The following is a 57671-nucleotide window of genomic DNA, read 5'->3' on the forward strand; positions in this document are numbered from 1 at the left end:
TTAACAAGGCGGTCGCTTTTTTACCACTCAGCCCGCAATCGACCAGCAGCTTCTTTTTATCGGATTCAATGTATGTAACATTCCCTGAGCTTCCGCTCGCTAGAATGCTAATCTTTAATCCTTCTGTTTGTATCGCCATTTTGAACCCTCGTCCCTTTTATCTTTTATTTCGTATTTACCTCAATAACTACTGGCATTTACATTTATCCTCACTCTAGCAAGAATAAGAATAAATGTAAACACAACTCCAGCACTATTTTTTACTCTTTTGAACTGCTTTCTTCATTTGGTTGAATAGGCGTTTCATTCGTTGCCTCTTGAATCACATTCCCGTTTACAGCATCTACTTTCTTAATGATGGTATCTGTACTAGTCACCACTTCTACCAACCAAACAGGAACATACATACTCAGGTCTTCCAAACTCAACGTTCTGTTATAAATCAATAACGGCTTGCGTACTTTAGCTCCTGAAGGCACTTCACTGTTTTGGTAAAGAATCTCCACTGCATCTTGGTCGGTAATCAATTTTCTGCTTTGTCCTTGGACAGTAACTGGACCAGCATAGGTTTGTTCATAAGAAATGATCTCTTTTTTGCCATTTAAGTGGAAGATGATATTTGATGTTCCGTCAACGATTGGAATGTTGTTCGCTACTTGCCCATAAATGATTTGGCGAGTGGAAGGAACATACCGTATAAATTGGTACTCATCTCCAAACAAGATCGCATCACTCAAAACGAATTCTGACAGAGTCGCAATATCTTTCGTTGTCAGCTCTTCACCTTCTGACAATTGAATCGGATCCGACAAAATACTAGCATACAAAGACCCATTATCTTCAATGACACCAGTTTGTTTCGTTAATTGTTCCGCGTTTTCTTCCAATAAATTATTGGCTGCAGCTTGAACGTAAGGAACATCATGTTCTTCATCTTCAAATTCAGGCAATTCAATGTTTTCATCTTTCATTTCTTGGACCAAATTGATTTGAGTCGCTGCATTGCCAGTAAAACCATTTTCGTAATTATCCAACACACGATACAACAAGTATCCGTTCAAGACAAGAAAGGTCACGATAAAGATGATTTCGATTTTTTTAAAATCCATCATCCGCACCTCCTTTGTCTTCGTTTACTACTGACTGCAAGCTCATCCAATTTCCATTGATCTCAACATACCAACTTGGTACCAGGGTCACAACACGATTGGATTCACTGCTGTAATTCCATATATAACCTACTTTGATATCATCAACAGTTTCCAAGTCGTGTCCAGCATTAGCTAAAACTTCTTCTATGTTTTGCGAGGAATACATTTTTTCATCTGAATGATCATCTGATATGGGCGTTTGAGCAACAATTGTCGGCATTTCTAAACTGGTCACATTATTGTCTGCGACTGTTATAAATGTACCACCATAATCCGGTTCTCCGAATATAGGATATCCTTTAATATATCGTCGAAACTCCACTTCAGTAGTTACGGAAGAATACCCGTAGTAATACACTTCATTTGGCCAATGCTCGTATCGAATCAACTTGTTGAAACTATTCAGTACTGTAGTCGTCAAACTAACCCCTTCATTCGTTACAGAAGGACGCGTATACGTCAGCATATCTTTATCGTTATTAATACTTAATTCACTGAAATAGTCGTAATAACGAGATAGCTCATCATTGATCACCGTTTGGATTTCTGATGTATCTTCAAATAATCGCTCAATAAACAAGCTATTTGGTTGTTCTTCCACTAAATAATTCAATACCGGCATTTCAAATGGTTCTACTGGAAGATACACAATGTGTTCTTTCAAAGAGACAGACTCAGCCTGTAAATATTCGACTTTGTCATCATTCAATACTTGTGTTAACAAATCAAGATCTATATTGGACGCTTCAGCCTCATAAAACAACATGGAATGAGTATTGTAGAAATAAACACTTTGCGGATTATCTATCGGAATATACATTCTGTTAAACGTCCGATTCTCATATTCTCGAGGTAAAAAAGAAAACGTTTCTTGATACACTCCAAAAGGGATACTGTTAGAAAAAATAAGTTCAACAGCTCTGGACTCAGTAACGGATTCTATATAATTGTCTCCGTTCAACGTAATCGGGTCAGCTATATCCGTTACTTCCCACTCTTGAAAAACAGAGAACATATTCCCTAGAACCTTTGAATCTTTGGTTAACAGACTAGATTGATTCGTATGATAAACCACTTCTGTTGGACCAAATACTGAAGATAACTGTCGATCAAACGTAACGGAAGAAATAACAGAAGTCTCAGGAGTATCTGTTTGCACAACATATCCTCCTGGATTTCTCCATATAAGAACTGTTAAAAACAAACTGAGCATGATTAAAACAGTTAGTGTAATTTTTCTGATTAACGCCCAATTCATTCCCAATCACCTTCTTCATAAGGAACATAAGGGAGTGAAATGTAGAATGTGGTCCCTTTTCCTTCAATGCTGTCTGCCCAAATTTTTCCGCCATGATGCTGGATGACTTCTTTTGATATTGCTAATCCTAAACCAGTTCCACCCATAGATCGAGCTCTTGCTTTGTCTACTCGGAAGAATCGGTCAAATACATGGGTCAAATCTTTTTTCGGAATCCCCATCCCTTGATCTGAAATACTTAGCACGACATTATTGTGTGTTTTTACTAAACGACACGTGATTACTCCGCCGTCTGGAGAATATTTGAATGCATTATTTAGAATATTATCCAACACTTGCATGATTTTATCAGCATCTGCTTCTACCCATATGTCTTGCTTTGTAATTTCTCTTACAATCGTATAATCTTTTACTGGATTGTCTGTTGTCGTATTAAGCATCATTTCAAAGCGATCTAATACATGATGGAACAGCTCATTTAAATTGATTACTTCCAATTGCAGATTAGCTTTTCCTGAATCCATTCTGGATAGATCTAATAAATCTTGAACCATTCGAATCATACGATTTGTTTCTTCTTGAGTCACTTTTAAGAACTGAGGAGCGATCTCTTCATCTCTCCAAGCACCATCGCTCAATGCTTCTAGATAACTTCGCATACTTGTCAACGGCGTACGCAATTCATGCGATACATTGGAAACAAACTCTTTTCGTTCTCGTTCGATTTTTTCTTGTTCGGTTACATCATGCAACACACAAACGAGACCACTAATAAATCCAGACTCTCTCTGAATCAAAGAAAAACCTCCACGCAGAATCAACGGCGTTTCGTTTGTCGAAAAATCAAATAAAATTTCTTCTTCTACTTCTAATAATTGTCTCAAAGTCATTTCGTTATTCAATACTTCTGTTATAGATTGTCCTAACGCTATTTCCTGGGAAATATTTAACATTTCTTGTGCTTTTTCGTTGATGATCACCACTTTACCGCGGCGATCCGTTGCAATAACGCCATCTGTCATATGAGAAAGAACACTGTTCAGTCTTCGCCGTTCAGCTTCTGTCGTTTCCTGCGCTTCTTCCACTCTAGTAGACAATTCATTGATCGCACTAGACAATTGCCCTAACTCATCTTCCCCATGAACTTTTAATTGCCCAGAATAATCTCCTTCAGCAATTTGAATCGTCTGCTGTTTCATCTCTGAGATGGGTTTAGTAATGGCACGCGAAACAAACTGAGTCAGTATGATCACTAAAGCAATTGCAATCAAGGCAGAATTGATGAAAATAATACTGATTTCATTTACTTGCTCATAAATCGTTTCAATATTCGTCTCCAACATAATGACCCCTAAAATATCTTTAGAACCTCCTATATAAATAGGAGAAACCAACTTCCATCTGCGGTCGTTGGTTAAAGGATCTAAGTATTGGCTGGTCACATTATTCCCAAGCAATAAAGATTGGTGAATATCCGGATCTGTGGATTTTCTCCCAATCAATGATTGTTGCGTATTGTCGCTTGTGCCGATGATATAGTATTCAGGGTCAATAACTTGTACTTCAATGACCCCGCTTCCGGAAAAATCTCTCAATAAATTAGCAATACTGGCTTCTTTATCTTTATTTTCCTCATCTAAAAGAATAGGCTGCAAGGTGTTTTCTAAGAAATCAACTTGGATCCGACGATCTTCTTTAAAATTGTCTACTAATTGATTTTCTAATTGTGTTACAAAGTTAGCGCCTATGATCTCTAGCGTTATTGTCAACAGAAGAATAAAAATAAGCACAATTTTAAAATTGATAGACTGGAAAAATTGAATTCTTTTTTTCATTAGCTACTCCTGTTCAGGGTTTCTCAAATAATAACCGACACCACGTCTGGTAATTAACCATGTTGGGTGACTTGGTTTGTCTTCTATTTTTTCTCTTAATCGTCTAACTGTTACATCGACTGTACGAACGTCTCCAAAATAATCGTAGCCCCACACAGTTTGCAGTAAATGCTCTCTAGTCATCACTTGTCCTAAATGATTAGCTAGATAATGCAGCAATTCAAACTCACGGTGTGTCAACTCAATCGTTTCTCCGCGTTTTGACACAATATATGCATCAGGGTGAATCACTAACGCTCCTACTTCGATATCATTTGAAACTTCTTCTTCAACTTGAGGTGCTCTTGTGTGCTGTCTTCTCAAGTTGGCTTTGACACGCGCCACTAGCTCTCGATTTGAAAAAGGTTTCGTTACGTAGTCATCAGCTCCAAGTTCAAGCCCTAATACCTTATCGATTTCAGCATCTTTTGCTGTTACCATAATGATCGGCATGTCATGGTTTTTGCGTACTTCTCTACAAACTTCCAAGCCATCCATTTTTGGCAACATTAAATCTAATACAATTAAATCTGGAACAATTTCTTCTGCTTTTTCAACGGCTTCTTCTCCGTCATAAGCAGTATAAACATCATAACCTTCTTTAGTTAAATTAAATTTAATAATATCTGAGATTGGTTTCTCATCGTCTACAACCAATATTTTTTTCATCTTCTGCCCTCCTCGATATACGAGTAATTATCTATATAAAACGCATTTTCCTAACTTTCATTATACATAATCTAGAAAAGAAGTGCAAAAAGGGGTAACAATCTTTTCATACGCCAATATGGCTAAAAAGGCCGCACCACTTTATCAGGTGCAGCTTTCATTTGAGCATCTAGTTTTGTTCTTCTCTAGATACACACATGGCTACAGTCTCTCCTGCAATACCATCTTTTGTGTAATCCATTTTTACTGTAGTCTCGTCATCCATACCTTTTATAACTACTACTGGTATAACTAATGGAATGTCTTTTTCTTCAAAGTACGCTCGACTAAACGTAGCCAGTACGTCTCCTTTAGTAACATGCATCCCTTTTTTTAAATCAGATTGGAATCCTTTTCCTTGCAGACTGATCGTATTGATACCAATGTGTACTAAGACTTCAACGCTTTCATCTGTTTCGATCACATAGGCATGTAAAGTGTCTGCAACTTGATATAATACGCCGCTGACAGGAGCCACAACGTATTCTGATGTCGGAATGACAGCAAATCCTTCACCTACCATTTTTTCTGAAAAAACAGGATCTGGAACTTCTTCCAAGCGAATAATTTCTCCATCAGCAACAGTTACAAGCTGGAACCTGTCCCACTTTTGTTGATCGTCAACATGATTTGAATTGTTTGCTTGCGCCAACTTATTTTCCTCCAACTATCTCTATTCTATTTGCCTTATCTTTTTGTATTGTAAAACAAATAAAGGGTTATTACTACACTTTTCCTATTTTTTTCTCACGGTATCGTCACTGTATTCACATTTGCACAACTGTTTTTGTTTGGAGAAATTTCAGATAAATGATAGACTAATCTTAGAATAAAGGGTTTTCTCATTTAGAAACAACGTTATCAAAGTAAGCGTAAGTGGTTTGCTTGATTTTAAGCCAACTTGCGTTCATAATATGTTCAAAATATACTGATAGGAGGTCAATTTCAACTATGTCTATTGGATTTTATATTGCCATAGCTATTGTCGTATTAGCTATTGTCGGTCTTGTTGTTGGCGGGTTGATAATGAAAAAACGAATCAGCAGTTTAATGGATGAAGTAAATACTGTCGTATTGGATGTCAACCAGACAGTTGATCGATTCAACAATGATATAAATGCAATCAATACAAAAGTCACCAATATCCAAACTCGTGCTGAGTCGATGATCCAAGACGTCACAAATAAACAACAGTATATCGAAGAATTTTCATCAAAAACTTCGGAATTTAGTGATTCAGTCAATCACTTAAAAACTTCCGGAACGGAATTAAAAAATCAATTTGTGACATCTCCAGGGAAAACTACTAAACGAACTTTCCCGGCTCTTGTCAAAGCAGGAAAAACTGCTCAAATCATGTTTGAGAAACGTCGTAAAAAATAACAGACAATTAATTAATGAAAAGAGGGTCATATTATGGGAAACAGCAATATGGGAAAAACGTTGATCGTTGGATTAGCTGCAGCAGCAACTGCTTTACTTTTTGCCCCTAAATCAGGGAAAGAATTAAGAGAAGATTTAAAAGAACAAGGCTTAGATTTAAAAGATAAAGCTATGGATAGAGTAAATGAATTAGCTGATGAGTTCAAACAAACCTATCAGGAAGTAGGAGAAGAAATGGATTATGCAAATCCAGATCCTGAGTTGAGCGAAACGATTGCGGATATTGAAAATGATTTGTATCATCCGCATCAAGAAAAAGCAGACGTTATGCCACCTGAACCAACAGATTTAGTGACTCCGCCTAATGGACTTACTCATCCGGATCCTGCTGGAGCTGGAGATTTACCGGTACCGCCTGTAGAGCCAGATGTTTTACCAACAGCTGAGCATCCTGCAGTAGATCCGCTTGATCCGCACAATCCAAATAATCCTTTATAAAATATTCAACAATTAAAAGCCCTGTAAAACCAATCTTAATGGTTTTACAGGGCTTTTATTGTTGCTGATTCAAATTTTTGAAAAACAGATTACTCGTTTACTTTTTTCACCCATGCTGAAACTGAGCCAGCATTTACAGGAAAGATTCCTACACCGTTCTCATCTAATGTGACTTCGTCTTGACGATGTCCCAAGTAATCATAAAAGACTTCCCCAGCTCTCTCTTCACCGAAGGACATTTCTTTAAAGCCTTCTTCACTATTAGATAGCACAACAGCTAATCCATCTGGGTGATCTTCATCCCCCGATCTCGTCCAGCCAATGCAATTAGCATGATCGATATAATCAACTTGTTCACCATAAGCATAATTCTTTCTAACACAAATCAATTTATCCAATATCTCTGATTGTCCGTCAATTGGATTCTCACCTTTCAATCCATAATAATCACCATAAAAGACTGTAGGGTATCCATACTTTCTCAATAGAATAATACTGTAAGCTAGTGGTTTGAACCAAGGCTCTACATAAGATTCTAATGCTTGAGACGGTTGAGAATCATGGTTATCAACAAATGTAACTGCCGAAGTGGGTCTTTTTTGCATCAATGTTTCGTCAAATAATGGGCGCAAATCATAGGCGTTGCCTTCTTTAGATGCATTAGACAATTTATAGTGCAATGAGACGTCAAATAAACTGATATCTTCATCAAGGGTATTTAAGTATTCTTTCAAATTTCCATATTTTTGGTCCCAATACTCTGCTACTACAAAGAAGTCTTCACCGAATTCTTCTCTTATTCCACATACGAGATCATTAATGAAGTCCGCATGGATGTGTTTTACAGCATCTAATCTAAACCCGTCTACTCCAGTTTCTTTGATAAACCAGCTGGCCCAATTTTTAACCTCATTAACCACATCTGCATTATCATAATCGATATCTGCAAACATCAAATAGTCATAATTACCAAACTCATTAGCAACTGCTGAATCATCCGCCCAACTTTTACCATCTTCCGCAATACGAAAAATACTTTTCTTATCGTTTATCTGATCATAATCAATACCGCTGAAGTGATGATAGTTCCATATAAAGTCAGAATATTTTCCTTGGCGTCCTGGGAAAGTAAATTTTGTCCATCCTTCAATTTCATACGGTTCGGATATTTCTTTGTTTCGATCATCTTCAGCTACCTCTACTGCCATGAAACGTTCCGTTTCGTCTGCTCCGCCTTTATGGTTCAATACAACGTCTGCATAAACTTGAATTCCATATTTATGAAGTTCTTCTATGGCATCTAATAATTCTTGTTTAGTCCCGTATTTCGTACGAATTCCGCCTTTTTGATCAAATTCACCTAGATCATATAAGTCATATATGCCGTAACCTTCATCGTTATGTGTTACCCCTTTAAATACCGGTGGAATCCAGACAGCTGTAATGCCAATGTCGTGTAAATGTGCCGCATCTTCTTTTAGACGCTGCCAATGTTTTCCGTCAGCATCAATATACCATTCAAAATATTGCATCATTGTTCCATTCATAACCATCGTTCTTCCCCCTAAATAAATTCAATAGAATCTATAATATCAATACTGTAAAAAACAAATATAACTAAATCATAAGACTTTGTTGATTTAATAGCAATTTTAAAGCTCCAAGGAGTTGGGAATAATAGTAAAGTTCCATATGATAATTCAAATATCTGCTTTTTGAACACAGTACGAAAAGCAATACTAGAAATCTATAAACAAAAGGCCGAACGAGAATGTTATTTTCTCGTTCGGCCTTTAATTGAAGAAACATGGTTAGATAACATTTGTACGGCTCCTATTACCCTATATATGTTTTCGCCATGTATTTCGATTGAACAAAATTAAGATTGGAAAGATTTCCAGCCTTCCTGCTATCATCGCAAATGATAAAACCAGTTTAGAAAAATCACTAGCATGTGCAAAACTTGCTAATGGACCGACAGTACCCAGACCAGGCCCAATATTATTGAAGGTAGCAGCTACTGCACTAAAAGCAGACGTGAAGTCAGGTGCATCAAAACTAATCAGCAGTAACAAAGCAAAAAAGATGATCATGTAAATAACGAAATAATTCGTTACACTATGTTTGACTTCTTTATCTAAAGGCTTCCCTTCATACTTAATCGTCACTATTCTATTAGGATTAGCGTTTCTTTTGAATTCAGAAACGGCTGTTTTCCATAAAATAGCTACTCTGGATATCTTTAAACCTCCTGCTGTAGAACCAGCACTTGCTCCAAAAAACATCAAGATAATTAAAACTGTTTGAGAGAAGACAGGCCAACTGCCAAAATCAGCTGTAGAAAAACCAGTAGTAGTGATAATGGATGAAACAGAGAAAAAGGCATCACGGAGCATTCTCCAAAAAGAATCATAATGAGAAAAAAGATTTAGGCAAATCAACGTTACGGCTGCTAAAACAATGCCTATGTACCATCTCAGTTCTTCACTTTTAAGCACTTCTTTGATTTGCCCTATCAGCACTAAGTAAAATAAGTTAAAATTCACACCGAAAATCAACATTGAAAAACTTAATACATAATCTATATACGCACTATCGTAAGAAGCAATACTTCCATTTTTGATACCAAACCCTCCAGTACCAGCTGCGCCAAAGGCATGCAATAAGGCATCAAAAAAGTTCATTCCTCCAAAAAGGAGCAAAATCACTACTACAGCAGTCAAAATCAAATAGATTTTATATAAAATACGCGCTGAAGATGAGAGTTTTGAAACCAACTTGCCAAAAACTGGTCCTGGTACCTCAGCTTTCATGATGTGTACAGATTCAGACTCTATTTGAGGCAATATTGCTAAAGCAAATACTAATATTCCCATTCCACCAATCAAATGAGTAAAACTCCTCCAAAATAAAGAAGACTGAGCTAAGGCTTCTACATCAGTCAAAATGCTTGATCCAGTAGTTGTAAAACCGCTGCTGGTTTCAAAAAAAGCATCAATCAATCTAGGTATATCTCCGTTTATCACAAACGGAAGTGAACCGAAAAATGATAGCAAGATCCATGATAAAGAAACAATTATAAATCCTTCTTTAGCAAACATGTTCTTTTTAATCGGCTTTTTACTGCTTAGTAAATAACCAATAGTCAGTAACAGTAAACTAATAGATAAAAAACTAAACGGATATTTCCATTCTTCTCGATAAATCAAACTGACTACCAATGGAGCGACTAATAGTATTGCTTCTACTTGCAATAGTCTCCCAATCGTATATTTTACCATGCTAAAATTCAATTGTGCTGCTCCTTTATTTTAAAATATCGTCTATATCATCATATTTTTTTTCTTTTGTAATCACAATAATATGATCATTTGGTTTGATTACGTCTTGTCCACCTGGAACGATCAATTTTTTCCCTCTAATGATATACGCAATCAACAAATGATTTTTTATTGGCAAAATTTCTAACGGCTTATTTATGACACGACTAGTTTCTTTCACTTTAAATTGGAGAGCCTCTACTTGATTGTCTGCTAATCTGAATAAAGCTTCTACATTTGAAACAGATGTGTTCGTTAATGAACGGACAAATTGTAAAATACTATTAGCAATCACTCTCTTTGGAGTCACAACTGTTTGCAGTCCCATAGTCCCAAATATTTTCAACAACAGTGTTCTATTCACCTTCGTCACGATTTTCTTCACATTTTTTTGAGAAGCGTATAAGGATGTAATGATGTTTTCTTCATCAACACCTGTTAAGCTGATAAATACATCATAGGCTTCCAGACGTTCTTCTTCTAAAAACTCTTGATCCGTACCATCTCCGTGAATGACCATAATGCCAGGAAAAACATCACTTAACTCTCTCGCTTTTTCCGGATCATTTTCAATGACTTTTATGTCCATTTTATACTCTTTTAACATATTGATTAGATAGTACGTGATACGTCCTCCGCCAACAATCAAAACTGATTTCATTTTAGCTCGATTGTCTCCAATCAGCTTATAAAACTTGTTCACCTCTTTTAATGAGCTGACAACAAAAATATGATCTCCTTCTCTTAGAAAATCATCTCCAGAAGGAATAAGCACTTCATCGCCCCGTTGAATAATAGCCACTAAGATATTCCCATAACGTGTTCTAAAATTCTTTAAACTCATATCTCGTAAAGGACTATTTGCCTTAATCTTTAGTTCTACTATATTCACTCGATTATTAGCAAATGATTCTACACTTAATGCAGTAGGATATTTGATTACTTTCATAATATCTTTTGCTGATTCTAGTTCAGGAGTAATCATCATTGTAATTCCAAGGCTTTCTCTTACGAAATCCAGATGCTTTGTATATTCTGGATTTCTCACTCGAGCAATCGTATATTTGGCTCCTAATTTTTTAGCAATCGTAGCCGACATAATATTGATTTCATCTTGTGACGTTACCGCAATGAATATATCGCATTTTGGAACATTGGCTTCCATTTGCAAATCATAACTAGCTCCATTTCCAACTATGCCTGTTATATCATATTTGCTAATCAGGGCGTTCAATCTTTTACTATTTTTTTCCATCAATATAATGTCATTCCCCTCAGACGAAAGTTCAGAGCATAAAACTTCTCCAACTTTTCCGCCTCCAGCAATGATAATATTCATAAGTATTCTTCCTCCTAATATGATTGCATTATAACTGCAACAATAATTGGTAATGGTATGTGCTGTTAAATAATTACTCATTCAAATAAAAAATAAAAAGTGGTCAACAGATGTATTCTAGCAGAATGAGTAGAAAATACAATGATTCTATGAAATATTATTTCCTGGGAAATAATATCAGTTTTATATATGTACTTATTATCAACTTTCGATCTGCATAACTAAGCTCTAAAACAGCAGCTATTGAATCAACTTATATCTTATAACCTTTTAAAAATAAAAAAAGAGATAGCACACGTTTTTACATGCTTTCGCATTAACGTATAACTATCTCATGGATTTGGCTATCCAATATATGGGCTGTGGGGGGCTCGAACCCTCGACCCGCTGATTAAGAGTCAGCTGCTCTGCCAACTGAGCTAACAACCCGTTCGTATCACAGTAAAAAAATTATAGCACATTTTTTTACTGTGATGCAATTTTTTTTATCATTAAATCTGGAATTATTCATTGCTGTTTATTAGTTGAGATTCTGTGACGAACTCAAACAATTCAGCAGATTGATTCTTATTGAGTTGAATATATTTTTCTTGTTCTTCTATTACAAGCTCAACTTGGTCCTTATTTGGACTGATCCATAGATCATAATTCGAACCAATCGACTGATTATCGTCTTCAAATTGAAATTTGTAATGCGGAGGCTGTGTCATTAATACGACTCCATTTTTCCATCGTACATCTTCTAGTAACTCCGCTGCTTTTTTTACGACATCATTATCCGTTATTTCTTTAAATAACTCGTATTGATCTTCTTCTCCCACGCGCTTTTGCACTATGATTTTATTTCCCGAAGAATTGGCTTCGTTTGAACAGCCTGTCATAAAAATTGAAAAAAACACTATACAGATCATCAAATATTTTGTGATTTTTAACAACAACACCCCTTTACTAAGGAGAAGCTTGTTAGTAAATCAACCTTAAATAAAACACGTCTGTAATTTTATTTTACATCAAAATATTCAATAATCAATAACGTTAATAAAAGAACTTGTTTTTATTCCTATTGTCTTATCCTTCAGACCAAATATCTTCTAAAATATTCGTTTGTTCTCGACCAGGTCCTACTGAGAAAGTAGAAATACGAACACCGACCAGCTCAGAGATACGATTTACATAATTACGAGCATTTTCTGGCAATTCTTCTAAAGAACGGCAGTTAGTAATATCTTCATTCCAGCCTGGTAACTCTTCATAAATTGGTGTGCACTCTGCTAGTTCTTTTAAGCTTGCTGGATAATGCAAGATTTTTTCTCCATTACGCTCATAAGCTGTACAAATTTTAACCGTGTCCAATCCGCTTAACACATCAATAGAATTCAAAGACAGATTCGTAATGCCTGAAACACGTTTTGAATGACGCATCACAACAGCATCAAACCATCCAACACGACGCGGACGTCCAGTTGTTGTCCCGTACTCTTTTCCGATATCTCGAATTCTTTGGCCGATTTCATCATGCAGCTCAGTAGGGAAAGGACCGTCTCCTACACGAGACGTATAAGCTTTACATACGCCAACTACTTTATTGACTTTTGACGGGCCAACTCCGCTTCCTATAGTAACTCCGCCTGCTACAGGATTAGAAGAAGTCACAAATGGATAAGTTCCTTGATCGATATCCAACATAACCCCTTGCGCGCCTTCAAATAATACATTTTTCCCAGCATCTAATGCTTCATTCAAAATCACTGAAGTATCTGTCACATATTTTTTGATTTCTTGACCATATTGGTAGTACTCTTCAAATACATCTTCAAAAGCAATTTCTGTTGAGTCATACAATTTAGTAAACAATCTATTTTTTTCTTCTAAGTTTCTGCGCAATTGTTCTTCAAATAATTCTTTATCTAGTAAATCGGCAATACGGATTCCTACTCGAGAAACTTTGTCCATATAAGCTGGACCAATTCCCTTAATGGTAGTCCCTATTTTGTTTTCGCCTTTAGATTCTTCTTGCAATTGATCCAATTGAATGTGATAAGGCAATATGACATGAGCCCGATCTGATATCCTTAAATTGTCTGTACTGATTCCTCTTTCATGCAAATAAGCCAATTCTTTAATCAGAGCTTTAGGATTTACAACTACTCCGTTCCCTATGACGCTGATTTTTTTTGAAGAGAAAATTCCAGAAGGAATCAGATGAAGTTTATATGTTACTCCACCAAATACAATGGTGTGTCCTGCATTATCTCCACCTTGATAACGAGCAATTACTTCAGCATTTTCACTCAAAAAATCTGTGATTTTTCCTTTACCTTCATCGCCCCATTGCGTACCGACCACTACTACAGAAGACATATAAACACCTCATTCATATTTTTAAAAATCCTTTAGTAGTGTACCAAGAAAGAGACTACTATTCAATAAAAAAACGAATATTAATATCTTTTTTATTGAAAAAACAGTTCAAAAGCGAACTATTTTCAATAAAACAATAATAAAAAAGCTTATAAACGAACGTGAGCGTTCATTTATAAGCTTTCGATTATTGCGGGATAGCATCTTCGGGATAATAAGATAAAGAAGAAAACTTATTATACTCTTTGATAAACAGTAACTTGACTGTTCCCCTTGCACCACTTCTGTTTTTTTCAATAATGACTTCAATAACATTATCTTCATCTGCTTCACTATTATCATCATCATTGTCTTGACCTTCTCGATCGTAATAATCATCACGGTAAAGAAAAGCAACAATATCCGCATCTTGTTCAATAGATCCTGATTCTCGAATATCACTTAAAACAGGTCTTTTATCTTGTCTTTGTTCTACACCACGAGACAATTGAGACAGCGCAATAACAGGAACCTTCAATTCTTTGGCTAATTTTTTCAATTGACGAGAGATCTCTGATACTTCTTGCTGACGGCTTTCTTTACCAGTCCCTTCAATCAATTGAAGGTAGTCAATTAAAATAAGCCCCAAGTTGCCTTTTTCTTGTTTTAATCGACGACATTTCGCTCTAATTTCCGCTACACGTATTCCTGGTGTATCGTCAATATAAATACTCGCTTTAGACAAACTACCCATGGCGATGATCAAACTTTGCCATTCTTCTTCTGTTAAGTTACCCGTTCTTAAATGACTGGCGTCTATGCTTCCTTCAGAACACAGCATACGGTTAACAAGAGACTCAGCACCCATCTCCAAACTGAAGATAGCTACTGTTTCATCTGTTTTAGTTCCAACGTTCTGTGCAATATTCAAAGCAAATGCCGTTTTACCAACGGCTGGTCTAGCTGCAAGAATGATCAATTCTTCTTTTTGCAGCCCGGCGGTCATCTTATCCAACAATTTATAACCAGTGGGTAACCCCGTGATTTCTTCATCGTTTTGATACAGTTGATCAATTTGAGCCACAGTAGAGTTCAAGACGTCTGAAATGGACAAAAAACCTGTCCTGCTTCGTCTTTCAGAAACTTCTAAGATACTTCGTTCAGCATCATCTAAAATCGAAGCAACCTCATCAGATTCTTCATATCCTTTAGCAACGATTTCCGTAGCGGTATGGATTAAATTCCGCAGAATAGACTTTTGTTCAACGATTTTTGCATAATACTCCATATTAGCTGCAGTAGGAACCGCAACCGCTAAATCTGCTAAGTAAGGGATTCCGCCCACATCTTCTAATTGATTTTTTGATTCTAGTGCGTTTGTTACCGTAACAATATCAATTGCTTCATTTTCATCGTTCAAATTCATCATCGCTTGAAAAATCAACTGATGTCCGCGTCTATAAAAGTCTTTTGCTTCAATAAACTCTAAAGCACCAACTAATGTATCCGCATCTAAAAAGATAGATCCTAGTACTGCTTGTTCAGCTTCAATACTCTGTGGTGGTAAACGATCTTGGAATGCTTCATTTGCCAAGTTTTTCTACTTCCTTTCAAACACATAAGAAATCGTATTTCCTATCCGATGTTTTCTGTCATTATTCTAACTCAAAAGAATTAAGAATACAATCCAATATAGCGAACACTTGTTCAGTTTTGTTTATAGTTTAATTATTTTGCCACAAGACAAACTAAGCTAGCCAAAATATAATTTAGGCTAGCTTAGTCTTACAATCCATTTATTCTATTTGCTATTCGGATACTACTCGAACCGTAATTTCCGCTACGACTTCAGGATGGATTTTAACATCCATTGTTTGAGTTCCTAACGAACGCATTGGAACATTCAGTTCAATTTTTCTTTTATCTAATTCAACGTTCAATTGGCTTTTAGCTGCCGAAGCAATTTGTTTTGTAGTTACTGATCCAAATAAGCGCCCATCATCAGCAGCTTTAGATTTGATTTCAATTACGTTTTCTTCTTTTTCTAGGAAAGCCTTCAGTTCTTTTGCTTCTTTTAAAATTTCAGCTTCCTGTTTCTCTTCAGCTTTTTTCTTTCCTTTTAACTCACTTACACTAGATGGCGTTGCTTCTTTAGCCAATCCTTTTTTGAAAAGAAAGTTAGAAGCATATCCGTTTGGAACTTCTTTTACTTCTCCTTTTTTTCCTTTACCTTTAACATCTTGTAGAAAAATTACTTTCATATTGTTGCATCCTCCTTGGTAGAATAATGTGCTAATATAGCCTCGTGAAGTTGCGTTCTAGCTTCACTGACTAAAGTATTTTCTAATTGAGTAGCTGCGTTGGATAAATGCCCTCCGCCGCCTAGTTCTTCCATGATTACTTGAACATTTATTTCTCCTAAGCTTCGAGCACTGATACCTATGCGATCATCTTGTCGTTTGAAGATAACAAAAGCCGCATCTACATTCGTCATAGAAAGCATTGTATCCGCAGTTTGCGCTGCTACTACTGTATCATACTTTTTGTTTTCTTCACCAGTAACAACTGCTATATTATCTGTCACAAATTCCATCGATTCTATCAAATGGCTGCGCAATAAGTACGTATCCGCATCTTCTTTTAATAATCGTTGGATTAGAACAGCATCTGCTCCACATGAACGAAGATAACTAGCAGCATCAAACGTTCTAGAACCCGTGCGTAAAGAGAAACTCTTAGTGTCTACTACGATTCCACCCAGCATAGCAGTAGCCTCAAGCTTAGTAATCGACTCTGCTTCTTGAGATTGGTATTCAAACAACTCTGTGACCAATTCAGCTGTCGACGAAGCATAAGGTTCTATATAAACCAACGCCGGATTATTTGGAAATTCTTCTCCTCGACGATGATGGTCAATGACCACTACTCTGTTTTTTTGCTTCAGTAAATTCGGAGCGATTCCCATAGATGGTCGATGGAAATCGACTAAAATAATAAGTGTATTTTCTGTCATCATCTCTTCAGCTACTTCTGGTGTAATAATGTAGCGGCTGATTTGATTGTCTGTTTCTATTTCTTCCAATAACTTTTCAATGTCATGACTGTATTGTTTTGGTTCAACTACTATCCAAGCTTCCTTATTATTCATCTGGGCGATTCTTCTAATCCCTAACGCAGAACCTATAGCATCCATGTCAGGATTCACATGCCCCATAACAACTACTTGATCAGCTTGTTTCATCAATTCTTGTAAAGCCTGACTAATCATCCGAGAGCGAACGCGTGTTCTCTTCTCCATTGGATTTGTCTTACCACCGTAATAACGCATTTCACCTGAAAGAGATTTGATTACGGCTTGGTCTCCACCACGACCTAAAGCTAAGTCCAGGTTGCTTTGAGCCAAACTAGCTAATTCATCTAAATTCTCATCTTCTTTATCTGCTTCAGTGTAGGCAACACCAATACTTAAAGTTAATGGGATATTCTGTTTAGACGTTTTTTCTCGTATTTGATCGAGTATACTAAAGTTCTCTTTTTCCATACGCTCTAAAGATTTACGATGCATAAATACGATAAAACGATCTTCAGATACACGCTTCAAGTAAATTCTGTGTTGTTTTGCCCAATTAGATAATTGAGTCGTAATGAAAGTATTGATACTAGAAATGTTTCTATCCGTCATCCCTTGCACGATTTCATCGTAATTATCGACGAATATGTTTCCTAGAACAAACTTTTCATCCTGATACCTTTTTTTAATTTGACTGTACTCTGAAATATCCATCAAATAAATAACTTTGATGTCTTCTTGAATAATGATTCGATAACTCTTGTCTCCCCACACGATCGTGGATGCATTATCCGCATAACTTTTTTGAATCAGTTGATTCAATTCTTCATCGATTTCCTCAATTTTCTTCCCTAATACTTCTTCTTGATATCCTATATGAGATTGAAAATAGGGGTTTGTCCACTGAACTTTATATTCTTCATCAAATAAAATAATACCAATGGGCATTTTAATTAAGGCTTCTTGCTCACCACGTTTAATGCGATAAGAAAGATCTTCGATATATTTATTGATTTTTTCAATCAATCGTTGTGAAAAAACATAAAGTAAAGATAAGAAAACAAGAAAAATTATAAGCATGACAAGTCCTATGCTGATATTAGAAAAAAACCCTAATATAATAATAACCAATTGCATCAAGATCAATACTCCTACAGATATCTTAACGTTCTCGTTTTTTAAAAATTGAGGGAGTTTTTCATCTGTTAGTTTGCTTTTCATTTATAACTCCTTTTCCTTTTCATCTCTGTTTAACGTTCCATTCTATTCTACCATTTATCGAATTAAGATACTAGAACGTTTACAAAGTCTCTAAGGCTTCTCATTCTTAGAAACCAGCCTACTGCTCCTCCTTAGAATCCCAACTTAATCTTTACCAGCAATTATTGTTTCATATAATTTCTTACTCAAATGTTTCACATGAAACATTTGAGTACAAAAATTAAAAAGACCGTGAAAGTGTAAGCTCACGGTCTTTAATACAGTTTGTTTTTATTCAGCTGTAACGAATGGTAATAATCCCATAACACGTGCACGTTTGATAGCTTTAGTCAACTTACGTTGGTTTTTAGCATATGTTCCAGTTACACGACGAGGTAAAATTTTACCACGCTCTGAGATAAATCTTTTTAGAAGTTCGACATCTTTGTAATCTACTTTTTCAATGTGATTAGCAGCAAAGAAATCAACTTTACGGCGCTTACGTCCGCCTCTGCGTTGTTGAGCCATTTCATTTCCTCCTTTAATTATCGATTATTAGAACGGTAAATCATCATCAGAGATATCAATAGGTTGTCCGCTTGATTCAAAAGGATCAGAGCTTCCAAAGTTTTGATAGTCTTTTGCAGGAGTTTGTTGGGATTGTGATCTATTCTGATTAGTATTAAAAGAATTAAAGTTTTTAGAAGAAGGCGCTGATCCATTGTCCTCTACTCGTCGTTGATCTGTAACAGATTTCGGTTCAAGCATTGAAAAATTATCTACTACTACTTCAGTAACATAAACTCTTTGACCTTGTTGATTATCGTAAGACCGTGTTTGAATACGACCCTCTACACCAACTAATGATCCTTTTTTAGTGAAATTTGCTAACGTTTCAGCAGTTTTTCTCCAAGCAACACAGTTGATGAAGTCTGCTTCACGTTCTCCACTTTGATTAGTGAATTGTCTATTTACAGCTACTGTAAAAGAAGCAACAGCTGTTCCATTAGACGTATATCGTAAATCTGCATCTTTAGTCATTCTTCCAACTAACACAACATTATTAATCACTACATCCGCTCCCTTCAAATTGTTTCACGTGAAACAATTAAATTAGTCGTCTTCTCTAACGATCATATGGCGTAAGATATTTTCATTAATCTTAGCTAAGCGATCAAATTCATTGATAGCCGCTGCATCTGAAGAAGTTAAATGTACGAGACGGTATAAACCTTCTCTATAACCTTTAATTTCGTATGCTAAACGACGTTTCGCCCAGTCTTTAGATTCTGTTACCTCAGCACCATTATCTTTTAAAATGTTATCGAAGCGTTCTACTAAAGCTGTTTTTTCAGCCTCATCGATATTAGGACGGATAATGTATAAAATTTCGTATTTTGCTGTTTGACTCATCTTGACTGTCACCTCCTTGTGGACTTTGGCCCTTTTTTTTGCAAAAAGAGCAAGGAGAGTATTCTAACGAGTAGATTACTCACGTCTAATTAGTATATAGCTTTTTTTACCAATTGTCAATGTTTTTGTCAGATTGTTTCTTTTTATTTTTTGTCAAAAAAAGACACCAGAGTTTCTCCTCTGGTATCTTTTTTGAAGCGATTCAGTTTTTTAATTGTCTTTTAGTCTTCTGTTTCATTATCCAATTCATTGATAATTTCTGCGTCTTCTACTTCTATTTCCACTTCATCAGCAACTTCTGGACTAATTTCAGTATCTGTATTCAATTCAGAAAGTACTTCTTCTTCCTCTTCTTCTGGTTCAACTTTCGCCATTGAAGAAACTAGAACACCTTCTGCTAGACGCATCAAACGAACTCCTAAAGTTGAGCGGCCGGTTTGAGAGATCGTTCCCGCACCGATACGAATAATGATTCCAGAATTCGTGATCAGCATGATATCTTCTTCCCCATTAACAGTCGTCAAACCAACTAATTTACCATTTTTCTCTGTAATGTTAGCCGTTTTAACACCTTTTCCGCCGCGTCCGCGAATAGCATATTCACTTGCAGCTGTACGTTTACCATAACCATTTTCAGTAATGACCAACACTTCTGAATCGTCTTTCAACAGATCCATCCCTACAACGAAATCATTTTCAGCTACACGGATACCGCGGACTCCTCGTGCTGTACGTCCCATATTTCTAACTTTACTTTCATGGAAACTTACCGCTAAACCTTCGTGTGTTCCGATAATGATGTTTTGATTTCCATCTGTTACCGATACTTTCATCAATTCATCATCTTCGTTTAACGAAATTGCTCTTAAACCATTACTGCGGATATTGGCAAATTCAGTAACAGACGTTCTCTTAACAGTTCCTTTTCGAGTAGTAAAGAACAGATATAGACCTTCTTCAGCTTCTCCTCGAACGTTAATAACCGCTTGAATGCTTTCTCCAGAATCTATTCCCAATAAGTTGATAGCTGGGATACCTTTGGCTGTACGACCGTATTCTGGGATTTCATAAGCTTTAGAACGGTATACTTTTCCTTTATTGGTAAAGAACAGCAAAGTATCATGCGTTGAACATGAAACAAGTGTTTCAATAAAGTCATCATCGTTTACGCCCATACCTTGAACGCCTCGACCGCCTCGATTTTGGATCTTGAATTCAGAACTTGCCAAACGTTTTACATATCCTTTATTTGTCAATGTAATTACGACATTTTCTTCTTCGATCAAGTCTTCATCTTCAATACTTAACAATTCTCCGACTAGTAATTCAGTACGGCGTGCATCTCCATGTTTTTCTTGAACGTCAGCTAATTCTTCTTTGATGATTTGGTGAACTCGTTCAGGTCTAGCTAATATATCAGTCAAATCTGCAATCAAAGCAGATAAGTCTAAGTATTCGCCTTCGATTTTTTCACGTTCCAAACCAGTTAAACGAACCATACGCATATCTAATATTGCTTGAGCTTGTTTCTCAGATAAACCAAAACGACTGATCAATGTTTCTTTAGCCAAATCAGCTGTTTGTGAGCCACGAATAATAGAAATGATCTCATCAATATGATCTAACGCGATTCTTAAACCTTCTAAAATATGCGCTCTTGCTTCTGCTTTTCGCTTGTCAAAAGCTGTTCTTCTGCGGATAACGATTTCTTGGTGTTTTAAATACTCTTCTAAAATGCTCTTCAAGCCTAATACTTTAGGCTCTCCATTAACGATAGCCAGCATGTTGAATCCAAAAGAAGTTTGTAAAGAAGTCATTTTGTACAAGTTGTTTAAAACTACGCTGGCACTGACGTCTCTGCGCACATCGATGACAATCCGCATTCCGTCACGGTCTGATTCGTCACCCAAATCTGTAATACCTTCTAAACGTTTGTCACGAGCTAATTCAGCAATTTTTGCCACTAATCTCGCTTTATTGACCATGTAAGGAATTTCAGAAACAATGATTCGTTCTTTTCCGTTTTTCAATGTTTCAATATCTACTTTAGCTCGTAAAGTAATCGAACCTTTACCAGTTTCATAAGCTTTTCTGATACCTGATTTTCCTATAACCAATCCACCTGTTGGAAAATCTGGTCCAGGAACAGCTTCCATCAAATCAGCTGTTGTAGCTTCAGGGTTATCCATTAATATTTGTAATCCTGAAATGATTTCCGCTAAGTTGTGCGGCGGAATATTCGTTGCCATACCAACTGCGATACCTGTGGCACCATTAACCAGCAAGTTTGGAAAACGAGCCGGCAAGATTTCAGGTTCACGTTCTGAACCATCATAGTTGTCGATAAAGTCAACGGTATCTTTATTCAAATCACGCAACATTTCCATAGCAACTTTAGATAAACGGGCTTCCGTATAACGCATAGCTGCCGCTCCGTCTCCATCCACTGAACCAAAGTTTCCGTGTCCATCTACTAAAGGAGTACGGTAACTAAAGTCTTGGGACATTCGAACCATTGATTCATAAATGGCGCTATCTCCATGGGGATGATATTTCCCCATAACGTCCCCAACAATACGAGCCGATTTTTTATAAGCTTTATCCGGTGTTACCCCTAATTCGCTCATACCGTACAAAATACGACGGTGTACAGGTTTTAATCCATCACGAACATCTGGTAATGCTCTGGCTACGATAACACTCATCGCATAATCAAGGAAAGACTTACGCATCTCTTTCGATAGATTAATGTCTTCTACTTTTCCATCATATTGATTTTCTACCAATTCTTTTCATCCTCCTTGATTAAATGTCTAGGTTTTGAACATATTTAGCGTTGTCTTCAATAAATTCTCGTCTTGGTTCTACCCGGTCTCCCATTAACATATCCAATACTTTGTCTGCATCTGCTGCATCTTCAACCGTTACACGAAGCATTCTTCTGTTGTCAGGGTTCATAGTTGTATCCCATAATTGCTCAGCATCCATTTCTCCAAGACCTTTATACCGTTGAATACCAGGTTTAGGACTTGCAGGAATACTTGCCAAGTAGTTTTCCAACTCTTCATCACTATCTAAATAAGCTACTTTTTTACCTTGTTTTACTTGATACAAAGGCGGTTGAGCAATATAGACATATCCAGCTTCAACAACTGGACGCATGAAGCGGTAGAACAATGTTAGCAATAACGTACGGATATGAGCGCCATCGACGTCCGCATCGGTCATGATCACTAACTTGTGGTAACGTGCTTTAGCGACATCAAACTCTTCTCCAAAACCTGTTCCCATAGCTGTAAATAACGAACGAATCTCTTCGTTTGCTAAAATGCGGTCTAGTGAAGCTTTTTCAACGTTCAATATTTTCCCACGAATCGGTAAAATAGCTTGAAAAATACGTGAGCGTCCTTGTTTAGCAGAACCTCCAGCTGAATCTCCCTCAACGATGAATAACTCACTGATTTCTGGATTTTTGCTTGAGCAGTCTGCTAATTTACCAGGTAAGTTGCTGATTTCCAATCCACTCTTCTTACGTGTTACTTCACGCGCACGTTTTGCAGCAAGGCGCGCTTTTGCAGCCAGTAATCCTTTATCCACGATTTTCTTAGCTACTTGCGGGTTTTCCATCAAGAAGCGGTCAAAATGTGTAGAGAATAAACGGTCTGTAATCGTACGTGCTTCAGAGTTCCCTAATTTAGTCTTCGTTTGTCCTTCAAATTGCGGATCCGGATGTTTGATCGAAACGACAACCGTCAAGCCTTCTCTAACGTCATCTCCGCTTAAGTTGTCTTCGTTTTCTTTCATCAATTTATTTTTACGCGCATAGTCATTCACTACACGAGTCAAAGCTGTTTTAAACCCAGATTCGTGAGTTCCGCCTTCGTAAGTATGGATGTTATTTGCAAAACTCATTAAGTTCGCATGGTATCCATCTGTATGTTGCATAGCTACTTCGACGGTGATTCCTTCTTGTTCGCCTTCTAAGAAAATAGGCTCAGAATAGAGTGTTTCCTTATTTTCGTTTAAGAACTCAACGTAACTCTTGATTCCGCCTTCGTAAAAATACTCCAGCTTTTCTTGTTTTGGATTGCGCTTGTCTTCGATCGAAATAGACAAACCACGGTTCAAGAATGCTAATTCTCGAACACGAACAGCCAATTTATTAAAGTCAAAAGTAGTCGTTTCTTTAAAGATCTGCGGGTCAGGCGTAAAGTGAACAGTAGTACCATGACGATCCGTTTCGCCAACTACCTCTAATTCACTCATAACTTTTCCTCTTGCAAATGATAAATGATATTTTTTTCTATCTTTGTGAATGTATACTTCCAGCGCTGAAGACAAAGCATTAACTACAGAAGACCCTACACCATGCAGTCCTCCTGAAACTTTGTACCCTCCGCCGCCGAATTTCCCACCAGCATGCAAGATAGTAAATACTGTTTCAACAGCAGGACGTCCAGTCTTTTCTTGGATATCTACTGGAATCCCACGTCCATTATCTTCAACGGTGATGCTTTCATCGACTTCTATAGTGACGCTGATTTGATCAGCAAATCCAGCTAAAGCTTCATCAATTGAGTTGTCTACGATTTCCCATACTAAGTGGTGCAATCCTTCGCTGCTTGTTGAGCCGATATACATCCCAGGACGTTTACGTACAGCTTCTAGTCCCTCTAAAACTTGAATTTGACTCGCATTATAATCTTTAGCTAACTCATCTCTGCTTCTTATTTCCTCTGCCACTCTTATTCACTCTCCATTTCTACTTGTCCGTGATCAATGTTAAATACTCTTGGAGCTTCGATAAGGTTTTTCTCAATGCCATCCAGACTTGTAGTGGTTAAAAAAGTTTGGACTTTATTTTGAATCGCCTTTAATAAATGTGTTTGTCTACTGTCATCTAACTCTGATAAAACGTCATCCAGCAGCAATACTGGATATTCTCCAGTCATTTCTTGCATCAAATTGATCTCTGCTAATTTCACGCTAAGAGCTGTCGTTCGTTGCTGACCTTGAGATCCGTATGTTTGGACGTTTTTTTCGTTCACATAAAATTTCAAATCATCGCGGTGCGGCCCAGTGAGTGTTGTACGCTGTTCCAATTCTCTCGTTTTATTTGCTTTGTAGGCGTCCATTAAATTCAAGTAATTTGAATCCTTATCAGTGGGATTATCTAACTGAATATTCGAGTGGTACTGAATCTCTAATACCTCTTTTTGCTTAGAGATCTCTTGGTGGATGGGCTGTGCCCAGTTTTGCAATTGCTCCACAAATAAAAAACGCTCCGCTAAAATCGAAGCACCATGGACAGCCACTTGTTCAGTTAACACCTCTAAAAATGTTAAATCAGACGCTTGTTTCATACTGAGTTGTTTCAAATATAAATTTCGAGATTTTAAAACATGCTGATACTCTACTAAATGGTGAAGATACACTGGACTCATTTGGCCTAATTCCATATCTACAAATTTTCTTCGCACAGAAGGCGATCCTTTGACCAAAGATAAATCTTCTGGCGCAAATAAAATCACATTTAAATTCCCAATATATGAACTCAATTTCTTTTGTTCTAAGTGATTTAATCGCGCTTGTTTGCCTTTTTTAGACAGCACGATTTCCAACGGGAAAGAAGAGTTCTTTTTTTGAACTCTGCCGCTGATTTTAGCAAAATCTTTTTCCCATTGGATCAATTCTTTATCACTGGAAGTTCGATGACTTCTGGCCATAGCCAAAACATAGATAGCTTCCATCAAATTCGTTTTCCCTTGGGCATTTTCTCCCAAAAAAACGTTGATACCATCTGAAAATTGCACTTCTGCATCGTGGTAATTGCGATAATTAGTCAGTTTCATGTCTTTTATGAACATTAGCGCGTTTCCTCAGAAGTATCCTCTGAAGTTTCTTTTTGGATAAAGTAAGTTCCTTCTCCTGGAATTTCAACGATTGATCCTGGATAAAGCTTTTTACCTCTGCGATTTTCCAACTCATCGTCCAGATATACAGTATTTTCAGCTAAAAAATGCTTCGCCATCCCTCCACTGGAAATGATGTCAACGCGTTTCAATAACTGGCCAAGTGTAATAAAATCTTCGTCTATTAAAATTGTTTCTTTCATCGTTTCACCTGCTTTTCAATAAAATAAGCGTGGAACGTAAAAAATCCACGCATATCTCTTTATGTCTTACTACTATTATACTCTTTTTTTAGGTATTTTACAAATTTATCTTAAAATAAGCACGTTTCTTTCGATTTTTGTTAAAAACGATGGAAATTGCCAAAAAGACTAAAAATAGCTAGAAACGGAAAATTTGCCTATATAAAACCACTTGCATAAAAAAACACTGTTTGAGATGAATTGTCTCAAACAGTGTTTTTATCTTGATTTAATTTTTAAAATGTTCGAACAGGTGTAATCAATTGAACAAATTCTTTTCCATCTTCAGAAGGTACAATGACAAATGGACGGATTGGCGAAGTGAATTTCACTAAGATATCGGATTGCCCAAATGTACGTAACGCATCTTTCATATAGTCCGGATTAAAGGACAATTCAATTTCTTCTCCTTGGAAAGATTGGAAATGAATTTCTTCTTGTACATTTCCAATTTCAGGAGAATTTCCAGAAATTTCCACTTTATCTTTTGAGACAGACAATTTGACCACGTTGTTTTTACCTTCATGAGATAGTAATGAAGCACGTTCGATTGAACCTAATAATGATGTAGCGTTAAATACTACGCTGGTAGAGCTGGTATCCGGAATCAATCGTTGAGTTTCAGGATAAATTCCTTCCAGTAAACGAGTGTAGAAATACAAGTTTTCTGTTTTAAACAAAACTTGGTTTTCTGTGATCATCATTTCTGCAGTTTCTGCATCCTCTTCTAGAATTTTTGATAATTCAATCAAACTTTTTCCAGGGATTATAATTTTATATTTTTGTCGAGCTTGTTCTTCACTCATCTCCAAAGGAATGATTCGTTGACTTAAACGGTGGCTATCAGTAGCTACAGCTGACAAAGTATTGTTTTCAATCACAATATTCACACCAGTTAAGATAGGACGGCTTTCATGCGTTGATGTTGCAATAACCGTTTGAGAAATCACTTGTTTGAACAAGTTAACATTCAAAATAAAAGATTCATTGCTGTCAATGACAGGCAAATGTGGATAATTGTTTGGATCTAATCCATTGATCGTAAATGAAGCTGATGCTGATGTGATCAATGTTTGGAAATGATCCAGTACTTCAATCGTCATTTTGTCATCAGGTAGTTTACGGACGATTTCGTTGAAGAAACGAGCTTGTAAAATAATCCCGCCAGTTTCCATAATTTCTAATTGATTTTTTTCGTCTTCAACAGGGATAAAGGCTTCGATTGAAATATCTGAGTCGCTACCTGTTAATGTAAGTCCTTCATTATTCGCAATAATTTTTACACCCGTTAGGATAGGAATTGTCGTTTTAGATGAAATAGCTCTTTGAACATCTGCTAAGCTGTTTAAAAAAGCACTTCGATTGATTGTAAACTTCATAAAATGAACCTCCGACTGTTTATTTTTAATAGAGTAATTACTTTAGTAATAGTAGTAGGGCTTGTTGATACTGTGGAAAACAAAAACCAACTCAAGAAACACAAGGTTTTCCACATGTTGATAACCTGTGGAAAGTTTTGGGAAAACATCTCGAGTTATACACAGTGGATAATCAGCTAAAAGTTTTTTTCAGTTCACTGATTTCTTTTTTCAGTTGATCATTTGTTGTCAAAGCTTGGGCAATTTTCTCATAAGCATGAATAACGGTCGTATGATCTTTCCCGCCAAATTCAGCTCCTATTTTAGGTAGAGATGAAGATGTCAATTCTCTTGATAAGTACATTGCGATTTGACGCGGCACTACGATAGATTTTACCCGCTTCTTACCTTTTAAATCGATCATAGAGATTTGGTAGTATTTGCTGACAGCTGCTTGGATATCTTTGATCGTGATGGTTGTTGGTTTTGAAGAAGGCAGCATACTTTTCAGTGCATCAGCAGCTAAACTTGTAGTAATTTCACGACTTTCAATGGCTGCATAAGCTTGTACGCGTACTAAAGCTCCTTCAAGTTCTCGAATATTTGAATCGATTTGTCCAGCAATGTAGCTCAATGTATCATCAGGAATTTCCAATCTTTCTGCATTAGCTTTTTTACGCAAGATCGCAATTCTTGTTTCTAGATCCGGCGGTGTGATATCGACTGACAAGCCCCAAGCAAAACGGGATACTAACCGTTCCTGCAATTTAGGAATCTCGTTTGGCAAACGATCACTTGTCAAAACGATTTGTTTTCGATCATCGTATAATGCGTTAAAAGTATGGAAAAACTCTTCTTGTGTTCCCTCTTTATCTGCGAAAAATTGAATATCATCGACCAATAACAAATCGACGCTTCGATACTCTTGTCGAAACTTTTCTTGTGTTTTGTTTTGAATGGAATTGATAAAATCATTCGCAAAAGTTTCGCTACTGACATATTTTACTTTTGCATCAGGGTTTAATAACAACATTTGGTGTCCGATGGCATGCATCAAATGGGTTTTTCCTAATCCAACTCCTCCATAGAAGAATAGCGGATTGTATATTGTTCCTGGTTCTTCCGCTACAACAAGAGCTGCCGCGTGGGCCATTTGATTCCCTTTTCCAATAACAAACGTATCAAAAGTATATTTATCATTTAAAAAAGCATTCTTTTTAAATGGATTTTTCTGTTCCATTGCTGAAGATGGTGATTTTTTTTGTGCTGCTATGGCTTCTTCTTCATTTTTAATCACAAAAATAGGCGACAACTCTTGACCAGAAAATTCGTAAATGTTTTCTACGATTCTAGTTGTCAGATTATTTTCCCAATATTCTTTGTGCAATGAAGAAGGAACTTCAACAATTAAATGCTGATCTGTTACTCGGATAGGATTTGCAGATTCAATCCAAGTATCATAACTTACTTTAGAAAGTGAATCTTTAAATCGTTCTTTTAAGTAGTTCCATAAAGAATGTAATTCATCCAACCGAAATCCTCCCTTTATCTATAATGTGTTAGACAAAAACTTTATTGATATCATAATTATGCTCTGTAAAATAATATTCCTCTTATTGTCTATGCGTTTGCTTGTTGATAACTATTTGAAAAATTCAGCAAACAGGATAATCATCACTCAGTTCTATTTTTTATGAGTGTCTGTTTTATTTTAGCACGATAAATAAAAGTTTTCCACAAGTACTTTCCACCTGTTGAAAATATATCCAAAGGCAGTGCATAAACTTATCCACAGGCTAAAAAAAGAATGTGGGTAACCTGAAAAAGATTTTTTAATCCAAAACAAATTGTGGATAAAAATGCAAAAAAGATACTTTAGTACCAGTGGTTACGAGAGTTATCCACAAGCGAGAAGGGTTGGTGGATAGAAAGAATAAACAGTGTGTTAGTTTGTGGATAAACACGGGAAAAGCCAGTGGAGAAGAAATTAGAAAAAAATTAGGAAAAAACCAAAAGGGGATAAGAATTTGACACTGTGGATAACTTAAGGTGGTGTCTGAGAGTATTTTGCAGGCTAAGTTATTTAGATAAAAGAAAATTTTTTAAGAGATAAAATAGAAAATTCTGTTGAGAAAAGATTGTGCGCCATCAAACAAGTTCATGTTAATTGGAGCACAATCTAAAACTGGATTTTTGAAAGAAGTCTTCATATAGCTATGTGGAATTTAATAATGTCAGCGAAATGAAGACAATAGGATAGTAATGCTAGCGAACTTAGAAGAATTGGTTTGAAATTGTGGATGAGGTCAATTATGGTGATCCGAAATTTAAGGGTGGAAGAGCTACATGTTGTTTTAAGGAGGAATAAAGCAGTCAAAAAGCAATAATTTAGACGTTTTTCAATTTTATTCATACTCTATTCCACAAAAAAAGAACAAATAACAAGAAAAAAACAAAAAGTTGTTTTATGTTTTTCCCATTTATGGTATGATATTTTAGTGAATGATTTAGATTGGGTGATTGTGGCTTGACAAGTCTGGTTTTTATCATTAAAATGTTCAAGACTGTCTTTATAAATTCCCAACCCATTTTAAGAAAGATAGTTTTTCAGGAGGTGTAACACGCATGAAAAGAACTTACCAACCTAAAAAGCGTAAACGTCAAAAAGTACATGGTTTCCGTAAACGTATGAGTACAAAAAATGGACGTAATGTATTGCAAAGTAGACGCCGCAAAGGCAGAAAAGTATTGTCTGCATAAGATCACTGACCGTCTCAGTGGTCTTTTTTTTCTATTTAAATTCAAATAAAAAATTTTCTTTATTGAAGAAAATTTGATAAAAAAGTGTTATAAAGATGAGGTATAGATATCATGAGGAAAGCGTATCGTGTAAAAAAAGAAGCTGAATTTCAAAAAGTCTTTCATCACGGGAAATCCACAGCAAATCGTCAATTTGTTGTTTACGTGTTAACTAAAGAAAATCAACCTCATTTTAGAGTAGGCATTTCTGTTGGGAAAAAAGTAGGGAATGCAGTGACGAGAAACTATGTCAAACGAAGAATCCGCCAAAGTCTTACAGAACTAAAAGCAGATTTGAAAACAGACAAAGATTTCATCATTATAGCGCGTAAACCTACAGCAGATATGTCGATGAGTGAAATAAAGAAAAGTTTAATTCACGTTCTAAAATTAGCCAAAATGTTAGACAAGTAACAATTTTTTTATAAGAGCGGAGGAAAAAAAGCGTGAAAAAGCGTAAGCGATTACTTCTTTTATTAGGAATGTTAGCATTAACAGTAGTTTTAGCAGCCTGTGGTACAGGTCCAATAAACAATGAAAGTACAGGTTTTTTTGATCGATATATTATTTATAACTTTTCGCAAGTTATCATTTGGTTGTCTAACTTACTAGGCGGAAATTACGGGATAGGGATCATTGCTTTTACGTTGATCATTAGAATTATTCTGTTACCTCTTACTTATTACCAAACAAAGAGCAGTCGTAAAATGACGGATGTTCAACCACAGCTGAAAGCTTTACAAGAAGAGTATTCTTCTAAAGATGCTGAAACACAAGAAAAACTACGAGCTGCAACTTCTGAATTATATCAAGAAGCAGGAGTCAATCCAGCAGCAGGTTGTTTACCGCTATTGGTTCAAATGCCTGTATTAATCGCATTGTATCAAGCGATCAGTCGTACCGAAGTGTTGAGATCAGGAGATTTCTTATGGGCAAACTTGGGATCACCGGATCCATATTTTGTTTTCCCTGTCTTAGCAGCGATTTTAACTTTAGCAACTTCTAAATTATCAAGCATGAGTCAAGAAGGATCGAATCCTACTATGGCGATCATGACTTACATGATGCCGATCATGATTTTATTCATTAGTATCTCGTTGCCGAGTGCGGTTTCCTTATACTTCGTAGTAAGTAATGGATTCTCTGTTCTGCAAACACTGGTTTTAAATAATCCATTTAAAATTAAAAGAGAACGTCGTGAAAAAGAAGAAGCTGAAAGACAACGTGAAAAAGATCGTCAACGAGCTTTGAAATTAGCTCAAAAAACGAAACGTAACGTAAAGAAAAAATAATCTCTAAACAGTTATGCATTCATTATAAATATCTAACAGTTCTGAACGGAGGATAGAAATGGATAAATACACCGCAAAAGCTCCTACTGTGGGAGAAGCGATCGAAAAAGCTTTACGCACTTTAGGAGTGAAGAGAGAAGAAGCTTCCATTGAAGTTATTGAAGAAGGAAAAAAAGGGTTTCTCGGATTTGGTCAAAAAGATGCAGTTGTGAAGGTCACTAAACATGTTTCAGCCGAAGCGACACCTGTTCCTGAAGCACCAATAAAACATGAACAAGCAGAAGAAGTAGAACAGGCGAAGCCTGAGATTTCTCACAGTATAGAAGAAGATCAGACTGTTGAGGAAGAGGCTGAAGAAGCGGGAACTAGAAATGATGAAGAAGCTATAGATTTAGTAGCTGCTTATCTGACGAACATAGCTGAAACCTTAGGGGCGCCTGCTTCAATAAAAGTAGAACAGCAAGATAAACAAGTGGTCTTTAACTTAGATGCCGAGAAAGCTGGAGTATTGATTGGAAAGCATGGAAAAGTATTGAATGCATTGCAATCTTTAGCCCAAGTTTTGCTCCATAGGCATGCAAAATCAAAAATGGTTGCTATAGTGAATATCGGCGACTATCGAGAACGACGAGAAGCTATTCTAAAACGGTTAGCAGAAAGAACAGCTGCTAAAGTGAAAGAAACCAATCAGCCAGTATTTTTAGAACCTATGCCAGCTTTTGAAAGAAAAGTGATCCATTTTTATCTGAGTCAAGATACTTGGGTGACAACTCATTCAGAAGGACGAGAACCTCATCGCTATTTAGTGGTCGAACCATCAGAAAAACAAATCTAATAAATAGCTGTCCCAATCAAAGAACTTACTTTGATTGGGACTTTTTTTTTGCATATAGAGAGCTGTAAAGCTACATTTAAATCAAAGAAGGGTGTTGGGTAGAAATATTGATTTATAGTAGAAGTTTGCCACGCTTTATTTAGCTTTTATTGTTCTTTTCCATCTAGTCAATTGCTTGTCTCATAATCTTCTATTGATGCCTGAAGTGAAAAAATGACACCATTATTTAAAACGCTTGCAATAATTAAAAAAAACGCTATAATGAACTTGTATATACAAGTAATCATTATCGGCACTTATACTATTATTTTTTGAGGAGGAAGTAACATGGTAGATTTTAAGCAAGATGCAAAACAGTTGCTAGAAGATATCGGTGGACCGGAAAACATTTCAGCTGTTACTCATTGTGCAACACGCATGCGTTTCGTATTGAATGATCCATCGAAAGCAGACAACAAGAAAATTGAGAAAATTCCAGCTGTTAAAGGAACTTTTACTCAAGCAGGTCAATATCAAGTTATTATTGGGAACGAAGTAGCTACTTTTTACAATGAATTTGAAAAGATCTCTGGTAAGTCTGGAGTATCAAAAGATGAGGTAAAACAAGCCAGTAAGAAAAACCAAAATCCATTGCAACGTGCAATGTCGGTATTGGCAGAAGTCTTTTCTCCAATTATTCCAGCTATTGTTGTTGGGGGTCTTATTTTAGGGTTCCGTAACATTCTGGAAGCTATTCCTATGGAAACACTGGGACAAGCAATGGCAGATGGTGTGCCGCAAGTCAATGCAGCTGGAGAACCTATTTACAATACAATCGTTCAAGTATCTCAATTTTGGAGTGGAGTCAACTCTTTCTTATGGCTAATAGGGGAAGCAATTTTCCACTTCTTACCAGTAGGAATCACATGGAGTATTGCTAAGAAAATGGGGTCTACTCAAATTCTTGGTATCGTATTAGGGATCACATTAGTATCTCCGCAATTATTGAACGCTTATGCAGTACCGGGAACAGCAGCAGCTGATATTCCATTCTGGGACTTTGGATTCTTCCAAATCGACATGATTGGTTACCAAGCTCAAGTTATACCGGCTATGTTGGCAGGGTTCTTATTAGCTTATCTGGAATTAGGGTTGCGTAAAATCATCCCGCAAGCTATCTCAATGATTTTTGTTCCATTGTTTGCTTTAGTACCAACTGTTTTGATTGCTCACACTGTTTTAGGACCAATCGGTTGGCAAATTGGAGACTGGATCTCAAACCTTGTATATTCTGGTTTGACAGGTTCACTGAGCTGGTTGTTCGGTCTACTATTCGGAACATTCTATGCACCGCTTGTTATTACTGGATTGCATCATATGACAAACGCGATCGACTTGCAGTTGGTAGCCGACTTTGGCGGAACAAACTTATGGCCGATGATCGCTTTATCAAATATTGCTCAAGGTTCAGCCGTAGTAGCAATCATCTTCATCAATCGCAAAAACAAGGAAGAACGCGACATTTCGATTCCAGCAGCTATCTCTTGTTATCTAGGGGTTACTGAGCCTGCTATGTTTGGTATCAATATCAAATATGCCTACCCGTTCTTTGCGGCTATGATTGGTTCAGGTATTGCTGGCTTAGTAGCATCTATCTTTAATGTGACTGCAAACTCTATCGGTGTTGGTGGACTACCAGGTATTTTGTCTATTCAAAACCAATACTGGGGAATTTTCTTAATTTGTATGGTTATTGCAATCGTAGTTCCTATCGTATTGACATTTGCATTCAGTAAAAATAAGAGATTCCAAAAAATGGGTATTGATGACTTACCACAACCTAAATTGGGATCATAATAAAAAAATAATCAACTATAAGAAGGCAGGGATTCTGTGAGTAACATGCATGAAAAAGTCGTTTATCAAATTTATCCAAAGTCATTTAATGATTCGGACGGAAATGGAATAGGAGATTTAAGGGGAGTGATTGAAAAAATCCCATATTTAGCAGGACTAGGCGTAGATATGCTATGGCTTAACCCATTCTTTATTTCACCACAAAACGATAATGGCTATGATGTTGCAAATTATACAGAAATAGACCCGTTATTTGGCACAATGGCTGATTTTGATGAGTTGGTATCAAAAGCGAAAGAAAAGGGCATGGGACTAATGTTAGACATGGTATTAAACCATACTTCTACTGAACATGAATGGTTCCAAAAAGCTTTAGCCGGAGAGAAAAAATATCAAGATTACTATATTTTAAGAGAAGCAAAAGAAGATGGCAGTTTACCTACGAACTGGGTCTCCAAATTTGGAGGTCCAGCGTGGGCAAAATTTGGAGATACAGATCAATATTACCTTCATCTTTTTGATGTGACTCAAGCCGATTTGGATTGGCGCAACCCTGAAGTACGCGAAGAAATGTTTAAGATCGTGAATTTCTGGTTGGAAAAAGGCGTTACTGGCTTTAGATTTGACGTGATCAATCTGATTGGGAAAGATGAAGTCTTATTGGATGCAGAAGACGGTGTTGGGAAGGGACGTTATACTGACCGACCAATTGCACATGAATTTTTGCATGAATTGAACCAACGCACGTTTGGTCGATATGAGAATATTATGACAGTTGGAGAAATGTCTTCTACAACTGTACCAAATGGAGTGCAATATTCTAATCCAAAAAATGAAGAGTTGTCTATGATTTTCAGTTTCCACCACTTAAAAGTGGACTACGAAAACGGAGAAAAATGGACTAAAGTAGATTATGATTTCATGGAATTGAAGAAGATATTGGATGAATGGCAAGAAGGTATGTCTAAAGGGAATGGATGGAACGCATTGTTCTGGAATAACCACGACCAACCTAGAGCCATCAGCCGATTCGGTGACCCTGTGAATCATTTTGAAGCTTCAGCTAAACTGCAAGCTCAAACGATTCATTTGCTGAGAGGAACGCCTTACATCTACCAAGGTGAAGAAATCGGGATGACCAATCCAAACTATTCAGATATTCATGATTTTGTTGATGTCGAGACCATCAATGCTTATGAAGAACTAAAAGAAAAAGGCTTGGAACACGAAGAAATCATGGACATTATTCGAGAAAAATCTCGTGACAACAGTCGTACTCCGATGCAGTGGTCGAATGACCTTCATGCAGGATTCACAACGGGCGAACCGTGGCTGAAAGTTGCAGATAATTATCATGAGATCAACGTGGAAAAAGAATTATCTACAGGTTCTATAATAGAGTATTACAAACGTTTGATTGCCTTGCGGAAGGAAATGAAAGTTATTTCTGAAGGAAACTACCGAGGGATCTTAATGGATCATCCAAGCGTATATGCTTATGTACGTGAGTATGAAGGCGAAGAATTACTGGTTCTGAACCACTTCTATGAAGAGCCGGTAACGATTGAAGTGCCTGAAGAATTCCAAAACCGCAGCAGCAAATATTTGATTGGTAATGGGAAAGAACGAGAATTAGGTTCGTCTATTACGTTAGAAGCTTTCGAAACAGTCGCTTATTTGTTTGGAAAATAGAGTATAGAAATGCCCCGTGAAACGTGGATTAAAATCCTCTCTTCACGGGGCATTTTCGTATATAAAACCCGCTCTCCACTCACCCATAAATTATAGATGGTTGAAGAGCGGGTTATCTTTTTTATGGTGTTCTTCTTCGCGCAAAATCTACAAACCGGAATTTATCCAAACGGTGTCTGGATTCTGTGTACTGGAAGAAACGCGTATCTTCTAAGTAAACAGAGCTTCTCACAACGACAACATGAGAATCATTTTGCAGATCCATCAGCAATTTGTCTTCTTTTGTGATCGGTTCGACAGTAAATTCCTTTTGAGCGTACCCAATAACTAAGCCTAGTGTATGCTCAATATAGTTGTACAATGAATTCTCTGCTTCTTTATCGGGCATCTCGGGGATGATAGATGTAAGCAAATAGTCTTTATCTAAGATCACTGATTCACCGTTTACCTGGCGTTGACGTTCAATATAATGCACTTGTGTATCAGCTGGAAGGTTGAATTGCTGGATAATGTGCTGAGGCATCAATTGACGTTCATTTTTTGTAAGAATCGTTTTGCCTTTGATGTGCTGTGTATCTTGAATTTCTTTATAGCTAGTCAAACCTGAAACTGGAAAATTAAATCTTTTCACGTCTAAAACGATGGAACCTTTTCCTTGCTGTTTTTGAATATAGCCGCTTTCCAGCAGTAAAACGAGCGCTTTTCGAATCGTTTCGCGTGAAACATTGTATGTTGTAGCCAATGTATTTTCGCTGGGCAACAAATCGCCCGGTTTATATCGTTGATTTAAAATTGCTGCCTCAAGGTCCAAATAAATTTCGTTGAATTTATTCATTTTCGTTAACCTCTCATTCTTTCATTCCCTCTTAGTTTAGCACATTTAGGCTGCTAAATCCCTTTCTTATCACTGGTTTTGAATAAAAAAAGAACCTTGGACCAGAAAAGAGAAAAACTTTTTCAATCTTATTGACAAAAAGTTAGAGACCTTGTATCATGCTTTAAGGATGTAGAATACAAAGTGATTCTACGGGCAAGTCAATTAAATATATTTATCTAAGGATAAAAAGTAGTCAAAGTGCTTTATCCATTTCTAATTTGAACAATTCAAATCAAGGGGTGGAGTGGGCACTTTTTTCGTGCAAAAAATTAAAGGAGTGAACGAGTTTGTCATTTGAATTTGATACTATTGCAGCCATTTCAACGCCTCCTGGTGAAGGAGCTATTGGTATTGTCCGTTTAAGCGGTGAGGAAGCAATAGCTGTTGCAGACCGTGTTTACAAATTAGGATCGAAACAACTAGCAGACCAAACGAGCCATACGATTCATTATGGAAATATCGTGAATCCCAAAACCAACGACACAGTAGACGAAGTAATGGTGACGGTCATGCGTGCGCCAAAAACATTTACCAGAGAAGATGTAGTAGAAATCAACTGCCATGGCGGGATATTGGCGGTAAATCAAGTGTTGCAGATTGTTTTACAAAATGGCGCTCGTTTAGCTGAACCTGGTGAATTTACAAAACGTGCTTTCTTGAATGGTCGAATCGATTTGTCTCAAGCGGAAGCTGTTATGGACTTGATTCGTGCCAAAACAGATAAAGCGATGTATGTGGCTTTACAACAATTAGATGGAAATCTGTCCAACTTGATCCGCAATTTGCGCTCAGAGATCTTAGACACTCTGGCTCAAGTAGAAGTAAATATCGATTACCCTGAATACGATGATGTAGAAGAAATGACTTCTATCTTGCTGATCGAAAAAGCTAAGCAAGTTAAAGCCGCTGTTCAACAATTGTTGGAAACAGCCAGCCAAGGTAAAATTCTAAGAGAAGGTTTAGCTACGGCGATCATTGGTCGTCCAAATGTTGGGAAATCCAGCTTGCTGAATTATTTGCTGAGAGAAGAAAAAGCGATCGTAACGGATATTGCCGGGACAACACGTGATGTTATCGAAGAGTACGTCAGTGTCAAAGGTGTTCCGTTGAGACTGATCGATACAGCCGGGATTCGCGAAACAGAAGACATTATTGAAAAAATTGGTGTTGAACGGAGTCGTAAAGCTTTAGTAGACGCAGATTTGATTTTATTGGTGTTCAATCAAAATGAACCTCTGACTAATGAGGATAAAGCGTTGATTGAAGCGACAAACCAAAATCACCGTATCATCATTTTAAATAAAATGGATTTACCGAATAAATTAGATTTGGAAGAATTAGAGTTCTTAGTCGGAGAAGACGCAATCGTTAAGACATCTGTGCTGACTCAATCTGGCGTAGATGTATTGGAAAGTAAAATTGCAGACTTGTTCTTCTCAGGAAATACTGGCGAAAAAGATGCTACTTATGTATCAAATGTGCGCCATATCGCGTTATTAAACGATGCAGAAACAGCTTTAGACGATGTAATCAATGGAGTAGAGTCCGGCATGCCGGTCGATCTGGTTCAAATCGATATGACTCGTTGCTGGGATCTGTTAGGAGAAATTACAGGAGATAGTGTGCAAGATGAATTGCTGACACAACTGTTTTCTCAATTCTGTTTAGGAAAATAAAAAGAACAAATGAGTAGTTTACAAAGAGAGGATGTTTAGATGAATCAGTATGAAGCAGGATATTATGATGTCATTGTTGTAGGAGCTGGACACGCAGGATCAGAAGCAGCTTTAGCAGCAGCGCGCATGGGTTCAAAGACTATGTTGATCACAATCAACTTAGATATGGTTGCTTATATGCCATGTAATCCGTCTATCGGCGGACCGGCTAAAGGAGTCGTTGTCCGTGAGATTGATGCTTTAGGTGGAGAAATGGGACGCAACATCGACAAGACGTATATTCAAATGCGTATGTTGAATACATCAAAAGGCCCTGCAGTTAGAGCATTACGCGCTCAAGCAGACAAATTTATGTATGCAAATGAAATGAAAAAAACCATTGAACAACAAGAAAACTTAGATTTGAAACAAGGAATCGCAGAAGAATTAGTGATTGAGGACGGGACTGTTCAAGGAATCATTACAAACACTGGAGCTATTTATCGTGCAGGAGCTGTAGTACTGACTGCTGGGACATCTTCTCGTGGAGAGATCATTATTGGGGAATTGAAATATTCTTCAGGTCCGAACAACTCTCAACCGTCCATCAAATTATCTGAAAATCTATTGGAGCATGGATTCGAGTTGAACCGATTCAAAACGGGAACTCCTCCTCGTGTAAATGCGTCAACAATTGATTATAGTGTGACGTCTGAACAACCAGGAGACGAAGAAGCAAATCATTTCAGTTACGAAACACCGAATGAGGCTTATTTGAAAGATCAATTGTCTTGTTTCTTAACGTATACGAATGAAAAAACGCATGAGATCATTCAAAATAACTTGCATCGTGCACCGATGTTTACAGGTATCGTTGAAGGAGTAGGAGCTCGTTACTGTCCTTCAATCGAAGATAAAATCGTTCGTTTCAGCGACAAGCCGCGTCATCAATTGTTCTTAGAACCAGAAGGACGCAATACGGAAGAAGTATATGTTCAAGGATTGTCAACTTCTCTTCCAGAAGATGTCCAAGAAGAAATCATCCATTCTATCGTTGGTCTAGAAAACGCTCGTATGATGCGAACTGGCTATGCGATTGAATATGATGTGGTTACGCCATATCAATTACGCCCATCTTTGGAAACAAAGAAAATAAACAACTTATTTACAGCTGGGCAAATGAACGGAACTTCTGGATATGAAGAAGCAGCTGGACAAGGAATTATGGCTGGAATCAATGCAGCTTTGAAAGTTCAAGGAAAAGAGCCTCTAGTGTTAAAACGTAGTGAAGGGTATATCGGAGTAATGATCGATGACTTAGTCACTAAAGGAACGAACGAACCTTACCGTTTACTAACATCTCGTGCAGAATACCGCTTATTGCTGCGTCATGATAACGCAGACTTGCGCTTAACTCAAATGGGTTACGATGTTGGCTTAGTGACGAAAGAACGTTACGACAACTTCTTAATCAAAAAAGCTCAAATTGAAGGCGAAATTGAACGATTGAGCCACATCCGTTTGAAACCGACAGAAGAAATCCAACGTTTCTTAACGGAAAAAGGACATGCTCCATTGAGAGACGGGATCTTAGCGATTGATTTCTTACGTCGTCCAGAAATCAGTTATACGGAATTGATGCAATTTGCAGGTAATGATGTTGAATTACCTGAAGATGTTCAAGAACAAGTATCTATTCAAGTGAAATACGAAGGGTACATTGCAAAAGCTGCTAGTAAAGTAGACAAGCAAAAACGAATGGAAAACAAACGCATTCCAGAAAATATCGATTATCGTGCAATCAATGGACTAGCAAATGAAGCAAAAGAAAAGTTGATCAAAATTCAACCAGAAACGATTGCTCAAGCTAGCCGAATCAGTGGTGTGAACCCAGCAGATATCTCTATTTTAATGGTTTACGTGGAACAAGGCAAAATTGCTAAAGTATAAATAATCAAAAAATACCGTATCATTAAGATTCAACTTCTTAATGATACGGTATTTTTTTATCTGTATATTTAAAATTTATCCTAAGGCTACATCCAAAACCATCATGACGCTAAATCCTACTAATAAGGAAAGTGTAGCGATATCTTTGTTGCCGTTGGTTTGAGATTCGGGAATCAATTGCTCAACTACAACAAAGATCATTGCACCTGCTGCGAACGCTAAGGCATATGGTAAGATGGCTGTCATCGTAATAACTGCTACAGCACCAATTACTGCCGCTATCGGTTCTACGATGGCAGATAACTGACCAAGGTTAAATGCTCTCCAGCGACTGCTTCCAGCTGCTCGAATCGGCATAGATAATGCAGAACCTTCAGGGATATTTTGGATCCCAATACCTAAAGCTAATCCTAAAGCACTTAAAAAGGCATCTCCGTTAGCAGCTCCAGAAACAACTGCTCCAAACGCTACCCCGACAGCTAGGCCTTCAGGAATATTGTGGATCGTAACGGCTAAAAACAGCAGCAAGTTTTTGGATGCTTTAGTTTTAGGTCCTTCTCTGTTCTCTATCGGCTCATTAAAATGCAAATGGGGGATGACCACATCAATCAGTCTTAAAAATAGTCCACCTGCTAAAAAACCTACTACTGCTGGAACCCACGACCAAGTTCCATAGCCATTTTGTTCCGCATACGAAATAGATGGAGCTAGTAAAGACCAAAATGAAGCTGCAATCATTACACCAGCTGCAAAGCCGTTCATGATGTCTAAAAACTTGCGGTTAACTTCTTTGAATAAAAACACAAAAGATGCACCAAAAATAGTACAGCCCCAAGTGAACAAACCGGCTAAAAAAGCTTGTAATACAGGACTGAACGATTGAAAAGACTCAACCATATTCCTTTACTCCTCCTTGAATATAAATCATATAGTATAAAAAAATTTATACATTTTTTAAATCGAACCTCAAAATTAATTTTAGACTTGTCTAAAACTGATTTTAAACTTAGCACACTCTTTTTGCAAGCAAAACTGACCAAAAATGGATTTATCCTATAGATTTGAATCTAGAACTGGTTTCGTACGTTTAACATTTGAAAAGATAATTTTGCTGTTAGGAAGGGTTGGGAATTTTGTTAAATTGAATTCTAGATCTTGTTTAGGAACAGAAAAACTCAGCTGATTAACTAAAAAATCAAGACAAACGTTCATAACTTTGATCGTGATCCATTCTCCAGCACAGCGGTGTCCTCCTAAATGGTCTCCGCCACCCTGAGGGATGAAAGAAAAAGGGCTCTCTTTCCAATCGTTAAATCGATCAGGGAAGAATTGATCGGCATTCTCCCATATTTTAGGATCATGATTGGTACCATAAATGTCCAGAACAGTTAAAGTTTCTTTTTTGAAGGGATAACCATTCCAAGTAAAATCTTTTGTAGTTATAGCTGCCTGGAAAGGAAAGAAAGGATAAAAACGACGGACTTCTTGGACAAAATACTGATACTGTTTTGAACCTTTAGTAATTAATTTTTCAGCTTCATTTGGATATTGAATCAAGGCTTGAGCGGTAAAGGCAATATAAATAGCAACGGCTACAATAGGGCGGATGATGTTCAATACCTCAACTGCTGCGACATCTTCATCCATTAATTTTCCTATATCATCTCTATGCCAAGAAAAAACATAAAGTGTAGTATTCTCTTCGGGCTTTAGCTCGCCGTTGCGTACTTGCTGAACCAATTTTTTAATCCAGTTCTCTAATTTTTTTCTGGAATGAGTCCCCTGTAAATAGCTTGGACTGATAGAAGCTGTTTTTTCAAATAAGTTGGCTAGATTTCGAGTAGTATCTTTAACTTCTTCTTCCAACAACGGTACACCTGCCCATTCGCAAGCTGTGCGGCATAAAATTTCTTTTACTTCGTCATATAATACAATTTGATCCATAGACTCCCATTTTTTAGCTGATTGATACCAGTAATTTTCTAAAAGAGTCGTTAAGCGATCTAGCTCTTTGGGTGACATTAAAGACATGAACATTTTTTTGCGGTCTTCGTGTTTTTTCCCATCTAAAGATTGTACCCCATGCTGTCCAGTCAATACTTTCTGTACGGGCTTAGGCATGGCTTTATCTCGTTTGAATTTCGATGTGTCATAAAATAATTCCGCACCTGACTCTCCCCCAAGGCAATAAGCTTTTTGTCCAAGGATAGTCGTTTCAAAAACGTCTGTATCCATTTCTTCCCGGCGTTTCAAAAAATATGGATAACCTTCTTTTAAAACTTTCAATGAATGATCTAAGCCTGTTTCTTTTGGCATTTGCGTATGATGAGACATATAGATTCCTCCTTTGGTGATGACTATTCATTCATTATCGTATTTTTTTCGGGAAATAGAGTCAACCAAAGTGACTTTATAAAAAAGCAGCCGCTAAGTCTTCGATTTAGAGACTAGCGACTGTGGGAATATATGATTAGATTTGTTTTTCTTTTAATATTTGTTGTATAGTACTGGCTTTTTTTAAATCACAATTGATGATCAAGTGATCCCCAATATAGATTTTTGTTTCACCATGAGGAAGGATACGTTCATTTCCTCTATGCAAAGAAGAAATGATCATATCTTCAGGCCATTGAACGTCTTTTATTGCTTTTTTAGCTAAATGACTGTTGGCTTCAATAGGGTGAATGAAAGAATAGGGCTTATTGATACTAATAGAGTGATCGACAGGCAGCAATTTTTCGAGCAAGCTCTCATATATAGGCTTACTTCCCAAGAAATCTGCCGTGATATAAGCTGTTAAGGAAACTACAGCCAGCGGCATCAATTGGTTCAGTCCACCTACCATTTCGGTTACCAATAAAATAGCAGTTAAAGGTGCTTTCCCAATTGCCGTGAAATAACCAGCCATAGCAAATAAAATAAAATGTGTTAAATAGCGAGCGTCCATTTGAAAGTAATGAATCATTAACTGAGCAAATATTGTGCCTAAAATGGCGCCTAAAGATAGAATAGGCAAGAAAATACCTCCAGGAACACTTGCTCCGTAAGATACCATAGAGAAAACAAAACGCAAAATAAATAAAGCTATTAAAATAAAAAGAGACAAATTCCATTTAGGAAGCTGTACGATAAAGCCGCTCCCACCACCGATGATCGATGGTAAATAATAGCCGATAGGAATCAATAATAAAAGAGGAATGACTGAATTGAAATGTTTAGGGATAAAAGAAAATCGTTGATAAAACTTGGGTAGAATATCCAATAAAACTTTATTGTACAGCCATCCAGCTAAACCTAAAAAAATCCCTAAACAGGGTAAGTAAATATAATACTGTAACGGGAGAAAAGTTACTGCTCTAATATTTATCACAGGTGTTAAACCAAAAATAGTCAACGAAACGAAATTTGCTACAATAGCTGAAGTAAAAGTTGTTACAGCAACTAATGGAGAAAAATTATGGTGTACTTCTTCTAATACAAACATCAACCCTGCTACAGGTGCGTTAAAAGCGGCTGCCAAACCAGCTCCAGCTCCACTAGAGAGTAAGACCGTTTCTTCGGTTTCATCGCCTTTTGTCAATTTACTGGTACCTAAACCAACAGCAGCACCCAACTGAATAGATGGACCTTCTCTTCCAAGGAAAAGACCGGAACCAATAGCTATCAAACCGCCTATAAATTTTTTCCACAGGATAGACCACCATTGAACATGAATAACGCCTTGAACTTGACCTTCTACTTGAGGGATACCACTTCCTTTAATATTCGGTTCGCTTTTAACCAATAAACCAATGATTAGAGCTGCAAGAATAGAAACAACCGCCCAAGGGAGTAACCAAATAGGTTCTGAACGAAAAAGTGCATATAATTGAACAATACTTTCTAATATCTTTTCTACACCTAAACGAAACAAACTAACAACAATTCCAGTAAAGATACCTACTAAGATGCCTTTAGCGATATATCGAATTCGTCGGTCTTTAATAGTAAACAATGAGTGTTTCATTTTTCATCTTCTTTCTATAAAATAATGTTTCTTTTCTATGTTACTCTTTCTAAATTAAAAAATGATAAGAAAAAACGAAACTCCTGTTGTTAAAAAGAAGTTTCGTTTTTCAAGTTGGGATAAAATTTACTATTGATTGTGGTTGGATTCGTTAATCACTCGACTCATATCTCGAACGTTAAAAACAGCTTTGATAATGATGGCAACTACTGCGCCTAATAAAGCGCCAATCGGACCAAAAATCAGTACACAAACAATTGTGGAAAGGAAAGTATACAAAGGACGTACGCCGATTTGTTTTCCTGTAAGATAAGGTTCAGCAAATTGTCGAACCAAGAGTATAATAGCGTAAAGCAAACCTAACTTCCATGCTACATCTCCGTCACCCATCAGTGCTCGAATAATTGCCCAAGGCAGCATAATAATGCCGCTTCCCAATACAGGAATCATATCCACAATAGCAATTCCAAATGCTTTCATTCCCCACCATTCGATTCCAATCACTACAAAACCAATACACAACAAAATGAATGTCAGTAAGGAGAGTTTTAATTGAGCAATGATAAAGCCTTTGATGCCTTTACCAGTTGCGTAAATTACTTCTCTTAAATAATAAGCCCATTTTTCCATTTACAAAACCCTTTCTCCTTTAGTTAAGTAAAAATAGTATAACATGCTGAGCTGAAAACAGGGTCGGTCTAAGGACTGGACTATTCAATGTTTATAAATATTTCCTGGGAAATAATAGCTAGAAACAAGTAACTTAGTTGTGTTTATCGATATATTGGCAGGCTAATTGGAAAATAATCAATATTAAGATAATAGCAATCAGAAATGTCACAACATTACTACCGATATAGACTTCAAAAAGAATATAAGACACTCCTAGAATTATAGAAACACATGTAAGAAAAATGACTTCATTCATCTTTAGTTCTCCTTTTTATCTTTCTGGCGCAAATAGGTAAGAAGAGTGGCATTACGATAAACTAAGATATTATCTTCATCTGTGACTCGAAGTTTAATAGTCGAATTGATAGATGATTTACTTATGCCGGTTCTTTTTAAGCATGTTGCTTATGCTGCGCAATTGATTCTATTCCTACTACTTATCATACGGAAAGTATCGATCATTGACTATAAGCCATTAGTTGCCTTTTAGCACTTAATGGTTGCGCAGGTATAAACTAATAGGTGCTAGTTGTTTTGTTAACTAGAAAGTATACTAAAGAGTAGAAAGGAGGAGTTAAAGATTAGTTACGGCTAAGTTTTAACTATTCGAATAATAGTTGGAAAATAACAATAGCTATAGATTGTTTTTTCTGTAGATTTGATTAATAACTTGATGTTATTGCGGCTTTTTTTCATTTTACAAGCAAAATGAAAACCCTGTCACGAAAATGACAGGGTCGAATAAGGTAGTTTTATTAGTAGAAAGTTTGATTAAACTTTAAAAACGGAGGGATTTAGTTGAAAAAAATACTTTTTCTTTTAGGTTGTATATCTTTTTTTAGTTTTATCATTACACCAAAGGTTTATGCTGGAGAGGAATTTTCTTTACCAGATAATAGTGTAGTTTATGATATAGATCAAGGTGGTTCGCAACAATTTGAAGTTGAAGATGATTTGGGACGGCCCTACATTATTACAATTGAAGAAGAGACTCAACTCTTAATGATGGCCAGCAGCGTCAAGAATGGTACATACAAAATCACAAAAGAAAGACCCTTACAGTGGAAAGCTAGCTACAAAATCGATGTGAGCAGTAATAAAATTACCAGAGCGCACTCCGCGTCAGCAACAGCTATAACTGGAAGTTTTAAAAGTACTTCATTAAGAGTAGACAGTCCTACACAAGCCACTTATTATTTGAAAAGAACATTACTGCTTGTAGAGTCTTCAATAAATTTGAGAGCCAAATTATCTAATGGGAATATTGTCGTCACTTATTAACTGTTACTCCCCAATGTATTCAACGGTTGTTGTTCCCCAACCTAAATAGTCGCCTAAAGCGCTATAGACAACAAATGAATTAACGAGTAAACAACAAACGCATGCTAAGTACACCAACTTATAGAGTGTGTTTGTTTTTTTGTTGCGCTTAATAAGGACCGGAGCCACCAGAAAGCCTATAGGGGCGATCAGGCAACCTATAAAAGCGAGAATAAGAAGCATAAGTCCCTCATCTTTTTCAGAGTTTCCGCGGATGAAATCCAGCTTTTGGAAGTTCTCTTCAATTTTGACTTCATTTTCTGCTATTCGTTTTTTAAATTCTTGATTCTCTTTCAGTAGTTCATCAATAGAAACTTCATAATAGGTACTGAGTTTTACTAAATTATCTAAGTCAGGATAACTATTGCCATTTTCCCATTTAGAAATCGATTGTCTTGAAATATGTAAAAAATCCGCCACGTCACCTTGAGAGTAGCCTTTACTCACTCTGCTCTCTTTTAATCTTTCTCCTAACGCCATGTGTTTTCCTCCTTATTACCTGTTGCTCATATCATACCTAAAGTCTTCAATTTTGACTATCATTTCTTAGTTGCATGTTAGCACGCAATGGTTGCTAAGATGTAAACTATGGTGTGCTTTTATTTACAGCTTAATTGAGGCATAATTAAAAATGAGAGTATTCTAATATAATCAAAGAGCTGCAAAATAGTTGAATAAGTTAGAGGTGAAAATATGTTTGATAAGTATAAAGAATTCACAGAAAAACACCCGTATAAACACGTCATACTTCTAATGACAACTTCGAGTTTTATTGGAATTTTAATCGAATACGTAGTAAATAAAGACTTTATTGGTACAGCGTTATACGGAACTATAGGACTGACTTTGATTGAGCTTTTTAGAACCAAAAGAAACAAAAGACGCTAGAATAATTGATTTCTATCAAATGGATATTTACTCTTTATTATTTTTAAGGTATACTATTGATTGTTCAGTAAATAACAAAAGGTTCCTTAGCTCAGTTGGGAGAGCACTACCTCGACAAGGTAGGGGTCGCTGGTTCGAGCCCAGTAGGGACCATAACGATAAAACGGTAACGGATTTTTCTTTAAAAATCGTTGCCGTTTTTTTAATCCTTTGAAGTGTGAATAGTAGTATATTTTAATACGGAAAATAATGGAAGGGCTTACATTGAAAAAGATTCTTTTAGGAGTAATAGTTATTTTGGTGTATTAGTGTTGTTAGCTGCATGTAGTTCATCAACTGTAGGTGTCAGCGAAGTTGAAAAAGTACCTGATGAAGTACAAGCTGTTAGTGATTCGGATAAAAGATTGCAATTGATTTATTCAGAAGAGGATATGTATTATATCGTATTTCATTTCACTGGTGCAGTAGAAGCTGTGGCAGCAACGATTGATACTGAGACTAGTGGAGACACTATAAATGTAGATTTTCAAGTCACTCCTGAACAGGATGGCGAGATGAGCGAGTACGTATATAAGCTCATCTTAGATCGGGAACACGAATACATTAATATTCAAATAAATGGAAAAACCGTTTATTTTGATGAATCAGTAGTTTAAATGATAGTGATTTTGGTTTCAACCCACAGTGGATTGCTTTTTGTACTTAAACATTCTTGCCTCATTGCTTAACAGAGATTATTCAATAATCATTTCCTGTAGTAAACAAAGCAATAAAACAACTCTTATGACAGTTCTTTTATAAGGAGATTTGCCATGAACAGAAAATATCTATTCAAAGGATTGTTTTTAGTCGTATTGGTTCTCGGCACGGTTAATTATGTTTTCAATACATCTAGCTCTGAAGTAACGATCAGCTCATTGTTTATTCTTATTGCAGCAGTGATCTATGTGCGTGATGAAGTATCTTTATCTACTAACGATTCAGACAACAGAAATAAATATCAAAAGTGGATAGACCGACTTTTTGTCGCCATTTTTATTGTTATTTCAATCGACACAGTTATTTCATTTCTGATTTATGGTATTTCTTAATTTGGAACAGTTTAATTCTTCCGGCTGAGTTTCTTGAAAATACTTTCGATTATCCATATCCCCAAAAGTATCAAAGGTAATGTTTTTACTACGTATTCAATACTTCTTTTTGGAATATTGGTATAGATAGCCCAATAAAAGACGACTAATACCCAAGTAAACGTCACGGTGTATTTAAAAAAGTTAAATTTCATTATTATGCTCCTCTAAATAATTTATCTATTCTTCTATTATGACATATGAAAGGAAACAATGATGAAAAAGTATCAGCTGTTTTTAGCATGGATGTTTATTTTACTAGCTGTCGTCATATTGATTAGTTTGCCTGAATTAGTGTATCCTACTATCAGTGAGGATGGAGTAGATACTCACCAGTATTTACTAGAAGTGATTCTGCACATAGTAAGATACGTTATTCTATCTATTTTCTCGTTTATTTTAGGAATAAAACTGTTACATAAAGATTAATTGACAATTTTTGGTGCCCAAAACACGCCCTCCGTTTATCCTAGTGGAAGGCGTGTTTTTCTATTTGAACAGTATGTTATTTGACCACTAAAGCCATATCGCCATTACGCACATACTCGAATTTTTTCATTGCAAATGAAATAAAGAATGTTACAGCAAATGGGATCACAACGCCAGCTATCATATAGTTCAGGAAGCTGGTCAAACCTTGATTACCCAGTACAGTAATCGGTGCGATGAAGGAACAGAACCCTAGTCCACCTAATGCACTTGCGGTCGTAAAGCCAAGTGCTGAAGTCGCTATCGGTGCGGCAACTGCACAAGCAATAGTGGGAGCTACTAGAATCATAGGGTTTTTGATGATATTCGGCAATTGTACTTTTGGCGTACAAACAAATTGTGCTAAAAATCCTCCTAGGTCATTTTCGCGTAAAGAAACAAAAGAGAAAGCAACATACATACTAGTCGTTCCAATCAGCATTGCTGCACTGGATACTGGGTCTAAGTTCAGTGCAATAGCGATGGCGGCTGAAGAGGCAGGCGACATCAAAACAAGTCCTCCAACGACAGCAATAACAGCTGATCCAATAATAGGGTAGCCAGCAACTGAAGCAGAAATGAAACTGCTAAAAGCATTTAATAAGGGCGAAATCACAAAGTTCAAATAATATCCGCTTAAGCCGCCGACTAAAACGGCTGCCAAAGGAATAGCCATCATGTCTAACGGTGTTTTTCCAGAAATACGTTTCCCAACAAATGTAGCAATGGTTGCGGCGATCAAACAGCCAATTGGTTCTCCTGAAGCAATCGAAACGACGCCTTCTGCAGTTGTCTGCACAGCACCAGCCCCCACAGTTCCTGCCGCCATAGCACTGAAGACTGTCAGTGTATTCCCGCCAAGCATGATAGCAATACCGGCACCAATAGCGGGAGCCATCAGCATTTTAGTAGCTGTTCCAATAATCACCAATACAGAGAGACCTGTCATATTGCCGATTGTTTCTAACAGTAAGCCGATTCCGATAGTGACAAAAATAGCATTTGCTATTCCTGAAGATGCTTTGTACATACGATCAACTAAATATTTTTTCATACTTATTGCCCTCCGTTTTTCAGTGATTTTACAGTCGTTTTTATTACTTAGCGGGAAACAAAAAAAGAAGCAAGCCCTAAATCATAAGGGCTTGCTTCATTACTAAAGCTGAGCCCGTGGAACGCGAACAAGGACTCAACTAAATGAATAGTTCGAATCCCAGCTAAAGTAATAAAATAATAATGACTAAAAAAGAAAGGCTGAAAAATTCAGCAGAACGCATGTGTAGTGTAAATGTTCCTGTTTTCATTCTCAACCTCTCCTTTTCGTCAGTATTTTTTTGACCGTGAAGATAGTGTAACTGCATATTATGAGAAAGTCAAATCGTTTATTCATTTAATTTTAATCTTTCTCATGATTGAATTAACACACTAAATGTTCTTTATCTTTTAGCAAAAAAATCTTCCAAAAGCATTGAAGTTCAAAGGAATTTGTTATACAGTTAAACAAGTAGCCCGTGAAACAAATTGTGTTTCACGATTGGAAAACAAGGAGTTGGAATGATGAATCCAGAAGAGTTTAGAAAAGCCCTTCAAGAAAAAGGGATTCCACTGACGGATAAAAAAATGGAGCAGTTCGAGCAATATTTAGAGCTGTTGCAAGAGTGGAACGAAAAAATCAACTTAACCGCCATTACGCAACGTGAAGAAGTCTATTTAAAACATTTTTATGATTCGATAACTGCTGGATTGTATGTGGATTTTACTAAAGGGGTCCAAAGCCTGTGTGATGTAGGTGCTGGTGCTGGATTTCCAAGCATCCCCCTAAAAATTGCTTTTCCAGAATTAGAAGTTACGATTGTTGATTCCTTGAATAAACGGATTCAGTTTTTAACTTTACTCGTTGATACATTGGGGTTAGAAAATGTTCATTTATACCATGACCGTGCAGAGACATTTGGTCAAAATAAGAAATTTAGAGAAACATTCGATTACGTGACAGCAAGAGCTGTAGCGAGAATGAGTGTGTTGTCAGAATTGTGTTTACCTTTAGTTAAAAAAGGCGGAACGTTCATTGCTATGAAAGCTGCAAGCAGCAAAGAAGAGATGAAAGACAGCAAAAAAGCGATTGCTACTTTGGGCGGTAAATTTAAAGAAGAATTTTCTTTCGAATTGCCTAACGAAGCTGGAGAGCGACATATCTTGTTGATCGACAAGAAAAAAGAGACTCCGAACAAGTATCCGAGAAAACCTGGTACGCCGAATAAAAATCCTTTGTAATTTTCCAATATAAGTAAAGTTGGCAGCTTTTGAACAAGGATTGTCATTTTAAGATGGCAGCTATGTTTTAAGAAGTGCATTTGTTATAATAAAGCAGTTAGGTATATGGAGTATATAGAGTAGAAATTAAGGGGAGTTCAGCGGATTATGGCTTTGTCTGATTTGTTTGGTTCAGGAAAATCAAAAAAGAAAACAGAGAAAATTGAAGAACTATTTGCTGAAGAGCTGAATGATTCTTCAAAAGTTCAACAAATTCCGATAAATACGATTCACCCAAATCAGTTTCAACCCAGAAAAATATTTAATGATGAAAAATTACAAGAGCTTTCGCAGACAATAGAACAGCATGGATTGATCCAGCCTATTATATTGCGCAAATCAAGCGAAGATCAGTATGAGATTATTGCGGGTGAACGTCGCTTTCGGGCAGTACAGTTATTAGGATGGCAAGAGGTATCTGCTATCGTAACAGAGATGACAGATAAAGAAACAGCTTCTGTAGCATTGATTGAGAATTTGCAAAGAGAAGAATTGACAGCGATTGAAGAAGCTCAAGCGTATCGTGATTTGATGGAAATGAATGAATTCACACAAGACACTTTGGCAAAAAGAATCGGAAAAAGTCAATCTTTTGTAGCCAATAAGCTTCGGTTGTTGAAATTATCCGAACCGGTGAAAACAGCTTTGTTGAAAAAAGAGATCACCGAACGTCATGGGCGCAGTTTACTGGCGCTTGACGAGGAGAAACAAGCAGCCTATCTAGACCGTGTTATAGAAGAAAAGTTAACGGTCAAAGAGCTGGAGCAGCTGGTCAAAAAAGAAGCGGCTGGAAACGAACTGCCTAAGAAACCTAAACGTAAAAGTGTTTCTAAGGATCTTCGTTTAGCAGTGAATACGATCAAAAAAACGATCTCTTTGGTGCAAGAAACAGGCATGGAGATCAAAGCAACGGAAGAGCATCTTGAAGATGTCTATCGGATAACGATTGAGATTCCTAAAGAAAAAAGAGAATAAAGAGCGACAAATGAAGAATCATTTGGAAGAAATGCGTAAAAAGAGAGATGCGCATAGTGTATCTCTCTTTTAGTATAGGAATGCTTTATCGAGTTTATAATATGGGGGAAATGAAATGGCGCGAGTGATATCAGTAGCAAATCAAAAAGGCGGCGTTGGGAAAACAACTACCACTGTTAATTTAGGAGCTGCTTTGGCGCATCAAGGGAAAAAAATATTATTGATTGACATTGATGCTCAAGGGAATGCGACAAGTGGTTTAGGAGTACGCAAGGCAGATGTTGAAAAAGATATATATGACGTTTTAGTCAATGAAACGCCAGTTGAGGAAGTGGTATTACCTTCCTCAAGAGAAAACTTATGGGTTGTTCCTGCAACGATTCAATTAGCTGGAGCAGAGATCGAGTTGACGACTCAAATGGCTCGAGAGTCGCGATTGAAGAGTGCTCTACGCGACTTGCAAGATGATTACGATTATATTTTGATCGATTGCCCTCCTTCATTAGGACATTTGACGATCAATGCGTTTACAGCTAGCGATTCAATACTTATCCCAGTGCAATGCGAATACTATGCCCTAGAAGGTCTTAGCCAATTGTTGAATACTGTCCGTTTAGTTCAAAAACACTTCAACCCAGATTTGCGTATCGAAGGTGTATTGCTGACGATGTTAGACGCTCGTACGAATCTAGGGTACGAAGTAGTGGACGAAGTGAAAAAATATTTCCGCGAAAAAGTATATAAAACGATCATTCCGCGCAATATCCGATTATCAGAAGCGCCAAGTCATGGGTTATCTATCATCGATTATGATCCACGTTCCAGAGGTGCAGAAGTGTATGTTGAACTAGCAAAGGAAGTGTTATCCGTTGGTGAATAAAAACAGTAAAGGTCTTGGCCGTGGAATTGATGCATTGTTCAGTGAATTTGCAGAATTTGATAAAGTAGATAAAAATGATGAGCGCGTACAAGATATTCCATTATATGAGATCCGTCCGAACCCTTACCAACCAAGACGCACTTTTGATGAAGAAGCGCTGAATGAATTGGCAGCTTCTATCCGACAATCCGGTGTCTTCCAACCCATTATTTTGAGAGCATCTTCTGTCAAAGGGTATGAGATCATTGCGGGAGAACGCCGATTCAGAGCGTCCAAGATTGCTGGTAAAGAGACCGTTCCTGCTATTGTAAGAGAATTCGATGAAGAAACGATGATGCAAGTTGCCGTTTTAGAGAATTTGCAGAGAGAAGACCTGTCTCCACTAGAGGAAGCTGAAGCATACAATATGTTGATGAAGAATCTAAAATTGACTCAAGAAGAAGTAGCTCAACGCTTAGGCAAAAGTCGTCCCTATATCGCTAACTACTTGAGATTATTGGGCTTGCCTGAAGAAGTGAAGAAAATGCTTCAGACAAACGAAATTTCAATGGGACAAGCACGTACACTGTTAGGCTTGAAAGACAAAAAGCAAATCATAAAAGTGGCTAAAAAAGTGATCAAAGAGAATTTGACGGTTCGTCAAATAGAACAGTTAGTCTCTCAAATGAATGAAGCAAAACCTAAACAACCAAGCAAAGAGCCTGTAAAGAAACCTTATTACATTCGTGAAAGCGAAGAACGATTAATGGATAAATTTGGGACAAATGTTATCATCAATGAGAAGAAAAACAAAGGTAAGATTGAAATTGAATATCTTTCTCCAGAAGATTTAACAAGAATTTTAGATATTCTTGAAATTCAGTTTGATGAGGAATAAGTCGATTCTGACATGATAAAGAAATTTATGAATGGAAGTGGCTTTGATGTATGATTTAAACGATATTGTAGAAATGAAAAAACCGCATCCGTGCGGCGAAAACCGCTGGCAAATTATTCGAATGGGAATGGATATTCGTATCAAATGCACCAAATGTGGCCACATGGTCATGATGCCCAGAAGAGATTTTGAACGCAAAATGAAAAAAGTTCTCGAAACTGCCGAGAAAAATGATGTAAGCAGTGAATCTTAATTAAAGAAAGCGAGCAGATAGTATGGCATTAACAGCAGGAATTGTAGGGTTGCCTAACGTTGGTAAATCGACGTTATTTAACGCAATCACAAAAGCAGGAGCAGAAGCAGCGAACTACCCGTTTGCTACGATCGACCCTAACGTAGGAGTTGTAGAAGTTCCGGATTACCGTTTAAACCGTTTAGCTGAATTGGTTGACCCTAAACGTGTGGTTCCAACGACATTTGAGTTTACAGATATCGCCGGAATCGTTAAAGGAGCAAGTAAAGGTGAAGGTTTAGGAAATAAATTTTTAGCGAACATCCGTGAAGTGGATGCGATTTGCCAAGTTGTGCGTTGTTTTGATGACGATAATATTACTCACGTAAGCGGCAAAGTAGATCCAATTGATGATATCGAAACAATCAACTTGGAATTGGTGTTGGCTGACCTAGAGTCTGTTGACAAGCGTTACAAACGTATTGCCAAATTAGCGAAAACAAAAGATAAAGAGGCTATTGCTGAATTAGCTGTCTTAGATAAAATCAAACCCGTTTTAGAAGCAGGGAAATCAGCTCGTTCAGTAGAGTTCACTGATGATGAATTGCCGATTGTTAAAGGGTTGTTCTTATTGACTACTAAACCTGTTTTATATGTAGCGAACGTTTCTGAAGATGATATCACTAACGCAGATGATAACGAGTATGTAAAATTAGTTCGTGAATATGCAGCTAAAGAAAATGCAGAAGTCATCACTATTTGTGCACGTGCGGAAGAAGAAATTGCTGAATTGGATGACGACGAAAAAGCTATGTTCTTAGAAGACTTGGGAATTGAAGAAGCAGGATTAGACAAATTGATTCGTGCAGCTTACGATTTACTTGGTTTAGGAACTTACTTTACAGCTGGTGTTCAAGAAGTGCGCGCATGGACTTTTAAAAAAGGAATGAAAGCACCTCAAGCAGCTGGAGTTATCCATACTGACTTTGAACGTGGATTCATTCGTGCTGAAACGATTGCTTATAAAGATTTTGACGAACTAGGCAGTGAGAAAGCAGCTAAAGAAGCAGGTAAAATGCGTTCTGAAGGAAAAGAATATGTTGTTCAAGACGGCGACGTTATGCTTTTCAGATTCAACGTGTAGATTAATTAGGGGGCTTTAGATCGGTGAAAAAGAATGATGAAAAGAAATTAAACACTGAACAGCAACAAATGGATAATCTAGTAGCATTAAAAGAAGAAAACGACACGCTGTTTTCTCAACTAACAAACAAAAATGAAGAATACATGGTCAAATTAGACAAACGATTAACAGAAGCGAATTACCCAGATGATGAGAAAACAAGAGTCTTCAACGATATGTTGAAAGAAATCGTTTCTCAACAATCTGCAGGTGTAACGGCTCGTAAATTATACGGAACTGTTACTGAGAGATCGGTTGAAATCGTAGAAGGACCGCAACAAGAAACTGAAGGGCAAGTACAACGTTCTGAAAATTGGAAACTGTATGTAGATGGAGCCTTGATGTTAGGTGGAATGTTTGCACTGATCACCGGATTATCTGCTTTGTTTGGAAATGAAAGCAACACTACAGGTATGGGGATCATTACATTATTGTTAAACTTCATCGTAGGTGGGTTTGTTATTCTGGCAATCACTAAAAATGCACCCGTTCAAGGCGTTAAAGGAAGCTTATTGCGTTATATCTTAGTTTCTGTAGTCGCTATGTTCGGATGGATCATTGTAATGACAGGATCAATGGCGATCATACCACAGTCCCTCAACCCACTAATGCCGCCAGCTGTCAACCTAGTAATAGGTGCCGCAGCATTCGCAGGAAAATGGTACTTCAAACGCAAATACAAAGTAAAAGGAACATTATTTTAAAAGAGCGTGGAGTGAGGCGCTTAGCTCATCGTACATTTCACCGTTTAAACAGTTTGGGTCCTTTCCAAACAGTCTAAACGGTGAAATGGTAGTATGAGCTGCCGAATGCAACGCGTTTAAAAGAGCGCGAAAAAAGCGTTAAGCTTACCGTGCAAAACCTAGCTGCATTTCTGAATTTCAGAAATGCAGCTTTTTTTGTGCTGTAATAGATCTAGCTGATTAGTAATAGATTAAAATTAATGTATTTTTATGAAAGAAATCAGAAAACACCTTGACCCCAGTTGGTTAAGGTGGTAGGTTAGATAGTAAAAAATCTGACAAAAGTTCAGTGGATTTGAGAAGGAGTGCTTGATAAAAATGTCTAACTGGGATACAAAATTCGCGAAAAAAGGATTCACTTTTGATGATGTTTTACTAATGCCTGCAGAAAGCCATGTTTTGCCTAATGAAGTAGATTTGAGTGTACAATTGACGGACAAAATCAAATTGAACATACCGATCATGAGTGCAAGTATGGATACTGTAACAGATTCTCGAATGGCTATTGCTATGGCTCGTCAAGGCGGGTTGGGTGTTATTCATAAAAACATGAGTATTGAAGCTCAAGCTGATGAAGTTCGTAAAGTTAAACGTTCAGAAAGCGGAGTTATCATAGATCCATTTTATTTAACTCCAGATCATCTGGTGTCTGATGCGGAAGCTTTGATGTCCCGTTACCGTATTAGTGGTGTCCCAATTGTAAATACTTTAGAAGATCGCGTATTAGTCGGTATTTTAACAAACCGTGATTTGCGTTTCATTTCTGATTACACGCAAAAAATCGATGCCGTTATGACTAAAGAACATTTAGTAACTGCTCCAGAAGGAACTTCTCTAAAAGAAGCTGAACACTTATTACAACAACACAAGATTGAAAAATTACCATTAGTGGATGCAGAAGGTCGATTGAGCGGATTGATCACCATCAAAGATATTGAAAAAGTAATCCAATTCCCTGATGCTGCTAAAGATGAACATGGACGTTTACTAGCAGCTGCGGCTGTTGGTGTAACAAGTGATACATTTGAACGTGCTCAAGCATTGATTGATGCAGGCGTAGATGCCATCATTATCGACACAGCTCACGGTCACAGTGCTGGCGTTATCCGCAAAATCAAAGAAATTCGTGAAGAGTTTCAAGATGTTGCGATCATCGCTGGGAACGTTGCTACCGGAGAAGGTACTCGTGCTTTATTTGAAGTAGGAGTAGATGTTGTCAAAGTAGGGATCGGACCAGGTTCTATCTGTACGACTCGTGTAGTAGCTGGTGTGGGTGTTCCTCAAATCACAGCTATCTACGATTCTGCTGCAGTGGCTCGTGAGTATGGAAAAGCGATTATCGCTGATGGCGGAATCAAATACTCTGGAGATATTGTAAAAGCGTTAGCTGCTGGAGGACATGTCGTTATGTTAGGCGGAATGTTGGCTGGAACGGATGAGTCTCCAGGAGAATTTGAAATTTTCCAAGGTCGTCGTTTCAAAACTTACCGTGGTATGGGCAGTTTAGGAGCTATGAAAGCTGGTTCTAGCGACCGTTACTTCCAAAAATCGACTAATGAAGCAAACAAAATGGTTCCCGAAGGTATCGAAGGACGCGTAGCTTACAAAGGAAGCGTTCAAGACATTATTTTCCAAATGCTTGGCGGAATTCGTTCAGGTATGGGGTATGTTGGAGCTGCTAACTTGAAAGAATTGCGTGATGACGCTCAATTTGTCCAAATGAGTGGAGCTGGATTACGCGAATCTCACCCGCACGACGTCCAAATCACAAAAGAATCACCAAACTACTCAATTCAATAAAAAAGAGCGTGGAGCAAAACGATTTGCTTCTCGGATGTAAGAAGAAAGCGACCGGTTAGGTGTGTTTCCTAACAAGTCGCTTTCAGCTTACAGACGCAGAAGCAGTTTTGCGCAACGCGTCTAAAAAGAGCGCGGAGCAAGCCGTTTAGATTCTCGTAGAGTTCATCTCACCTTTTAATTGG

General features: G+C 37.1%; 54 protein-coding genes and 2 tRNA genes (1 of these 56 running past the window's edge). 24 read left to right on the forward strand and 32 right to left on the reverse strand.

Features of this window, described 5'->3' with window-relative positions:
- The 6 genes from BM137_RS06755 to BM137_RS06780 all read right to left on the reverse strand — a co-directional run.
- Nucleotides 1-139: the 5' portion of an MBL fold metallo-hydrolase gene (locus BM137_RS06755; RefSeq protein WP_092480405.1), read on the reverse strand. 671 nt of this gene lie to the left of the window's left edge; the window shows 139 of its 810 coding nt (coding positions 1-139); the start codon lies at nucleotides 137-139; its stop codon lies off the left edge, out of view.
- Nucleotides 140-260: 121 nt separating this feature from the next.
- Nucleotides 261-1109: a two-component system regulatory protein YycI gene (locus tag BM137_RS06760; RefSeq protein WP_092480406.1), complete on the reverse strand. Its 849-nt coding sequence runs from the start codon at nucleotides 1107-1109 to the stop codon at nucleotides 261-263.
- Complete coding sequence (locus tag BM137_RS06765; protein WP_092480407.1) at nucleotides 1099-2409, reverse strand: YycH family regulatory protein; 1311 nt, start codon at nucleotides 2407-2409, stop codon at nucleotides 1099-1101. Before BM137_RS06765 ends, BM137_RS06760 begins: the two co-directional genes overlap by 11 nt.
- Nucleotides 2406-4244: a cell wall metabolism sensor histidine kinase WalK gene (gene walK, locus BM137_RS06770; RefSeq protein ID WP_092480408.1), complete on the reverse strand. Its 1839-nt coding sequence runs from the start codon at nucleotides 4242-4244 to the stop codon at nucleotides 2406-2408. The genes BM137_RS06765 and walK overlap by 4 nt, the downstream gene beginning before the upstream one ends.
- Nucleotides 4245-4247: 3 nt before the next feature.
- Nucleotides 4248-4952: a response regulator YycF gene (gene yycF / locus BM137_RS06775; protein ID WP_092480409.1), complete on the reverse strand. Its 705-nt coding sequence runs from the start codon at nucleotides 4950-4952 to the stop codon at nucleotides 4248-4250.
- A gap of 169 nt (nucleotides 4953-5121) precedes the next feature.
- Nucleotides 5122-5643: a PTS sugar transporter subunit IIA gene (locus BM137_RS06780; RefSeq protein ID WP_092480410.1), complete on the reverse strand. Its 522-nt coding sequence runs from the start codon at nucleotides 5641-5643 to the stop codon at nucleotides 5122-5124.
- Nucleotides 5644-5942: 299 nt separating this feature from the next.
- On the opposite strand from BM137_RS06780, the gene BM137_RS06785 reads away from it, so the two are divergent.
- Both BM137_RS06785 and BM137_RS11390 read left to right on the forward strand, forming a co-directional pair.
- Nucleotides 5943-6374 carry a hypothetical protein gene (locus BM137_RS06785; protein ID WP_092480411.1) on the forward strand — a complete coding sequence of 144 codons (432 nt, stop codon included), beginning with the start codon at nucleotides 5943-5945 and terminating at the stop codon, nucleotides 6372-6374.
- 33 nt (nucleotides 6375-6407) lie between these two features.
- Complete coding sequence (locus BM137_RS11390; RefSeq protein ID WP_092480412.1) at nucleotides 6408-6872, forward strand: YtxH domain-containing protein; 465 nt, start codon at nucleotides 6408-6410, stop codon at nucleotides 6870-6872.
- Nucleotides 6873-6961: 89 nt separating this feature from the next.
- Here BM137_RS11390 and BM137_RS06795 read toward each other — a convergent pair whose 3' ends face one another.
- The 18 genes from BM137_RS06795 to dnaA all read right to left on the reverse strand — a co-directional run bounded on the left by BM137_RS06795 (nucleotide 6962) and on the right by dnaA (nucleotide 28597).
- Nucleotides 6962-8425, reverse strand: a complete 1464-nt coding sequence (locus BM137_RS06795) for an alpha-amylase (protein ID WP_092480413.1) — start codon at nucleotides 8423-8425, stop codon at nucleotides 6962-6964.
- 288 nt (nucleotides 8426-8713) lie between these two features.
- Nucleotides 8714-10165 (reverse strand): TrkH family potassium uptake protein, encoded by a 1452-nt coding sequence (locus BM137_RS06800; protein ID WP_092480414.1) that lies wholly within the window; start codon nucleotides 10163-10165, stop codon nucleotides 8714-8716.
- Between the two features lie 13 nt (nucleotides 10166-10178).
- Nucleotides 10179-11531: a Trk system potassium transporter TrkA gene (gene trkA, locus BM137_RS06805; protein ID WP_092480415.1), complete on the reverse strand. Its 1353-nt coding sequence runs from the start codon at nucleotides 11529-11531 to the stop codon at nucleotides 10179-10181.
- Nucleotides 11532-11887: 356 nt separating this feature from the next.
- Nucleotides 11888-11960 (reverse strand) — tRNA-Lys (locus tag BM137_RS06810).
- A 74-nt stretch (nucleotides 11961-12034) separates the two neighbouring features.
- Nucleotides 12035-12442: a YhfM domain-containing protein gene (locus tag BM137_RS06815; protein WP_482156168.1), complete on the reverse strand. Its 408-nt coding sequence runs from the start codon at nucleotides 12440-12442 to the stop codon at nucleotides 12035-12037.
- 157 nt (nucleotides 12443-12599) lie between these two features.
- Complete coding sequence (locus BM137_RS06820) at nucleotides 12600-13892, reverse strand: adenylosuccinate synthase (RefSeq protein WP_092480417.1); 1293 nt, start codon at nucleotides 13890-13892, stop codon at nucleotides 12600-12602.
- 187 nt (nucleotides 13893-14079) lie between these two features.
- The gene (gene dnaB, locus BM137_RS06825) at nucleotides 14080-15465 is read right to left on the reverse strand and encodes a replicative DNA helicase (RefSeq protein ID WP_092480418.1); all 1386 of its coding nucleotides are present in this window, start codon (nucleotides 15463-15465) and stop codon (nucleotides 14080-14082) included.
- Between the two features lie 214 nt (nucleotides 15466-15679).
- The gene (gene rplI / locus BM137_RS06830; protein WP_092480419.1) at nucleotides 15680-16132 is read right to left on the reverse strand and encodes a 50S ribosomal protein L9; all 453 of its coding nucleotides are present in this window, start codon (nucleotides 16130-16132) and stop codon (nucleotides 15680-15682) included.
- Nucleotides 16129-18162 carry a DHH family phosphoesterase gene (locus BM137_RS06835; protein ID WP_092480420.1) on the reverse strand — a complete coding sequence of 678 codons (2034 nt, stop codon included), beginning with the start codon at nucleotides 18160-18162 and terminating at the stop codon, nucleotides 16129-16131. The genes rplI and BM137_RS06835 overlap by 4 nt, the downstream gene beginning before the upstream one ends.
- Before the next feature lie 270 nt (nucleotides 18163-18432).
- Complete coding sequence (rpsR, locus tag BM137_RS06840) at nucleotides 18433-18669, reverse strand: 30S ribosomal protein S18 (protein ID WP_092480421.1); 237 nt, start codon at nucleotides 18667-18669, stop codon at nucleotides 18433-18435.
- A 27-nt stretch (nucleotides 18670-18696) separates the two neighbouring features.
- Nucleotides 18697-19212: a single-stranded DNA-binding protein gene (gene ssb, locus BM137_RS06845; protein ID WP_092480422.1), complete on the reverse strand. Its 516-nt coding sequence runs from the start codon at nucleotides 19210-19212 to the stop codon at nucleotides 18697-18699.
- 42 nt (nucleotides 19213-19254) lie between these two features.
- Nucleotides 19255-19554 carry a 30S ribosomal protein S6 gene (gene rpsF / locus BM137_RS06850; RefSeq protein ID WP_092480423.1) on the reverse strand — a complete coding sequence of 100 codons (300 nt, stop codon included), beginning with the start codon at nucleotides 19552-19554 and terminating at the stop codon, nucleotides 19255-19257.
- A gap of 221 nt (nucleotides 19555-19775) precedes the next feature.
- Nucleotides 19776-22340, reverse strand: coding sequence for a DNA gyrase subunit A (gene gyrA, locus BM137_RS06855; RefSeq protein ID WP_280521792.1), 2565 nt, complete (start codon nucleotides 22338-22340; stop codon nucleotides 19776-19778).
- A gap of 19 nt (nucleotides 22341-22359) precedes the next feature.
- Nucleotides 22360-24297 (reverse strand): DNA topoisomerase (ATP-hydrolyzing) subunit B, encoded by a 1938-nt coding sequence (gene gyrB / locus BM137_RS06860; protein WP_092480424.1) that lies wholly within the window; start codon nucleotides 24295-24297, stop codon nucleotides 22360-22362.
- Nucleotides 24298-24299: 2 nt separating this feature from the next.
- The gene (gene recF, locus BM137_RS06865; protein WP_092480425.1) at nucleotides 24300-25421 is read right to left on the reverse strand and encodes a DNA replication/repair protein RecF; all 1122 of its coding nucleotides are present in this window, start codon (nucleotides 25419-25421) and stop codon (nucleotides 24300-24302) included.
- The gene (gene yaaA, locus BM137_RS06870) at nucleotides 25421-25669 is read right to left on the reverse strand and encodes a S4 domain-containing protein YaaA (RefSeq protein WP_092480426.1); all 249 of its coding nucleotides are present in this window, start codon (nucleotides 25667-25669) and stop codon (nucleotides 25421-25423) included. Before yaaA ends, recF begins: the two co-directional genes overlap by 1 nt.
- Before the next feature lie 275 nt (nucleotides 25670-25944).
- Nucleotides 25945-27087, reverse strand: a complete 1143-nt coding sequence (dnaN, locus tag BM137_RS06875) for a DNA polymerase III subunit beta (RefSeq protein ID WP_092480427.1) — start codon at nucleotides 27085-27087, stop codon at nucleotides 25945-25947.
- A 172-nt stretch (nucleotides 27088-27259) separates the two neighbouring features.
- Complete coding sequence (dnaA, locus tag BM137_RS06880) at nucleotides 27260-28597, reverse strand: chromosomal replication initiator protein DnaA (protein ID WP_092480428.1); 1338 nt, start codon at nucleotides 28595-28597, stop codon at nucleotides 27260-27262.
- Between the two features lie 1094 nt (nucleotides 28598-29691).
- On the opposite strand from dnaA, the gene rpmH reads away from it, so the two are divergent.
- The 6 genes from rpmH to treC all read left to right on the forward strand — a co-directional run bounded on the left by rpmH (nucleotide 29692) and on the right by treC (nucleotide 35520).
- Entirely contained in the window at nucleotides 29692-29826 is a 135-nt protein-coding gene (gene rpmH / locus BM137_RS06885) for a 50S ribosomal protein L34 (protein WP_007725519.1), read from the forward strand.
- A gap of 111 nt (nucleotides 29827-29937) precedes the next feature.
- On the forward strand, nucleotides 29938-30279 hold the full coding sequence (rnpA, locus tag BM137_RS06890) for a ribonuclease P protein component (RefSeq protein WP_092480429.1): 342 nt from the start codon (nucleotides 29938-29940) through the stop codon (nucleotides 30277-30279).
- 32 nt (nucleotides 30280-30311) lie between these two features.
- Entirely contained in the window at nucleotides 30312-31157 is an 846-nt protein-coding gene (gene yidC, locus BM137_RS06895; protein ID WP_092480430.1) for a membrane protein insertase YidC, read from the forward strand.
- Between the two features lie 58 nt (nucleotides 31158-31215).
- The gene (gene jag, locus BM137_RS06900; protein ID WP_092480431.1) at nucleotides 31216-31992 is read left to right on the forward strand and encodes an RNA-binding cell elongation regulator Jag/EloR; all 777 of its coding nucleotides are present in this window, start codon (nucleotides 31216-31218) and stop codon (nucleotides 31990-31992) included.
- A gap of 327 nt (nucleotides 31993-32319) precedes the next feature.
- Nucleotides 32320-33828: a PTS system trehalose-specific EIIBC component gene (gene treP / locus BM137_RS06905; RefSeq protein WP_092480432.1), complete on the forward strand. Its 1509-nt coding sequence runs from the start codon at nucleotides 32320-32322 to the stop codon at nucleotides 33826-33828.
- 36 nt (nucleotides 33829-33864) lie between these two features.
- Complete coding sequence (treC, locus tag BM137_RS06910) at nucleotides 33865-35520, forward strand: alpha,alpha-phosphotrehalase (protein ID WP_092480433.1); 1656 nt, start codon at nucleotides 33865-33867, stop codon at nucleotides 35518-35520.
- A gap of 121 nt (nucleotides 35521-35641) precedes the next feature.
- On the opposite strand, the gene treR is transcribed toward treC, so the two are convergent.
- A complete protein-coding gene (gene treR / locus BM137_RS06915) occupies nucleotides 35642-36355 on the reverse strand; it encodes a trehalose operon repressor (RefSeq protein ID WP_092480434.1) in 714 nt (237 codons plus the stop codon).
- A 329-nt stretch (nucleotides 36356-36684) separates the two neighbouring features.
- On the opposite strand from treR, the gene mnmE reads away from it, so the two are divergent.
- Together mnmE and mnmG are read left to right on the forward strand one after the other, a co-directional pair.
- Complete coding sequence (mnmE, locus tag BM137_RS06920; protein WP_092480435.1) at nucleotides 36685-38073, forward strand: tRNA uridine-5-carboxymethylaminomethyl(34) synthesis GTPase MnmE; 1389 nt, start codon at nucleotides 36685-36687, stop codon at nucleotides 38071-38073.
- A 39-nt stretch (nucleotides 38074-38112) separates the two neighbouring features.
- Nucleotides 38113-40002 (forward strand): tRNA uridine-5-carboxymethylaminomethyl(34) synthesis enzyme MnmG, encoded by a 1890-nt coding sequence (mnmG, locus tag BM137_RS06925; protein ID WP_092480436.1) that lies wholly within the window; start codon nucleotides 38113-38115, stop codon nucleotides 40000-40002.
- Nucleotides 40003-40077: 75 nt separating this feature from the next.
- On the opposite strand, the gene BM137_RS06930 is transcribed toward mnmG, so the two are convergent.
- The 4 genes from BM137_RS06930 to BM137_RS06945 all read right to left on the reverse strand — a co-directional run bounded on the left by BM137_RS06930 (nucleotide 40078) and on the right by BM137_RS06945 (nucleotide 44638).
- Nucleotides 40078-40899, reverse strand: coding sequence for a ZIP family metal transporter (locus BM137_RS06930; protein WP_092480437.1), 822 nt, complete (start codon nucleotides 40897-40899; stop codon nucleotides 40078-40080).
- 156 nt (nucleotides 40900-41055) lie between these two features.
- Nucleotides 41056-42336: a CYP152 family fatty-acid peroxygenase CypC gene (cypC, locus tag BM137_RS06935; RefSeq protein ID WP_092480438.1), complete on the reverse strand. Its 1281-nt coding sequence runs from the start codon at nucleotides 42334-42336 to the stop codon at nucleotides 41056-41058.
- 136 nt (nucleotides 42337-42472) lie between these two features.
- The gene (locus BM137_RS06940) at nucleotides 42473-44008 is read right to left on the reverse strand and encodes a ClC family H(+)/Cl(-) exchange transporter (protein WP_092480439.1); all 1536 of its coding nucleotides are present in this window, start codon (nucleotides 44006-44008) and stop codon (nucleotides 42473-42475) included.
- Nucleotides 44009-44137: 129 nt separating this feature from the next.
- Entirely contained in the window at nucleotides 44138-44638 is a 501-nt protein-coding gene (locus BM137_RS06945) for an AI-2E family transporter (protein ID WP_092480440.1), read from the reverse strand.
- 840 nt (nucleotides 44639-45478) lie between these two features.
- On the opposite strand from BM137_RS06945, the gene BM137_RS06950 reads away from it, so the two are divergent.
- Entirely contained in the window at nucleotides 45479-45961 is a 483-nt protein-coding gene (locus tag BM137_RS06950; RefSeq protein WP_092480441.1) for a DUF5626 family protein, read from the forward strand.
- 3 nt (nucleotides 45962-45964) lie between these two features.
- Here the strand turns inward: BM137_RS06950 and BM137_RS06955 are convergent, their stop codons facing one another.
- Entirely contained in the window at nucleotides 45965-46480 is a 516-nt protein-coding gene (locus BM137_RS06955; protein WP_092480442.1) for a helix-turn-helix domain-containing protein, read from the reverse strand.
- A gap of 213 nt (nucleotides 46481-46693) precedes the next feature.
- On the opposite strand from BM137_RS06955, the gene BM137_RS06960 reads away from it, so the two are divergent.
- The 4 genes from BM137_RS06960 to BM137_RS06975 all read left to right on the forward strand — a co-directional run bounded on the left by BM137_RS06960 (nucleotide 46694) and on the right by BM137_RS06975 (nucleotide 47979).
- A complete protein-coding gene (locus tag BM137_RS06960) occupies nucleotides 46694-46888 on the forward strand; it encodes a hypothetical protein (protein ID WP_092480443.1) in 195 nt (64 codons plus the stop codon).
- 80 nt (nucleotides 46889-46968) lie between these two features.
- Nucleotides 46969-47041 (forward strand) — tRNA-Val (locus BM137_RS06965).
- 158 nt (nucleotides 47042-47199) lie between these two features.
- Nucleotides 47200-47544: a hypothetical protein gene (locus BM137_RS06970; RefSeq protein WP_143084246.1), complete on the forward strand. Its 345-nt coding sequence runs from the start codon at nucleotides 47200-47202 to the stop codon at nucleotides 47542-47544.
- A 156-nt stretch (nucleotides 47545-47700) separates the two neighbouring features.
- Complete coding sequence (locus BM137_RS06975; protein WP_092480445.1) at nucleotides 47701-47979, forward strand: hypothetical protein; 279 nt, start codon at nucleotides 47701-47703, stop codon at nucleotides 47977-47979.
- Between the two features lie 11 nt (nucleotides 47980-47990).
- On the opposite strand, the gene BM137_RS11315 is transcribed toward BM137_RS06975, so the two are convergent.
- Complete coding sequence (locus BM137_RS11315) at nucleotides 47991-48173, reverse strand: hypothetical protein (protein WP_092480446.1); 183 nt, start codon at nucleotides 48171-48173, stop codon at nucleotides 47991-47993.
- A 61-nt stretch (nucleotides 48174-48234) separates the two neighbouring features.
- Between BM137_RS11315 and BM137_RS06985 the strand changes: the two genes are divergently transcribed.
- Nucleotides 48235-48447, forward strand: a complete 213-nt coding sequence (locus tag BM137_RS06985; protein ID WP_092480447.1) for a hypothetical protein — start codon at nucleotides 48235-48237, stop codon at nucleotides 48445-48447.
- Nucleotides 48448-48523: 76 nt separating this feature from the next.
- On the opposite strand, the gene BM137_RS06990 is transcribed toward BM137_RS06985, so the two are convergent.
- On the reverse strand, nucleotides 48524-49540 hold the full coding sequence (locus BM137_RS06990; RefSeq protein ID WP_092480448.1) for a PTS sugar transporter subunit IIC: 1017 nt from the start codon (nucleotides 49538-49540) through the stop codon (nucleotides 48524-48526).
- 503 nt (nucleotides 49541-50043) lie between these two features.
- Here BM137_RS06990 and rsmG point away from each other — a divergent pair.
- The 8 genes from rsmG (at nucleotide 50044) to guaB (ending at nucleotide 57489) form a co-directional block, all read left to right on the forward strand.
- Nucleotides 50044-50760, forward strand: coding sequence for a 16S rRNA (guanine(527)-N(7))-methyltransferase RsmG (gene rsmG, locus BM137_RS06995; protein ID WP_092480449.1), 717 nt, complete (start codon nucleotides 50044-50046; stop codon nucleotides 50758-50760).
- 147 nt (nucleotides 50761-50907) lie between these two features.
- Nucleotides 50908-51774, forward strand: coding sequence for a nucleoid occlusion protein (gene noc / locus BM137_RS07000; protein ID WP_092480450.1), 867 nt, complete (start codon nucleotides 50908-50910; stop codon nucleotides 51772-51774).
- 115 nt (nucleotides 51775-51889) lie between these two features.
- On the forward strand, nucleotides 51890-52654 hold the full coding sequence (locus tag BM137_RS07005) for a ParA family protein (protein ID WP_092480451.1): 765 nt from the start codon (nucleotides 51890-51892) through the stop codon (nucleotides 52652-52654).
- The gene (locus BM137_RS07010) at nucleotides 52647-53531 is read left to right on the forward strand and encodes a ParB/RepB/Spo0J family partition protein (protein ID WP_177192524.1); all 885 of its coding nucleotides are present in this window, start codon (nucleotides 52647-52649) and stop codon (nucleotides 53529-53531) included. The genes BM137_RS07005 and BM137_RS07010 overlap by 8 nt, the downstream gene beginning before the upstream one ends.
- 46 nt (nucleotides 53532-53577) lie before the next feature.
- A complete protein-coding gene (locus tag BM137_RS07015; RefSeq protein ID WP_092480473.1) occupies nucleotides 53578-53784 on the forward strand; it encodes a DUF951 domain-containing protein in 207 nt (68 codons plus the stop codon).
- Between the two features lie 22 nt (nucleotides 53785-53806).
- Nucleotides 53807-54907, forward strand: coding sequence for a redox-regulated ATPase YchF (gene ychF, locus BM137_RS07020; RefSeq protein WP_092480453.1), 1101 nt, complete (start codon nucleotides 53807-53809; stop codon nucleotides 54905-54907).
- A 23-nt stretch (nucleotides 54908-54930) separates the two neighbouring features.
- A complete protein-coding gene (locus tag BM137_RS07025) occupies nucleotides 54931-55650 on the forward strand; it encodes a DUF1129 domain-containing protein (protein ID WP_230524089.1) in 720 nt (239 codons plus the stop codon).
- A 357-nt stretch (nucleotides 55651-56007) separates the two neighbouring features.
- Nucleotides 56008-57489 (forward strand): IMP dehydrogenase, encoded by a 1482-nt coding sequence (guaB, locus tag BM137_RS07030; protein ID WP_092480454.1) that lies wholly within the window; start codon nucleotides 56008-56010, stop codon nucleotides 57487-57489.
- Nucleotides 57490-57671 lie beyond the last annotated feature (182 nt).

Origin of the sequence: Desemzia incerta, assembly GCF_900115825.1 — a bacterium.
GTDB classification, from domain to species: Bacteria; Bacillota; Bacilli; order Lactobacillales; family Carnobacteriaceae; genus Desemzia; species Desemzia incerta.

What these genes read in the sequence shown, in the direction of transcription:
- BM137_RS06760 (WP_092480406.1), bottom strand. Translation starts at nt 1,109, where the DNA reads ATGGATTTTAAAAAAATCGAAATCATCTTTATCGTGACCTTTCTTGTC.
- BM137_RS06765 (WP_092480407.1), bottom strand. Translation starts at nt 2,409, where the DNA reads ATGAATTGGGCGTTAATCAGAAAAATTACACTAACTGTTTTAATCATG.
- walK (WP_092480408.1), bottom strand. Translation starts at nt 4,244, where the DNA reads ATGAAAAAAAGAATTCAATTTTTCCAGTCTATCAATTTTAAAATTGTG.
- yycF (WP_092480409.1), bottom strand. Translation starts at nt 4,952, where the DNA reads ATGAAAAAAATATTGGTTGTAGACGATGAGAAACCAATCTCAGATATT.
- BM137_RS06785 (WP_092480411.1), top strand. Translation starts at nt 5,943, where the DNA reads ATGTCTATTGGATTTTATATTGCCATAGCTATTGTCGTATTAGCTATT.
- BM137_RS11390 (WP_092480412.1), top strand. Translation starts at nt 6,408, where the DNA reads ATGGGAAACAGCAATATGGGAAAAACGTTGATCGTTGGATTAGCTGCA.
- BM137_RS06795 (WP_092480413.1), bottom strand. Translation starts at nt 8,425, where the DNA reads ATGGTTATGAATGGAACAATGATGCAATATTTTGAATGGTATATTGAT.
- trkA (WP_092480415.1), bottom strand. Translation starts at nt 11,531, where the DNA reads ATGAATATTATCATTGCTGGAGGCGGAAAAGTTGGAGAAGTTTTATGC.
- BM137_RS06815 (WP_482156168.1), bottom strand. Translation starts at nt 12,442, where the DNA reads ATGATCTGTATAGTGTTTTTTTCAATTTTTATGACAGGCTGTTCAAAC.
- BM137_RS06820 (WP_092480417.1), bottom strand. Translation starts at nt 13,892, where the DNA reads ATGTCTTCTGTAGTAGTGGTCGGTACGCAATGGGGCGATGAAGGTAAA.
- rplI (WP_092480419.1), bottom strand. Translation starts at nt 16,132, where the DNA reads ATGAAAGTAATTTTTCTACAAGATGTTAAAGGTAAAGGAAAAAAAGGA.
- BM137_RS06835 (WP_092480420.1), bottom strand. Translation starts at nt 18,162, where the DNA reads ATGAAAAGCAAACTAACAGATGAAAAACTCCCTCAATTTTTAAAAAAC.
- rpsR (WP_092480421.1), bottom strand. Translation starts at nt 18,669, where the DNA reads ATGGCTCAACAACGCAGAGGCGGACGTAAGCGCCGTAAAGTTGATTTC.
- rpsF (WP_092480423.1), bottom strand. Translation starts at nt 19,554, where the DNA reads ATGAGTCAAACAGCAAAATACGAAATTTTATACATTATCCGTCCTAAT.
- recF (WP_092480425.1), bottom strand. Translation starts at nt 25,421, where the DNA reads ATGTTCATAAAAGACATGAAACTGACTAATTATCGCAATTACCACGAT.
- yaaA (WP_092480426.1), bottom strand. Translation starts at nt 25,669, where the DNA reads ATGAAAGAAACAATTTTAATAGACGAAGATTTTATTACACTTGGCCAG.
- dnaN (WP_092480427.1), bottom strand. Translation starts at nt 27,087, where the DNA reads ATGAAGTTTACAATCAATCGAAGTGCTTTTTTAAACAGCTTAGCAGAT.
- rpmH (WP_007725519.1), top strand. Translation starts at nt 29,692, where the DNA reads ATGAAAAGAACTTACCAACCTAAAAAGCGTAAACGTCAAAAAGTACAT.
- rnpA (WP_092480429.1), top strand. Translation starts at nt 29,938, where the DNA reads ATGAGGAAAGCGTATCGTGTAAAAAAAGAAGCTGAATTTCAAAAAGTC.
- jag (WP_092480431.1), top strand. Translation starts at nt 31,216, where the DNA reads ATGGATAAATACACCGCAAAAGCTCCTACTGTGGGAGAAGCGATCGAA.
- treP (WP_092480432.1), top strand. Translation starts at nt 32,320, where the DNA reads ATGGTAGATTTTAAGCAAGATGCAAAACAGTTGCTAGAAGATATCGGT.
- treR (WP_092480434.1), bottom strand. Translation starts at nt 36,355, where the DNA reads ATGAATAAATTCAACGAAATTTATTTGGACCTTGAGGCAGCAATTTTA.
- mnmG (WP_092480436.1), top strand. Translation starts at nt 38,113, where the DNA reads ATGAATCAGTATGAAGCAGGATATTATGATGTCATTGTTGTAGGAGCT.
- BM137_RS06930 (WP_092480437.1), bottom strand. Translation starts at nt 40,899, where the DNA reads ATGGTTGAGTCTTTTCAATCGTTCAGTCCTGTATTACAAGCTTTTTTA.
- cypC (WP_092480438.1), bottom strand. Translation starts at nt 42,336, where the DNA reads ATGTCTCATCATACGCAAATGCCAAAAGAAACAGGCTTAGATCATTCA.
- BM137_RS06940 (WP_092480439.1), bottom strand. Translation starts at nt 44,008, where the DNA reads ATGAAACACTCATTGTTTACTATTAAAGACCGACGAATTCGATATATC.
- BM137_RS06945 (WP_092480440.1), bottom strand. Translation starts at nt 44,638, where the DNA reads ATGGAAAAATGGGCTTATTATTTAAGAGAAGTAATTTACGCAACTGGT.
- BM137_RS06955 (WP_092480442.1), bottom strand. Translation starts at nt 46,480, where the DNA reads ATGGCGTTAGGAGAAAGATTAAAAGAGAGCAGAGTGAGTAAAGGCTAC.
- BM137_RS06960 (WP_092480443.1), top strand. Translation starts at nt 46,694, where the DNA reads ATGTTTGATAAGTATAAAGAATTCACAGAAAAACACCCGTATAAACAC.
- BM137_RS06975 (WP_092480445.1), top strand. Translation starts at nt 47,701, where the DNA reads ATGAACAGAAAATATCTATTCAAAGGATTGTTTTTAGTCGTATTGGTT.
- BM137_RS11315 (WP_092480446.1), bottom strand. Translation starts at nt 48,173, where the DNA reads ATGAAATTTAACTTTTTTAAATACACCGTGACGTTTACTTGGGTATTA.
- BM137_RS06985 (WP_092480447.1), top strand. Translation starts at nt 48,235, where the DNA reads ATGAAAAAGTATCAGCTGTTTTTAGCATGGATGTTTATTTTACTAGCT.
- BM137_RS06990 (WP_092480448.1), bottom strand. Translation starts at nt 49,540, where the DNA reads ATGAAAAAATATTTAGTTGATCGTATGTACAAAGCATCTTCAGGAATA.
- rsmG (WP_092480449.1), top strand. Translation starts at nt 50,044, where the DNA reads ATGAATCCAGAAGAGTTTAGAAAAGCCCTTCAAGAAAAAGGGATTCCA.
- noc (WP_092480450.1), top strand. Translation starts at nt 50,908, where the DNA reads ATGGCTTTGTCTGATTTGTTTGGTTCAGGAAAATCAAAAAAGAAAACA.
- BM137_RS07005 (WP_092480451.1), top strand. Translation starts at nt 51,890, where the DNA reads ATGGCGCGAGTGATATCAGTAGCAAATCAAAAAGGCGGCGTTGGGAAA.
- BM137_RS07015 (WP_092480473.1), top strand. Translation starts at nt 53,578, where the DNA reads ATGTATGATTTAAACGATATTGTAGAAATGAAAAAACCGCATCCGTGC.
- ychF (WP_092480453.1), top strand. Translation starts at nt 53,807, where the DNA reads ATGGCATTAACAGCAGGAATTGTAGGGTTGCCTAACGTTGGTAAATCG.
- guaB (WP_092480454.1), top strand. Translation starts at nt 56,008, where the DNA reads ATGTCTAACTGGGATACAAAATTCGCGAAAAAAGGATTCACTTTTGAT.